Here is a 57671-nt window from a genome sequence, read left to right on the forward strand (position 1 = left end):
TTAAATAACCGACCAAGAAAAAGATTAGGATTTAAAACACCCAACGAAGTATTTATGCAGTCCTTAAAACGTGTTGCACTTCGTACTTGAATCCATCTGAGTAAATAAAATAAGTTAAACTATCTACAATATAAATATATACTAAATTCTTAAAAAAACTCCTTAAAACCAATAATTTGTATAGTTTTAGTAAGCAATTTTACTTTTTTTCTTCAAGTAAACCTTTGACATTTCACAGATAAATATCTTTTGAACGGCCCAATAAATTGTTTTAGATATTCATGAGCGAAAAAATTAAAAGTATTCTTTCTAAATTATTTCAGGTGTTAAATTCTTCACCTAGCGAGCTATTGCATGGGCGGCGGGTTCAATGGGATTTTGGCCGGTTCAATGATGCAATGAAATTTAGAGATTCCACTTCCTTATTTCAACCCAACATTGATCCCAATCAAGTCGCTCGTTGGTTACGCGCAGTGTTTTTAATTGCGACAATCAGTCTGATTGTTGGGTTCTTCTGCAGTATTTTTCAGTTCCCATGGTTACAAAATGGTAAGTCCCAAATGACTTATTATCAAGTCGGCTTGAAAAATGATCCAAGTCATTTATTTAGTAAAAAAGTCATTCATCTCGATGGTATTAAGATCCAAGGAATCATGATTACTAAGGATCAACCAGATAATGCTCAAGGTTATGTGATTTTCGATATTGACGGCAAAAATATTGGCCCTATTGAAGTTGGGGAGACTTTTGGCAAGGGTTTATTTTTGCAATCAATCACTAATAATTCAGCGACGATTACTTTTCAAGGACAAAAATCAACGATTTACTTGAATTCAAGTGAAAGCAACGTCCCCAATAATAAAGTAGTCTCAAAATAAACAGGTTTAGTTAAAAATGTTGAAGAAAATAAATAACCCATTATCGAAACTCTCGCAAATTTTTTGGGTGCTTCTCATGTGCTTTAGTACTTATGTAGAGGCGGCCTATCCAGATAAACCTATCCGTTTTATCTCTTCAACAGCAGCCGGGGGGCCATTAGATACGATGGCTCGCACTATGGCAAAAATGTTGAGTGATGAACTGAAACAACCGGTGATTGTAGAAAATAAACCAGGCGGTACAGGTATTTTGGCGATGAATTATGCCTTGAATCAAGCAGCAGATGGTTATACGATTGTGACTGCTACTGGGTCTACCTCATTTATGTTGGCGGAAGGGAACGCATCCTTTACCGAAAATGATTTTATTTTTATTAGTGGTTTGCAATCAGAGCCGACTGCATTAGCCGTCGTCAAATCTAGCCCCATTAAAAACTTGGAGGATTTTTTACAGTTTGTTAAAAATGAACCAGAAAAAGTGAATATTGCTGGGTATGGCAATGCTGGATTTAATCAACTAGTGTATTCAAAATTTCAACAGCAAGCAAATTTCAAAGGTGCTTGGGTGCCTTATACAAGTGCTGGACAAGTTGTTTTATCGTTGTTAGGTGGTCAGGTACCCGCTGCAGTGATTACCCCAAGTTCAGCAATCTCTCAAATCCAAAATGGCGATATTCGCTTATTGGCATTGAGTACAGCTAAAAGAGATTTGTATTTTCCCAAAGTGCCAACCTTTAAAGAAAAAGGGTTCAATATTGTCGAATCTCTTTGGCGGGGTATTATGGTCAAAAAAGGTACCTCTAATGAAGTGCTGACTAAACTAACAACTGCGATTGCCAATGTAGAAAAAACACCCGAGTGGCGCAGATTTATGGCGGAAAATGCACAATCTTCGATGAATCTATCCGTTGATCAAATGCAAGAGTTTGTTAAAAACGAAATTGCTACAAGAAAAGCTTTCTTGAATCAATTAAAGTAATCTGCACTATTTAGTCGTTATAAGGCTTTTAGATTTTTCCTTATAACGACAGCCCCAGTAACTAAGCGTTCAGTAAACCCCAAACTTTGGACGGCGTAAACGGCATTTCTAGATTTGTGATGCCATGACCTTTTAGTGCATCAACCATCGCGTTTGACAATGAAGGCAATGATCCAGAGCAACCAGACTCACCAACCCCTTTTGCACCTAAGAGATTGGAAGTAGTTGGTACTTCCACATGGTCACAAATAAAGTTGGTAATACATCCCGCTTTAGGCAAGGCATAATCCATGAGAGAGCCAGTAAGCAGTTGCCCTGACGCATCGTAAACTGTTCTTTCATAAAAAGCTTGGCCGATACCTTGTACAACGCCACCATGAATTTGTCCTTCAACCAGTTTGGGCGAGATAATTACTCCCGTATCGTCAACTGCTGTGTAGGAAATAATATCTGTCACACCAGTATTGGGATCAATTTCAACTTCGGCAATGTGGCAACCATTCGGGTAAGTTGAACCAGACTGAGCTTCGCCCATGACGCTGAATTGATCTTCTGACCATGAGTTTTCACTCATCAAACTAGATAATAATTCGGCAAAGGAAATTGTCTGATGTTGAGTTGCTGCTGACCAGCGGCCATCTGCAAAGACGATCGCATCAGTCGTTGTCCCAAGCCGAGCGGCAGCCAAAGGCTGAAATTTTTCTACAAACTGTACGCACATATTTTTCACGGCACTGCCAGCACCATAGAGCGTCCTAGACCCTCCTGTACTATTGCCAATGACCTTATGATCAGCTTGGCCAGCAGTGTAGGAGATTTTTTCAACAGGATAACCGAGTGTGTCTGCTGCAATTTGCGTAAAGGATGTTTCATGACCTTGACCAGAAGCGCCAGTAACGCCAAAAATTTGTAATTCACCCTGGGGATTGAATTTACCTTCAATTTGGTCTTTAGCAAAATTACCGGCAGCAGAAGATTCAATAAAATAAGCTAAACCTATCCCGCGTAGTTTCCCCATTTCAGCCGATTTCTGCCGTCTTTCTTCAAACGTTTTGTACTGACTGAGCTCAATAGCACGATCAATGACTTGTATAAAATCGCCGCTATCAATCGTAGTGCCAATGGCGTTGGTGTAAGGAAAGTCTTGGACTGGTACGAAGTTCTTTTTACGCAGGGCAACTTTATCAAACCCATGCTCATTAGCCGCATGATCCACTAAACGTTCAACTGCATAGGCAATATCCGGTCTGCCAGCACCTCGGTAAGCTGATACGGGTACTGTATTCGTGTAGTAAAGCTCTGAACTCATGGCTAGAGCTGGTATTTTATAAACACCACCCATCGTAATGGAGATATTTCTAGTGCCTATAAATGAACCAAAGTAACAGTTGTAAGCCCCAATATCTACTTTGTCTGCAAATCGTATCGCTAGGAAATTGCCACTTTCGTCCAACGCAATGGAGCCATTTAGTTCAAGTGCGCGGCCATGCCAGTCAGATAAGATCACTTCAGAGCGACTACCGACCCATTTAATCGGCTTACCCAAAACTTTAGTTGCTAAGATTGCTAGGGCGTGCTCACTGTAAGCGCCACTTCGAATTCCAAAAGAACCGCCTACATCATGGGTTTCAATCTCAATTTTTTCGGGGCCAAGTCCAGTAATGTGGGATAAGAAACCATGCATCCCATTGACACCTTGAGTCGGAGCGTGCAGTTTAACAATGTCAGTTGTTGCGTCATAGTTGGCAACTACTGCTCTAGGCTCCATGGGATTCCCAATCAGGCGTTGACTATGGATGGTTACATGACTTACGAAGGCTGCTTTACGGAAGGCTTCATCTACTTTTGCATGATCACCATTGCGGTAAATAATAGATCTGTTATTGTCGGCCGAAGCATGGAGTGTCGCCGCACCTTCGGCAGTTGCACTACTGTAATCTGTCACTGCCTCCAGAATGTCATAATCAATCGCGGCAAGCTCCGCTGCGTTTATTGCGTTCTCAAGAGTGTCCGCAATAACCATTGCTACGGGTTGACCCACGAACAACACTTTATCCTGCGCCAAAATGGGCATCGGCGCAACGATTTGGGTTTGGCCGTCAGGATTTTGTGCGGTCGTTCCGGTTGGAATTCCTTTATAGTTTGCTAAAGAAACATCCTGATGCGTTAATACTTTAACCACACCATTCGCCGACTCGACATCAGAAAAGTCCATCGCGTTAATATTAGCGTGCGCATAGGGTGATCTGATAATGAAAGCAAATAACATCCCATCGTAATACCAATCTGCCGAATATTTGCCATGACCAGTAATGAGGCGCTCGTCTTCTTTTCTTAGTAAGTGATCATTGTGCATATTTATTATCCTTGCATTTTCTTCGCTGCTGATTTCACGGCAGCGATGATATTGACATAACCAGTACAACGGCAGAGATTGCCAGCAAGACCCGCAATAATCTGATCATCCGTTGGATTAGGAAAGTCTTTGAGGAGTTGAACTGTACTCATAATCATGCCAGGGGTACAAAAACCACACTGTAAGCCGTGCTCTTGTGAAAAAGCTTCTTGCACTGGGTGAAGACCTTGCTGCGCTAATCCTTCGATCGTCGTGATTTCTGAATCAGCTGCTTGCAGAGCAAGAATCGTACAGGATTTAATGGAGGTTCCATTCATTTGCACCGTGCAACAACCGCATTGACTGGTATCACAGCCAACGTGAGTACCGGTTAAGTGTAAATGGTCTCTAATGAGGTCAACCAATAAAGTATTGTCATTCACTGTGACTTCTTGCACAGTACCGTTAATAGTGATTTTCATTCTTTAAAAAACCTAAATAAGTTATTGGGTAAATTGGGTGAGGGCTTTTTCTAGCAAGACCTTTGTCATATGGGCACGATATTTTCCAGAAGCATGAATATCTTCAATTAATTGATCATGCTGAAGAGGGGGCAGCGCCTTCTTTTTACGCAGAGCAAATTCTGCATCCGTCCATCGAAACACGCCGTCGCCAACTCCTGTCACGGCAATAGAAAAATCATCTGGACCAAATTGAGCTACAAAAACGCCGACTAAGGCATAACCTGAAGCCGCTTGTTTTAATTTGACATAAGTGCTTTGTAATGGGATTTGAAACTGGACTTCTTGAATCATTTCCCCATCATTTAAACAAGTCGTATAAAGGCCTAGAAAAAAGTCTTTAGCTGGAATAATGCGCTCATCGGTAACGATATTGGCATTTAGCGCGAGAGCGGCAGCTGGGTAATCGGCGGAAGGGTCATTGTTTGCGAGAGATCCACCTAAGGTTCCTCTTGCCCTTACCTGGGGATCACCAATCAAATTAGCCAGTTGCGCTAAGCCCAAAATACTCGAGGAAACCAAAGGATGATTGCTAACTTCTCGATGCTTGGTAGTAGCGCCAATGACTAGTCGCCCATCTTTTGATGCGATAGCATTTAACTCTTGAAGTTGACCAATATCAATTAAATGACTAGGATTCGCGAGGCGATGCTTCATCGCTGGAAGAAGAGTCATACCACCAGCAATAAATTTAGATTCGGAATCAAGGCGAACTTGTTGCTGTGCCTCAAGGATGGATTTAGGGCGAAGATAATTAAAAGGATACATAGGTCTCTACTGAATAATATTTATCTTTAATCATATCGCAAAAATGCTTTAAAAGTTTATCAAATCTGTTTCAAACTTCTGCAATCGCCAATAGTTGTGAAATTAATGTATAGAATATTAAACATACCAAAAGCAATCCATCTTTCGAGGCTTATTTATGAATTTTTCACTCAGTCCTGAATTACTCTCTCTACAAGAGAAAGTTAGAGAATTTATCAAAACAGAAATCATTCCAATGGAGAATGATCCGCGTCAAGATGCTCATGGTCCACACGAATCATTGAAACATGAACTTATCGAAAAAGCCAAGAAAATTGGCTTACTAACACCACACGGCCCTAAAGAGTATGGTTGCTTAGCACTCAGTCACGTAGAAAAAGCAATTGTTTTTGAGGAGGCTGGCTATTCCACCTTAGGTCCTATTGCCCTAAATGTGCACGCCCCTGATGAAGGAAATATTCATTTATTGTCAGAAGTTGCGAGCCCTGAGCAAAAAGAGCGTTGGTTGAAGCCCTTAGTCGAAGGAAAAATTCGTTCTTGTTTTGCCATGACAGAACCAGCCCCTGGTGCCGGGGCAGATCCTTCAATGCTCAATACCACAGCGGTTTTGGATGGAAATGATTATGTGATTAATGGTACTAAATGGTTTATTACTGGGGCTGTTGGAGCCTCATTTGCCATTATTATGGCCAAAATGGAAGATGGTAGCGCGACCATGTTTTTATCGGACATGGACGTCTTAGGTATTAAAGTGGTTCGTCAAATGGAGGCACTAGACTCTTGTTTTACCGGCGGCCATGCTGTCGTAGAGTTTAATCAATTGAGAGTGCCTAAGGAAAACGTCTTAGGCGCCGTCGGCAAGGGGTTTCGTTACGCACAAGTTCGATTAGCGCCGGCAAGACTTACGCATTGTATGCGTTGGTTAGGGCAAGCGAGAAGAGCAAATGATATTGCTGTGGAATATGCCCGTAATCGTCAAGCGTTTGGCCAAGTATTAGGAACCCATGAAGGTGTAGGTTTTATGTTGGCGGACAATGATATGGACTTACAAACAGCAAGGTTGCATATTTGGCATACAGCTTGGTTACTCGATCAAGGTGAAAAAGGTAATTTTGAATCGAGCCGTGCGAAAACGATTTGTGCCGAAGCGCAGTGGCGAGTAGTGGATCGTTGTGTACAGATACTAGGCGGGCAAGGGGTTACTGGTGAGACGATCGTGATGCGCATCTTTAAAGACCTTAGAGCCTTTAGAATCTATGATGGTCCAAGCGAGGTGCACCGCTGGAGCATGGCAAGAAAGATTCTCAATTTAAAAAAATAATAGTTTTTTGTTTAGCTGCGGAGTCACACCTTGTATAAATTAGTTGCTTTTGATGCTTATGGTACGCTATTTGACGTGTATTCGATGGGGCAATTAGCCGAGGAGCTATTTCCCGGTCATGGAGAGATCATTTCTGTGATGTGGCGTGATCGTCAAATTGAGTACACCAGACTCGTTACGATGAGCGATCCTAATCCTTTGGGTAGTAAATATTATCTACCTTTTTGGGAAATTACCATTCGCGCTTTACGGTATGTGTGTAAGAGATTGCAATTGAGTTTAACGGCACAAAAAGAATTACTTTTAATGACGCAATATGCCAAGTTAAGTGCTTTTGCAGATGCATCCTCCGTGTTGCAAGCGCTGAAGCAAAAAGGCCTTGCGACGGCAATCCTCTCTAATGGTAGTCGGGAGATGTTGAAAACTGTGGTCAGTAGTAATGGACTAGAGGGCTATCTAGACCAAGTGGTTACCGTGGAAGAGGTGAGGCTGTTCAAAACCGCACCACAGAGTTACCAATTATTAATCGATGCATTCTCCATCAAAAAAGAAGAGATTCTCTTTGTCTCTTCTAATGCTTGGGATGTGGTGGGCGCTGCTTGGTTTGGCTACGATGTATTTTGGGTCAATCGCTCCCAATTACCTTTTGAAGAAATTGGCGAACCACCTCATTACGAAGGGCGTAGTTTGTCGGACTTGCCCTCAATCTTCCATCAAGAGTCGACTTAAGTTGGTAACGTATTTGTAATAATGGATGTTAGTTGACTAAAATTACTTGCTGTCTCAACTACCCCTTGGGTTCTTGCCGGGTTGTAACGGGTTAACAATTCAGAGGTCAGTAAGTCTTGAAGATCTTTTAAGTCGTACGGTCGGGTGATACTACCCTGAGGCGCAGCAATAAACTTTACAAAAGTTTTGCCGTTCGTCAAGGTAATCGTTAACTTGGCACTGACCGATTCAGTAGAACTAGTCTGTTCCACCTCATCATCAAGAACACATTCAACCATCTGCGTTAAACGAATGATTTCGAGATCTGCAAGACCTTGTTCAAAGTCAGTAATGTTGAGGGTTGGATTTAAGTGATGAATGGCATGATGAAGACTGAGTGCCACCGCAAATGGCGCACTCATTTGAGCAGCTTGTAAATCTGCTGGGTTATTTTGCGTCAGTCTGCCCTGGATCACTTTCGGTATTCCGAGTGTAATACTTGCAATTGAGGAGCAATCCAAAGTTGTTGCTTCCCCATTACCAGCAGATAGCTCTGAAATAATTAGTTGTGCTGCTTCAATTGCCGATAGAACCCGCGCACTACAAGCGTGCGGTTTGATCGACACCTCATGAACCACAAAAGTCTTGCCAAGTGTTGCAAAGGCTTGCGTCAAGTTGGACTCATCACTGTAAGCTTTTGCAAAACCATCTTTGCCTTCTAAAATATCCATTGGCCCAGAAAATCCTGCATCAACGAGCAGGGCGGCCCTTACTCCGGAACTTGCTGCTTGTGCCGCATGCAGTCTTTTGACGGTTGAGCCTGAGTGAAAAAATTGTACTAAGCCACCCGCAAAGGATGATCCGATACCAAGCGTTTGAGCAATTTTTTCAATTTGGGTTTCTCGATCCTTTTCAAAGTGAATCAGTTTTGCAGCTGCAATAGCGGCTCCTAAAACGCCACAAGTGGAGGTACTTTGAAAGCCTCTCTTGAAATGACTTGGTTGAATAGCTAACCCAATCCGAATCATTGCTTCATATCCGCAAAAAACCGCACTGAGAATTTGCGAGCCTGAACGATTTAGACTTTGACCAACCGCAAGCGCCGCAGAAAAAACGACGCAACCAGGGTGCAGCATCGAGCCAACATGTACGTCATCCGCGTCAATACTGCCAGAATAGATCGCATTTAAAAAAGCCGCACTTTGTGAATCAAGCTTTTGGTCAGAAAATAACACCGCACTTTGCCCAAGTTGTGAACTGGCCTTAATAAAGTTTTCAGCCCACTCACTCCATGGCATCCTTTTACCTACTGAGGCGACACGTAAGTAGTCTAAATAAAAAAGATGTAATTTTTCTTGAACATCGCTCGGCAAATCTTCAAAGAAAGTATTTGCTACGAAGGTGGCGAGTTGTAGGGTGGGGGAAGTTGTTGAGTTCACTGAATTAACTTTAATGAAAATAGTGGTTGGATGGATTCAAGTTCACTTAAATGGAGTGCGCTTGCTAACCATGTTTCCACGGCTTCACAGCCAAAAGTAGGCGTGGCAATGGATTTAAACCTAAGGGCGACTTCATCCAAAGTAATTGGATTGGCAGGACAACCTTTAGGAAACTTAATGAAGTGCTCAAGGACTTGCCCATTCTTCAAGGTGCAAGTAACTCTCGCGGGCACTGATTCCATGGTGGTTTCCTGTTCAACTTCGGCGTCAACTACGCAATTTGTTTTTAAGGATAAGGCGTGCACATCGGCTTGCTTAAAGCACTCTTCATAATCTTTAATGGCTAAGCTTAAAGGTTCAGACCGATTTGGTGTTAGTTTTATGGCCATCGCAACTGCAAAGGGCGTACTTAACTGTGCTTGTTGAAAATCTCTTGGTGTATTCGTTGTCAATTTACCTACCATTGCGCCGTGAACCCCAATGACGATGGACTCAATTTGATCAATGGTTGCTCCTTGTCTTGCTAACACGGCAGCAGCTTCAATCGCAGCTTGCATCCGCACGCTACTTGCATGAGGCTTCAAAGAAATAGACTCGGTCGGGAAGTAACTACCCAATTCCCGAACGGCAGTTTCTGCCGAAAAACGATCCGAAAAAGCGCGAGCGAACCCTTGCGTGCCTTCGATGGCATCGTGTGGACCTGATAATCCAACCTGAGCTAATTGAGCGGCTTCAACGCCATTAGCCGCAGCTTTGCCAGCATGAAAACGTTTTATATCTGAACCAGAGACAAAAAACTGAGAAAGTCCACAAGCAAAAGTAGCTGCAATACCCAAGGCATTTTGAATTTTTTCTTCAGGTAACTTTAAGAGTTTTGCACAAGCTGCTGCGGCACCAAAAGCCCCACAAGTTGGAGTACCCTGAAAACCTCTAAGGGAGTGTTCTGGCTGAATACTCATGCCGATACGGATGGCAGTTTCATAGCCTGCTACCACCGCTGTCAGTAGTTCTTTCCCCGTGGATTTTTGTAAATAGGCGATGCTCAAGGCTGCCGGCCAAATACAAATACCAGGGTGAATAATTGCCGCCACATGGGAATCATCCCAGTCCAAGCTACCACAGGCGGTGCCATTAATAAAAGAGGCTTTAGACACTTCTGCCATTGCCTCAGAAAACCAAATAGGACTATTTGTATCTGCCGATTGAATTGATTGGTACGTTTGATGAATTGTTTTAGTCCAAGACTGTTCCACTCCCACCGAGGCTGAGCGAAAAATATCAATTAATAAAACAGGCATCAAGTCTTGTATATGCTGGGGGATGTCTTCCCAAGTTAAATGAGAGATGAATTTAGCTAATTGGGCTGTAACAGGAATAGAGTTGGGTTGCATGAGAGACGTGAGGTAGTTATTTAAATAATAGGTGATGAATCAGCTAGAAAGCTCACATTAATTCAGACTAAATTTGCCTGAAGAAATAAGCTTGCCCCATTTGTTGAAATCATTCCTTAAATAGTTTTTTAAGTCCTCTGGTGAGCCACCTAAAACCATAATTGATTCTTCAGCAAAGCGCGTTTTCGTTTCTTGCTGCTTCAGTATTTTATTCATCGCCTCATTTAACTTTACTTGAATATTTACAGGTAAATTCGCTGGAGCAAAAACGCCCCACCATTGTAAAGATTCAAAATTGGGTAATCCGGATTCGTTTAAGGTCGGAATTTGAGGGGCAATCTCCATCCTTTTCATGCTCGTAACACCAAGTGCCTTCAGTTTGCCTGATTTGATGAGTGGACCAACGCTCGCAAAAGCTGCAAATAAACCAGTTACTTGACCTCCAGCTACATCCACCACGGCGGGAGAAGCACCCTTATAAGGAACATGTAATAATTCAACGCCAGCACTCTGTTGGAAGAGCTCACCAGTTAAATGACTAGAAGTCCCTGGCCCGTTGGAGGCGAAATTATACTTACCGGGTTGTGCTTTTGCTGCAGCAATAAATTCTTGAACGGTTTTGAAGGGCAGGTTAGGTGTAACCACAAAAACGTTAGGTGAATAACCAATTAATGAAATTGGCGTAAAGCTTGTGAAAGGGTCATAGCCAATCTTTTTCATAAAATGTGGATTGATTGACATCGTGCTGCTTGATGTAATTAATAAGTTATAGCCATCTGGTGGTAACTGAGAAATGTATTTTGCACCAATAGAGCCACCTGCACCTGGCCTATTTTCCACGATGAATGAAACGCCGAGCTCTTCAGATAGTTTTTGACTCACCAAACGAACTACGACATCAGCTGCCCCACCTGGAGGAAAAGGCGTTGTGACATGCACCGTTTGATTAGGGTATGTTGTTGGTTCTACAGCGTAAACAGTGGCTAATAGGAAAAATTGAAGAATAAAAAGAGGAATGAAATTCCTGGATTTGGCAATAAATAAAAAATTTTTCAATCGCAACTCACTCAATGGATAAGGTCAAAAAGACTTCAATCATTATAGACAGTTGTGAATTTTAGAAAAGCGTAAATAGTGCCATCCAATTGGTAGTGCCATCCAATTGGTAAAAAAATATTTTTTTACCAATCAATGACACTGAAATTTCACCTATTCTGAATATTTAGTAATGTGATTTAAAGCTAATCGCATCACGATAGTGAATGTCCTCTAGGTCGATATAAGATCTCATAGTTTCTTTATCGACGGTATATTGCATTTTTCGATTCGTTTCATTACATGCGCGAATATCCAGAATCTCTAAATGTTCCTTTACTTCCCACTCGTGCGCACCAGCTATTCCTGGAGGAGCATAAATAATTGAGCCTGGACCGACTTCGAATTCATCCCCAGCTACATTTCGTACGGTAGCACTGCCAGCAATCACATAGTAGCAAGCTTCAATGGGGTGCCAATGTAGTTGTTCATAAGTGCCAGGAGCGTAGGTGGCTCTTCCAAGCCTGACGCGGTCAGTTTGATTGACTTCTGGCCAACCGACTAAGCGCTGATAAGTTTGACCATCCGTAACGCCACGTTTTCCTGGGTAATCTGCTTGATTGTGAATTTCTAAAGTAGGTTTAAGGTTCATTTAATATCCTAAAATAATTGGCGATCACTTCCTGATCATTTTTTTTGTGCTGCGACTAACCCGTCGTAAAAACAAATCATGGCAGAACTATCTCTATCATGTGCTCCTTTTGACATTTCGGAAGCTAATGCTTGAGCGGCTAGACTAATCACAGGAACCGGGCAATACAACGATCCTGCATAAGAAACCATGAGTTGTACATCTTTGTAGTGGGTGGATAAATGACCAATGGGCGGATAAAAATTACGTTCCACCATGCGCGATCCTTTTTGATCCATTGATTTGGAATAAGCGGCTGATTTCTTTAATACCTCTAATGCTTTTGCTTGATCAATACCTGCTTGTTTTGCCAAAGTTAAGCCTTCAGCCATACCCATCCGGTTAATTGCTAGAACGAGGTTAACCACTAATTTGATCGCTGATCCAGCACCACTTTCGCCCATAAAGACCGACTCACGTCCCATATCGGCAAAAAGCTCCGACCATTTGTTATACATTGCTTCAGAACCACCGACCATGAACAGAGTATCTTTTGCTTTACACATTTCGCTAGTGCCACTGACAGCAGCATCTAAGAAATACATCCCCTGACTCGCTATTTTTTCAGCTAGTTCTTTTGACAAGCGAGGATCTGCCGTAGATGTATCAATCATGACCAAGTCCTTCATAGGGCGCTCAATCAATCGAAGATCCTCGTGAATGACTTGGCTGACAATTTGCGATGTTGGTAATGAAAAAATAATCACATCTACTAGATTGGGTAAGTCGCTGATGTTTTTGACTGGTGTCAAACCGCTTGGGAGCAGCGCTTTCATTTGCTCTTCGTTGCGATCATAGCCAAGCACAGTGTGCCCACTAGCCAGTAAATGTTTTACCATCCAACCACCCATGAGGCCTAGGCCAATAAAGCCAATTTTTTTAGGAGTCATTCTCTTAATTTATACCGGTTTACGTTTCATGAGGAAAGCTTGAACACCCTCTTGGACCATTTCATCGTGTTGATTAAATACTTGCAACACACGCTTCATGACGCCACGGTCGGGCTTCGATGTTTCGGATACTTCAGTAACCGTGACCTTTGCATAAATAGTGTCATTGATCTTGACTGGTTTGGTAAATTTAAGACTTTCAAAACCTAAAAAAGCAATCAAGGTGTCGTCATATAGATGCAGTTGAAATAACAAGCCAGCAGCCACTGCGTAAATGAGTGGACCGTGTGCGATTCGGGTGCCAAATTGCGTTTTTTTACAATACTCTTCATTGATATGAAGTGGATTGTAGTCGCCAGAAATCCCTGCAAAATTTACTACGTCAGTTTCCGTTATCGTTCTTGCTGCAGTTGTAAATGATTTGCCAACTTCCCATTCTTCCCAATAAAGTCCAACCATCTGAAATCTCCTTGATAACTAAAATTAATGAATTGCACCAGATGCCCTGAGGCTCGAAATCTGAGCGTCATCTAGGGCTAAAATCTCTTTTAATACATCGGTTGTATGTTGTCCAAGATCTGGCGCTGGTTGTGCAATGACTTCATTGCTATTGCCCATTTTGACTGGATAGGCAGGCATCTTGAATTTACCAACCGCGGGGTGATCACATTCAATCACTGCTTGGTTTTGAATAGCAGGCGGCTCACTAAAAGCTTGATCAAAATGATTAACTGGGCTAGCTGGAACATCATCCGCGCGGAATTTTTTCATCCAATTCTCAGTGCTATCACTTTGTAGAATTGGGATGAGGAGGGCCATGAGTTCATCACGATGTTTGACGCGAGTAAAGTTCGTTAAAAAACGCGGATCTTCACCTAGTGATTCAACATTGAGAGATTTACAAAGATTTTTCCAATGACGCTCTTCCCGCGCTGCAATCACTACATAGGAATCATGAGTTTCGAAGGCCTGCCAAGGAACAGAATATTCATGCCCAGAACCTGGTGGCTTAGGTAACTCACCATTATTGAGCCACATTGTGCCCATATAGGTTAACAGGCTTAACATGGCATCAAACATCGCCAATTCTAAATGCTGACCTTTACCAGTTTTTTCTCTTTCATAAAGCGCTGCCAAGATGCCTTGACTAGAAAAAATACCACCACTTAAATCGGCCAAAGGAATACCTAGCCTGACCGGAGGGCGGTTCGGTTCCCCCGTAATCGCCATATGACCACTGATCGCCTGAATAATAATATCGAGCGCTGGATAGTCTTTGTAGTCACCTTCTGAACCAAAACCAGTGATTGAACAATGAATGATGCGTGGGTTGACTGCCGCTAGGACGCTGTAATCAATGCCTAATCGTTGCATTACGCCTGCTCTAAAATTGTCTACAACCACATCAGCATGCTTCACCAACTCCAAAAAGGTAGCTCTACCTTCAGGATTTTTCATGTCAATTACGACACTTTTTTTGTTTCTATTAAATGTTAGAAAAAGCCCACTATGACCCTTATAGGGTGCCACCGACGGGTTACGTCCAAGATCACCTGTTGGCGATTCAACTTTAATGACTTCTGCACCTAAGTCAGATAAAATTTGACCGCCATAAGTGCCAGCAATAATTTGGCCTAGTTCAATGATGCGAATACCCTTAAGTGACTGTGACACGCACGACTCCTATAAACCTAGTGAACTAGCAATAATATTTTTTTGAATTTCAGAAGTACCGCCACCAATCGTAGCTAAGCGCGAATCTCTGAAGAACCGTTGCATTGGATATTCCATGCAATAGCCGTAACCACCGAGAATTTGCAGGCACATATCACTAATAGATTTGTAGGATTCACTGGTATATAACTTTAGAATCGCTGCATCTTGACGAGTATTTTTTCCTTGTTCCATTAACCAGGCATAGCGATATACCATGGTCTGTGCAATATCAAGCATTGATTTCATTTCAGCCAGCTTGTGAGACACCGCTTGAAATTTACCAATAGGTTTACCAAATTGAACTCTGGTTTTTGCATACTCAAGGGCAATGTCAAACGCTGAGCGTGCAGCACCAGTTCTAGCCGCGGACAAACATAAACGCTCATAACACAAATAATCATCAGCACCAGTCCAACCATGATCCAATTTGCCCAGAATCGATGATGCTGGAATATGCACATCACTATAGAGGACTTCGGTAGTACCAATCGCCCGTTGTCCAAGCGTTTGCAATTTTTTTACTTCGATACCAGGTAGTTTGGTATCTACTAAGAAAGTCGTAATACCTTGTTGTTTTCTCTCTAAATTACTGGTTCTTGCGACTAATAAACAATAGTCACTAATATCCATCCCGGAGGTATACACTTTCCGACCATTTAGAACATACTCATCCCCGTGTTTAGTGGCCTTCGTCGTGAGAGCACTCGCATCAGAACCTGAATCTGGCTCTGTTAGACCAAAACAAAAGGACATTTCTCCAGTAATCACTTTGGGGACTAAAGTTTCAATCTGCTCTTTCGTCCCATGTTTCATGACAGCGTAGCAACCATAGGTGAGATTACGGAACACCCAAAGTCCCAACTCTTCAAAGTGATAACCTAAAACGTCTAACATCACAGCCAAGTCAGTCGCTGAACCACCAGCACCACCAAGAGATTCTGGAGCGATTAAACCTAACCAACCATTTTTGGCTAAAGCATCAAATGCTTCCTGTGGAGGTTTTTGTTGTTCATCACACCGCTGAACATATTCGGGGGTGCAAATATCCTTTAGCAAGGCAGTTAAGTGATGCTGGATATTTTCTTGGTCAGAACTGAGGGCGAAATTCATAGATGAGATAATTAACTTTTTTATTGAACGGTAGAAATCAATCGTTTCGCCTGACGATACATTGCATAGTCGACTAACTTATTATTGATCGTGATAGCGGCAACGCCTTTTTGTTCAGCCGCTTCAAATTCTTTCACAATTAAGTGGTAGTAATCCAGGGTCGCTTGTGTAATTCCATAAGCTTGCTCGACGATGGCAATTTGCTTTGGATGAATAATGGTTCTACCTACATAGCCCAGACTAGCTGACATTTTTGATTCAATCATTAAGCCTTCCTCGTCATTCAGGTCTGCAAAAACACCATCAATACTAATGACATTCCCAGCTGCTTTTGAATCAAGTAAAACTTTAGAGCGGGCATATAACATTTCAGGGCCATCCACGGACCATCCGCAACCCAGGTCATTTTGTAAATCGCCGTCTTGGGCTGTTCCCAAGCTAGTCAATTGAATCCTGGAAGTTGCTTTGATAATGTTATAGCAGTTGTACACACCGATAGCTGACTCTATTTGCAGACCAATTGCAATCCGATTTAGACCACGTTCTTTCTCTAAAGACTCGAGTTGCTGATCGATTTTCTTCATGTCATCTGGTTGCTCAGCTTTAGGAATAAACACCATATCTAATCCCGCTACAGCAATCTGGGCAATATCCTCTTCTAGCATGCCAGTATCTGCAGCATTCGTTCGAACCATAACATAAGGTTTATCTTCTCTGGTCGAATTGTGCAGCTCTGTAATTGCTTCCCGAACCATTTGCCGAGCGAGTGCTTTTGAATCTAATGCAACAGAATCTTCTAAATCGAAGAGGACTGCATCGACAGGACTAGCCACAGCTTTCGCCATGACTTTTTGGTTAGTGCCTGGTGCAAAAAGGGCAGTTCGAATGATTCTCATAGACTCAAGGTTTTAGTTGTGCTTGTGAACGGAAACCATAAATTTGTTTCCAACGATTAAGGTCAGGATTCGCAGGTGATTGATACAGTAATTTGCGACTTGCATTTAAGCCAATTGTTTTACTTAAATCAGCCATTGCTTCAGTAGTTTTTAGTAAAACTGCGTTGCAATCCATAATTAATGCCCCATCAACTTCAGTAATATTTTCACGGCGAATAATTGCATTCACGGTGGCGCATGCCGCCAAAATGACTTCAGCTCCCTGACTAGCGAGGCGACGTGATTCTTTTAAAAAGTTATCAGTCATTTGACCTGGGCTAGTAAATGCTTTTTGTACTTCGGTAAAGTCAATGCCTAAATCTCCAAATGGAATATGTCTAGAACTTAAGCCATATTCAAAAGCCTTGCGATCGTAGTATTGCGATTGCTTTTTGTGAAATGCAATGCCTGAAAACTTGGCGCCATACATGCACGCCATCAACATACTCGCTTCACCTAAACCTAACACCGGGATTTGCAGAATTTCTCTAGCTTCTTGCATCGCAGGATCTAAAAAGCAACCAATGGCAACTGCGTCATAACCTTGCTCTTCAGCTTGCATCATTTTATTTAAAACACCACCTACGCCATAACTATTCATTGCCACCACAGCGTTGTAATGTAAATCCATCGATCCATCATCCACACCATTCACATGAACTTCTACGTCTGGACGTTTTAAATCGTTTAAATTTTTAGTTAAGGTATTTCTATAGTCATCTAAACGATGAATTGCTGTACTACTTTGCCACCATATTTTCATGATTATTCCTAATGAAGAATGAAAAATTAATGCTCAAATAATAAATAGAAAACGAGAATTACTCGCCTGTGATGTTGCCTTTTTCAATCACTTCGCGCCAATAAGGTACTTCTCGCTTGATACGCGCCAAGGTTTTTTCTGAGTCAAGGGCAGTAGTTGCGAGTCCAGCCTGTTTAAGACTTTCTACAACTTCTGGCCTCTTGAGTGCAGTAAGGCATTGTTGGCTTAAATAACTAACCACGTCGGGAGGTGTACCAACCGGTGCAAAAATAGTTTGGAAGGTATCAGAAACAGCATTTTCAATCCCAGCATCAGCCATTAAAGGCACGTTTGGTAAATCTGGCCATGGTTTATCACCAGTCTGCACAATTGCTCTGACTTGTCCTGCTTGTATATTGGAAATGACTGAAGCCAAACTACCAAACAGTACTTGTGTTTGGCCACCCATTAAGTCAGTCATCGCTGGACCTGCACCCTTATAAGGGATGTGAGTCATGTTTATTTTTGCTCGAATTTTTAATACTTCACCAGCAAGGTGTGGTGTGGTGCCAGTTCCTGGGCTACCAAAACTCACCAAACTAGGATCTGATTTGGCCATCGCAATCAAATCTGCTAAGGTTTTAATTTTTGAATTGGCTTTGACGACAGCCACATTGGGTGCATCACCAATTTCACAAACTGGAATAAAGTCTTTAATCGGATCGTAAGGGGAGGGCTTTTTTAAGCTCGGCGTCACTACGTAGACACTTGAGGTGAGCATAATCGTATAGCCGTTTGGTTTCGCATTTTTCACATAACTTGTGGCAACTGCTCCACCGGCTCCTGGCCGATTTTCAACAATTATTTGGGGGCCATTTGGATTTTTACTCATGGCTAAGGCCACAATCCTGGCAGTAATATCAGTTGCACCACCCGGTGCGAACGATACAACCATGTTAATAGGGCTTTCAGGGTATGCTGCCAACGCGGGTAGCGCTTGCAAACATAACCCTAAAATTAAAAAGGACCTTTTCAGTCTCATCATTTGTCTCCTCCACAACCTTAACTGATTGCAACCGCAATTAGATTGTTGAATTTTGTCTTGTTATATTTATTAATTTGGTTATAATTAGTTCTTATATGTGAACTTGTTTATATTCTAGCACTGAAGTTAAATTAAAGTCAATATTTTTTAAATGAATTCAATTGTTGTTATATTTCGTTGATGCTTAACTCATCTGATCAAAAATCTTCCTCTTCCATTAAATCCGCTGACCGGGTTTTAGACGTCCTTGAGCTCTTGTGTCGAAGGGGTAATAGTGCTTCGCATACTGATATTGCTTTTAGTTTAGACATTCCTAAAAGTAGTCTTTCTGGCTTACTAAAGAATCTAATCAGTCGTAATTATTTAGAAAAGAACCATGCTGAGAATACGTATTTATTGGGCCCAGCCTTTTACGATCTCATAAAGCAAGGCGAGAATGTAATAAAAATGCCCCAAATTGCACAAGCGCAACTTAATTGGATGACGGAAAAGACCAAAGAGGCTTCTGCTTTTTATGTGTTTAAGGGGGATCATATTGAGCGCATGTTAGGTGCCGAGGCTAGTTATCCATTAAGTTATCGAATGCCTCCGAATGTAAAATTTTCCTTGTACTCAGCCGCCGCAGGGAAAGCTGTTTTACATGCACTACCGGAGCTTGAGAGAGAGAATTATCTTCAAAACCTTAAGATAAAGCCAAATACAGATAGGACCGTTACCACCAAAAAGGAACTAAGAGCTAGGTTGATTGAAGATACTGAAAATGGCGTCACTTTTTCATATGGTGAGAACTCTGTTGGAGTCATCGCCCTTGCAGTCCCAATTCTTGGCGAGAATCTATATCCCTTGGGGGCTTTGAGTATTGTGGTGCCAGAAGTTCGTTTTAATGCGGAATTAAAGCAACTATGTATGGAGGTTTTAATGAATGCAGGAAAAAAAATAGAATTTGAGTTGCGCTCGTCGTAATTTTGGGGAGTAGATACAAAACGTAGTGTAGATTTATATCGTAGTAAACATAATTATTAAAAATTTAAGGAGACTAAAAAATTGAAGAAAACTTTTTGCACGCTGAAAATGGCTTTAGCAACCATCTCTCTGGGACTTTCATGTCAGTTATTTGCCCAAGAGTCGTATCCGAGTAGACCCATCACTTTCATTATGTCCGTGGAAGCTGGTGCGGACGGTGATGTGCTTGCTAGACCACTCATGGAAAGAGTTGGCCGTATTTTAGGTCAACCCATTACCATCATTAATCGACCTGGTGCGGGAAGCGCCATTGGTTACAAAGAGATTAGCTTAGCTAAACCAGATGGTTATACGATTGGTTGGGGTTCTGCAACGATCGTTACTAATAAACTGCAAGGGATGTCGCCGCTAGATTATCGGAACTTTACACACTTAGGCTCCTACGCAACATTTTTCCCAATTTTGATTGCTTCAAATAAAAGTAATGTGCAATTTAAAACAGCACAAGAGGCGATTACTTATGTTAAAGCTAACCCTGGTAAAGTGAATTTAGCTACAGCGGGTGTTGGCCAAAGTTGGTGGGTGGGTGCTCAAACTCTCCTTACCGGAGCTAATCTAGATATGGCAAGTATTCCAGTGACCGGTGCTGGCGCAGCAGTTGCTCTGCTAGTCGGTGGTGGTCATGCGGAACTAGGAGTTGCTGGCTTGGGCTCGGCGAGAGCATTATTAGAAGGTGGACAGGTGCGGTTTTTAGCTTCTTTGGCCGAGTCAGCGCCGCCGCCTCCCTATGAAAAAATGCCGACAATGAAAGAGTTGGGATACCCAGTTACTTGGGAATCTTTAAATATTATTATTGGTCCTAATGGAATGCCTAAAGACATTGCTAACAAACTAGCTAAAGCCATTGAACAGGCTGCTAAAGAACCAGATTTTATTAAGTTTGTGCAAGATCAATATGCAAGTTGGAATTATATGGCTCCAGAAGCTGTCCCACCATTTTTGGACAAGCGTCGTGAAGTTGTAAGAGGTATTATGGGTCGTGCAGGTTTGCTCAAAGAGTCCAATTAATCTGGAAGATGGCTATTACATTGGCAGACCAATGTAATAGCCGACGCCTTGAGAGCTATTATTACCTAGGCACAAGCATCATCTTAGTTCGAAGAGTTCTTGACTAATTCATCAGCAATTTTTTCAGCAACCATAATCGTTGGAATGTTCGTATTGCCAGCAATTAAATTCGGCATGATGGAAGCGTCAACGACGCGTAAGTTTTGTACGCCGTAAACTTTGCCTGTCGAGTCCACAACGGCCATCGGGTCCTCACTATCACCCATTCGGCAGGAGCCTACAGGATGAAACATACCCGCAATGTTTTTTTGAACATGTTGTGCTAAATCTTGAGGGTTTTTGATTAGTGCATCTAAATCAATTGCATCACCGGTTAATCGGCTTAAAACAAAGTCGCTAATACCTGGCAAAATATTGAGAAGGGTAGCGAGGCGATTAGCTTTCGTGAAATTTTGAGGGTTGTATTCGTTCAACTGTCTCAAACGATCTGAAAATCTCACTGGGAATGGCTTGCCCATCATTCTTTTGATTTCAGAGTCAGCCAAAATTTCTACGGCCTTCGTGAAAGCCATCATCATTCTGGTGATATCCGCAGGATCGCTCAGAAAGTTAAATTCTGTGATGGGGTGGTCTTTACTGTGTGGACTTTGAATGGTCACATGCCCGGTAGATTTTGGGCGTAATACACAGGGCGCTAAATTACCTATCTGCAGTCCCATCGCGTTCCAAGAAGTCTTACTTTGCACATTTACATACAGATCACCTGGTGGGCAGTCTGGCAGTTGGGAAGAATAACGTAAGCTTGCACTGGGGTGCGTTCTTAAAGAAGAATCTTGCCGAGCATTTTTTTTGAGATGAAAGCCGATAAATAGAATGGGGTGATTTTGTAAGTTTTGTCCTACCCCAGGACGGTTAGCAACAACAGGGATTTGTAAGTTTTGTAAGAGCGAGGCATCGCCAATCCCAGATCGCATCAATAGTGCGGGTGAAAAAATCCCGCCACTACTCACTAATATTTCGTTTCCCTGATAGGTTATTTCTCCACTTGGGTTTTTGGCGAGAACCCCAGTTGCTCGCGTCCCATCAAATAGAATCTTTTCTACTTGCGTTTCATGAACCATGGTTAAGTTAGTACGCTGTCTAACTTGAGGAGTGATATACCTGAGTGCTGTAGATGCTCGTTGATGTGGGGTATTACAAATTGGCGTTGATCCATAGCCATCTCTAAAGTCAGCATTTGGATCACCAATGAGTGGAATATTGTGCTGTTCAGAATATTTGGCAATCGCTTTTGTGAGTGGTGGCCATTGCTCTTTCGATAGGCGCCGAATTGGGATTGGTCCACTTGTCCCGTGCATCTCATTGGAAAAATCAATATCAGTCTCTAATTTTTTAAAGTAGGGTAAAACATCTTCCCATGCCCAATTTTTTGCTCCGCAATTAACCCATTCTGCATAATCAGCTGGAGTTCCCCTAAGAGATACCATGCCCATCAGTGAGCCCCCACCGCCCATAATTTTCCCCTGTGGAAAATTACTCATGCCATTTTCAGCCTTGCGCCATGACACCTTGAAGTTAGGCCAGATGTACGACTTGTTGTAATAAGAGGTCGGATAGTTATCTAGGATATCTTCAGGTTCTTTGCCGGGAGGGGTGTCTTTCCCAGCTTCAATCAGTAGAACTCTAGTATTGGGATTTTCGGTTAATCTCGCAGCTAAAACACAGCCAGCAACTCCTGCTCCAATAATTACATAGTCGTAATGAGTATTCATCCTAGTCTCCTTTATTTTTATCATTCTTGAATTTTATGTGATTTTTTGCTCGAACCAAAACTTGAACCCTTCAGGTGGGCATCATCAGGCTAGTCTGGGACCGATGATTGATTAAAAGTAATTGATTTTCTTTGATTTTTTTCATGGCTCTGTAGTTTTAAAGGAGCGATAACAAACGATAAATTGTATAAAAACACCAACTTGGTGAAAAATTAATTTATTTGGTGCGAAATGGGGCTGTTGGTAAATGTTGGTGCATAAATTGAAGTTTTGAAGGGGTGGAATAGCGAATAATCACCATATTGATGCTTAATCACATTTGCTTTATTACATGCACAGGAGTTTTTGATGAATACTTATCGTCCTTACGATTCTGAACGTCCCTTATTTAGTAGCCATTGTAGTTGTGGAAGACATGCTTCAGATGCAGAACATAACAACGATTTATCTTTTAAAGTTGATGAAGAAAAAGCCAGTGCAGATTTTGTGGAAGCAAGCTTAGTGAAGGCCTTATTTCCCCAAGAAAGTCGAAGACGTGCTTTCTTAAAGGCAGTCGGTACTGGTGGTGCAATGAGCGCTTTATCTGGATTTTTGCCGATTGAAACTTTACAAGCGATGGCACAAGAAAAAGCGCCATTGGAAAAGACTGATTTAAAAATTGGTTTTATTGCCATTACCTGCGCAACACCCTTAATCATGGCTGATCCTTTGGGTTTTTATAAAAAGCAGGGCTTAAATGTCACGCTCAATAAAACAGCTGGGTGGGCTTTAATCAGAGATAAGATGCTGAACAAGGAACATGATGCTTCCCATTTTCTATCACCAATGCCTATCTCTATGTCAATGGGGCTTGGGTCTGATCCGAATCCAATGAGAGTTGCAACTATTCAAAACGTCAACGGTCAAGCGATTACTTTGGCAAATAAGCATAAAGATAAGCGTGACCCGAAGATGTGGAAAGGGATGAAATTTGCAGTACCGTTTGAGTACTCCATGCATAACTTTTTACTACGATACTATGTGGCGCAAGCAGGACTTGATCCAGATCGTGATATTCAAATTCGTGTAACTCCTCCACCAGAAATGGTTGCAAACTTAAGAGCTGGCAATATTGACGGCTTCCTAGGGCCTGATCCATTTAACCAAAGAGCCGTTTTTGATGAAGTTGGATTTATTCATATTCTGACGAAAGAAATTTGGGATGGTCATCCTTGTTGTGCTTTTGGTACCTCTGAAGAGTTTATTAAGAAAAATCCAAATACATTTGCGGCTCTTTATCGCGCAGTTTTAAATGCTTCTACGATGGCACGTGATCCTGCGAATCGGCCGCTGATTGCCAAAGTTATTTCACCGGCAAATTATCTTAATCAACCTGAAACAGTCGTGATGCAAGTGTTAACAGGTAAGTTTGCTGATGGTCTAGGAAATGTTCAAAATGTACCAGATCGTATCGACTTTAACCCGATTCCTTGGTATTCGATGGCGACTTGGATGTTAACCCAAATGCAACGCTGGGGTTATGTGAAGGGGGATGTGAATTACAAAGATATTTCAGAAAAAGTATTTTTGCTGACAGATGCCAAAAAATATATGAATGAAATTGGAGTTGCAGTCCCAGCAGACGCAAAGTCAGGTTACAAAAAAGTGAAGATTATGGGTAAAGAATTTGACCCTACTCAACCTGCAGCCTATTTAAAGTCGTTTCCATCAGTTAAAGCATAAAGTAAGGGTTAGATATGAAAAAACTTTCGATCAAAACGAAAGGGTCGATACTTTCGGTATTAATTTTGTTGTTTATTTTGTTCGTATGGCACATTGCAACTGCACCTAAAAAAGTAGCAGCACCGGTAGCATCTACTACTAGTAGCGAATACCAGGCACTCATGGGGCAAAGTAGTGATGGTGGCAATAGTATGGACTCCGTGCCGAAGTCTGGCTTTCCAACGCTGACGCAAATGGGACAAACTTTTGTAAAACAGTTATCTCATCCTTTTTACGACAATGGGCCTAATGACAAAGGTATTGGAATCCAGTTAGCTTATTCTTTAGGCCGTGTGGGTTTAGGGTTCTTCTTGGCAGTATTGGTCGCGATTCCTTTTGGATTTGTGATTGGTATGTCTCCACTCATCTACCAAGCATTCAATCCATTTATTCAAATTTTTAAGCCGATATCGCCCTTGGCTTGGATGCCAATTGCTTTGTACACGATTAAGGATTCATCCATCTCTGGTATCTTTGTGATTTTTATTTGTTCGGTTTGGCCGATGTTACTCAACACTGCCTTTGGTGTAGCAAATGTTCGTAAAGAACTCATTAATGTCACCAAAACCCTAGAAGTATCTCCTTTAAGAAAAGCATTTTTAGTCATCCTGCCTGCTGCAGCCCCAACCATTTTGACTGGTATGCGAATCTCGATGGGTATTGCATGGCTAGTCATCGTTGCTGCTGAGATGTTGGTTGGCGGAACTGGTATTGGTTATTTCTTATGGAATGAATGGAACAACTTAGCACTTTCTAGCGTGATCTTTGCCATTTTGATGATTGGTTTGGTTGGAATGTTGTTAGATATTATCTTTGCACAATTACAGAAGGCGGTGTCTTATGCAGACTGAGAATACATTTTTAGCGGTTGAGAATCTCAGCAAGTCCTACAAATCTGATGGTCCTCCGGTATTTGATGGAATTAATTTTAATATTGAGCGCGGGGAGTTCGTTTGTATTATTGGCCACTCTGGCTGTGGAAAAACTACGATTTTAAATGTGTTAGCTGGGTTAGAAGATGCAACCACAGGCTATGCTTATATGCTTGGCCGTGAAATTAAAGGGCCTAGCTTGGATCGGGGCGTAGTTTTCCAAGGCCATGCATTAATGCCTTGGATGACGGTATTGCAAAACGTTTGCTTTGCGGTGAAGTCTAAATATCCTGATTGGAATCGGGAGAAGATTGCAACTCATTCTAAAAAATACTTAGAGATGGTTGGTTTAGTCAATGCAGAAAATAAGAAGCCTTCAGAATTGTCAGGTGGTATGAAGCAGCGTGTTGGTATTGCTCGTGCTTTTGCAATTGAGCCAAAAATGCTTTTATTAGATGAGCCATTTGGGGCACTTGATGCATTAACTCGCGGTGTGATTCAAGATGAGTTGTTGAAAATTTGTAGTGAAACAGCACAGACTGTATTTATGATTACACATGATGTGGATGAGGCCATTCTATTGTCTGACAAGATCATGTTAATGAGTAATGGTCCGAATGCACGTATCGCTGAAATTGTAGTTAATACTCTGCCAAAAGACCGTAAAAGAGCTAACTTACATCATGACCCAATGTATTACCCAATGAGAAACCATTTAGTCGATTTTCTGGTCAATCGCTCAAAAGATTTACAGGCTAAAGGTGCCTCAGGTGGGTTGGATGGTTATCAGCCAGTCATCGTAAGACCCGGCGTTGATGAATCGCATACACACTAATTTGAAATTTTATTTAAGGAGAAAACATGGATCGCTCAGTTGTTACACAAAAAATTATTGAAGCAAAAGTTCGCAAAGGGATGAAGTGGAGTGAAATTGCTACTTCGATTGGTGAGTCAAAGGAGTGGGTCACTGCTGCATGCCTCGGTCAGATGACATTTACTAAGGCGCAAGCTGAAGTGGCTGGTAAATTGTTTGAACTTACTGATGAAGAAATGGCATGGTTACAAATTGTTCCTTATAAAGGTTCTTTACCTACAGCAGTGCCTACAGATCCACTGATCTATCGTTGGTATGAGATTGTTAGTGTGTATGGCACAACCATTAAAGAACTCATTCATGAAGAGTTTGGTGACGGAATTATGAGTGCGATTGATTTCTCGATGGACATTCAGCGTGAACCAGATCCAAAAGGTGATCGCGTTCAGGTCGTGCTATCTGGTAAGTACTTATCCTACAAAACTTATTAAGTTTTATTCTTATACTTTAAGAGGCCTATTTTTCAATAGGCCTTTTTTCATCTTGAAAGATATTTTTTCTTTTTCAAAAAGTGCCCAAAGAGTTTTTTTACAACTGTTCAATTATGGGTTTAATCTCAATAAATCAATGGGGTAAATAGTTATTTACTAGGCCAAGCTTGATGGTCAAGATCATCTACCTTTTTCACAGAAATTAGCCCTTTTTTAAATGGTTTTTATTGATTGCCTTTACAGAGTGAATTTTTAAGTTTATAGTTGGGGGTAAATAACTTACTAATTGCTTGTTTTTAACTTGGCAGTGGAAATAATGTCTAAACCATCAAAACTTCATCGTCTCATTGCTACCGTAACTAAAGATGTTATGGAGCATCCCAATGACTTAACCCGTCATTACATGGCTGAATTAGGTATTTCACGCGTTGCCGCAAATAACTATATTAATCAGTTGGAGGAGCAGGGGTGGATTGCTCGAAGTGGCCCATCTACAAGGCCAGTTTTTAGTCTTGGGTATAAAAGACATGTATCAAAACTTTATGAGATCGATAGTCTTGAGGAGGACATTGTTTGGATAAAAGACTTTAGGCCGTACTTTAATCTTTCACAAAATGTTTTGAACATTGTAAATCACGGTTTTACAGAGATGCTCAATAATGCCATTGACCACTCTGGTGGAGGTGAGGTTTTTATTTGGGCTCGTCAAACAGAAACACGTTTTACCTTGGCGATATCTGACAATGGAATTGGCATATTTGCAAAAATCGCTTCTGCTCTTAAATTGCCAGATATGCGGCAAGCTCTTTTTGAATTGTCAAAGGGCAAATTTACAACTGACCCAAGTAGACATAGTGGTGAAGGCGTATTTTTTACTTCTAGGATGTTTGATTGGTTTGAAATAAATGCAAACAATTTAGAGTTTCACCATGATAATAAATTTGAAGAGGATGTATTACACGAGGCTAAAGGGATATTTCCGGATGGTACAGTCGTATTTATGAGTATTGCTCTCAACAGTACAAGAACAACGGCTGATATATACGCAGAATACACAAATGCTCCCGATGATTTTGATTTTTCTAAAACTGTTGTACCAATGAAGTTGGCTCAATATGGGGAGGAGCATTTGGTTTCAAGATCACAAGCTAAAAGGCTGATAGCCAGATTTGACAGGTTCAAAAAGGTTGTGCTTAATTTTGATGAAGTACAGGAAATAGGTCAGGCCTTTGCGGATGAAATTTTTAGGGTTTACGCTAATAAACACCCTGACGTTGAACTAATCCCAAAAAATATGACTAAGCAAGTTGAAAAGATGTGGTTGAGAGCTGTAGCCCCAAGGATATAAGATTTTGTTATGCTCCCCACGAACTCTTTTATTGCAGATCGTGTTTATTGGTGGATGATTTCGTTTATTTAAATGTGGAGTTTATAGGATCCAATTTCGTGGATTGTGGGTTCAAATTTGCAATTGATTCATAAGTGCAAAAATTTTTTAATTAGTACCAAGCTACTTGATCTTAATAAGTTAAAAAATTCTCCAGGCTGAGTGCTGAAGAGGAGATGCTTATTAAAAGTAAAAGGAAAGCCAATATTTTGGAAAAAACCATTGGATTTATTGTGACCAACCTTTATCCAGAGTCTTTCAAAACTAGTTGAGTTGAACTAGTAATTGTTAAATTATTGAATTCATCAGAATCTCAATAGATCTGTGTCTATTGTTAAAACTCAGAAAACCTATTTAAAAGTTTGTGTCAATTAAAACACTTAATAAAAAAGTGAAATTGTTACGTTTTGCTCGAGATTGATATTGACAGTAACATTAATTACTGTCAATATAACACCATTCACTGTATTTTAAGCTGACAACACAATAAAGAAACATATGGGCTATTTTATTGAATCAAATCTAGACTTTGTCGGAAATTCCGAAGATTTGGCTAGGGTGGCAACAATTGCTGCACAAGGGCTTTTTCTACCAGGTGATCATGACAAAATTAATGAAAGATTGATTCGTTACTATGTAACTGAGGGCTTAGTAACTCGTCCTAAACGGATTGGTCGCGATGCCGAGTATGGATATCTTCAACTGTTACAGTTTTTAGCAAGTCGATTTTTGGTAGAGCAGGGTTACCCCCTTGCGAAAGTAGCACCCTATATTCAAGCATTAGAAAATAAGCAATTAGAGGACTTGGTTGTTCAGCAACATAAACCGAATCTCGCCGAGTTATTAGTTGCCGCCTATCAAACCCCATCATTAAAATTGAGGCAATCTAGGCTCTCCGATGAGAAAAAAATTAGCCCGCCAAAGCGCTCCCTTAAAGATTTTTTAGATGACGAAGAAAATGCAGAAACATTAATCCAGCATCAAAAGAAATTCTTCATTTCTGAAAACCAAGGCCAGAAGGAGAAGTCCTTACGCGAAGTGAACGCATTTAACCTAACAACGCTTGAAGTTTCGATTCAAGAAATCAATAAAAAGATGTTTCAACTCAAAGAACAGTTATATCGTCAACAAAAGGAAAGTCAGTTGGAAATGCGTCATTTACAACAGGCAATCGATCAAATTCAGTACTCAATAAGTCAAGTTCTAGAAACATCGAATCAAAGATTGTTGAACTTCATGATGGAATTCAAGAAAAATGAACAGAGACAGGCTCAAGAAATAAGCCTGCTGGCTGAGAAAATCAAATTAATAGAACAGAATTCTTTGCAAAAGAATACTCAACGCAGTGCCGGAGATGACAAATGATGAATCACCGAAGATGACCACTAGCGAAAATGAGTGCTAAGTAAAGGTGTTATCCCAATAACCCTTGTGTAACTTGAAGTAAATAAACGCTTTAGAGATTTACAGGTACCAGTAAAAAATAATTAGGTAATTAAAAATTGACTAGCAATAGTCAAGGGGATTTTTTTACCTTAAAAAGTAGTTGAAATTTCACCTCAGTAATGAAGTTATTTAAAACTCTGTAAGGAAATGAAAAGATGTCAAATCAAAATATTTTTGACGTAATCGTCAACACTCGCAAGGAAGTCATCACCAATTCAATGGATTCGCTGGATATTTTATTACGTATCCGCGCCAATGAAACAGCAAAGGCAAAGCGAACTCCACTCGCTATATCCATCGTAATTGATCGATCTGGCTCTATGTCTAATGGCAGATTAGAAGAGGCGAAGCGATGTTCCCTTGAATTACTAAATCGATTAGAAGATACCGACAAGATTTCGGTCGTTATATACGATTCAACGGTTCATGTTTTATTAGAATTAATGAATGTCAATATAGCAAAATCAATCTTACCAAACAAGCTAAGAAAAGTTGATACAGGAGGTTGTACTGATTTGCATGGCGGCTGGTTAAAAGGTGCAGAAACCTTAGCACCTTTAACAAATAACGATTATGTTTGTAGGGTCATCTTGCTCTCAGATGGTCAAGCAAATGAAGGTTTGATTAATGAAGATGCAATCGCTGCTCAAGTAAAAGACTTGGCATTAGCCGGAGTGACAACGACAACTGTTGGTATTGGTGAGGGATTCAATGAATCGCTCATGACAAAAATGGCCAACGCTGGCCAAGGCAATGCTTGGTATGGGCAGCGCGTTGAAGATCTTAAAGAATCTTTTGAAGCGGAAATTAGTTATTTAAGTCATATCATTTGGAAAAATGTCAGAGTAGAAATATCTAGAAACTTGATGCAAGTAAAAGTTCATAATGATTACATTAAAAATGAGCATCAACAGTATTGTTTACCCTCTATTGCCATTGGTTCAGAAGTTTGGTTAGCGGTATCGATTCCAATGATTGAGGTGGGGGTGCTGCAGGCGAATGGTAAAAATGTAGATTTTAATATTTGTGCGATTGATGCAGATGATGTTGAACATGCTATGACTGTTCAATTGCCAATCTTAGAGATTGTGAGCCAATCTGAATATTACCAAGCCAGTAGTAATCCGATGGTAGTGCAACGTTATCAAGAAATTGAAATTGCAGATATTCAGAAAGAGATCAATCGCTATGTGGAGCGTCGTGATTGGGTTCGTGTAGATAGCATGATGCAAAATCTACGAGAGCGAGCAAAAGATAACCCTTGGTTAGAAAATACCATCAAGTATATCCAAAAATTAGTCGATCAACGTGACTATAACTCAGCCAGCAAAGAGCTTCAATACTCTATTCGATTAATGAAAAATCGATTAACAGAGCGAGATGAACAGATGTTTGAAAATAGAAGCTTTGAAGAGAGCAAGCCACAATTCTTGAGGAGAAAATCTGCGCAAGGAAGAAACAGTCAATCACAAGAGGAATAAATGTTGCGGTTGCAACGAAGTGTGATGCGTTAAAAAATGGGAGAAGGTCTTATCAGATTAAAAAATAAGGCCTTCTAACGATACATTCTTAAGAAAAATCTTCGGATGAATAAAAAAATAATTAACTTTGACATCAACACTATAAAAATCTACCGAAACTTTTAAAGTTAAATAATGGTTTGATTTAAGCTCATTATTTGATCTTGAAGAATTTTAAAATTGAATGAATAGCTTCTGATTAAGCCCATACTATTGATACAGCATATTTAAAAATATTGAAGTCATGCTGTTATTCGTAATGCTTTGTTTAAACATGAAGAAAGTACATTAAATGCTGAACCTATATTAATACTTTTAGGTGGTATTTTGATTGATAATCAGAAATATGTTAATTAAATTAGTACTGATGATTTTTAAAAATTGAAGAATAAATGCTTAACAACATAACTCAGTTTTTTCATAGTCTTACTAGTGAAAATGAAAAAATACTAATCAATCAAAATTGCATGACATGTAAAAATTCCACTATCAATTAAAACCAATAAAAAATATAAATTTGGAAAATATATGAGCAAAAAAATGCAAATTGCATTAGGTGCAATTAAGGGCGCTTTAATTGGTGATGCCGCGGGCTCTGTGATGGAGTTTAAGTTTTTAGATCGTCTCCCCAATGACTCAGATGTCGTTAATGCACTTTCTTTAAATGGGGGAGGAGTCTTTAGACTTGCCCCCGGACAAATTACAGATGATGGGGAGTTAACGCTCAGCCTTTTGAATTCATTGCGGCAACATCATGGAATATATGTTTCCGATATCGTTGCACATCATTACCTGATGTGGATTGATTCAAAACCATTTGATGTGGGTCGGGCAATTAGTGCTGCTCTTTATGTGCACAAAGATCAAAGAAAAATTGATGGATTAGCTAGCGCCCTGCAAAAGCGAGCACTCCAATTTAATTCTGACTCCAAGGCAAATGGTTGTTTAATGAGAGCAACTCCATTGGGAGTGGCGGCATTTAATATGACAATAGAGAATGCCATCAAAATGGTTAAGACAGATGTCAGAATGACCCATCCTCATCTTGATTGTCAGGATGCAACTGTGGCCTATGTTTTGGCGATTCGCCATCTGATGTTTTTTCCTGAGGATCATCTCGGAGCGGTAACCGTAGCCAAGGACTATTTAACAGATAACAATCCTGATGTGAAATCTTGGTTAGATGCAGCGCTTGAAGGAAACTTACCGCAAGCATTTCCTCTGGATGGATTTATTAAAAATGCATTTTCTTATGCTTTTTATCATCTCTCTCAAAACGCTGCCTATGAATTTGCTCTTGCAGATACTCTAAAGCGTGGAGGAGATACAGATACTAATGCCTGTATTGTTGGCGGTTTGATAGGAGCACTTCGGGGGATTAAACAAATTCCATCTGAGATGGTCGAAAAGTTAGTGAACTGTGATGTGAAAACAGGGCTAAAGCCAAGAGGTGACAATTTTCATCCGAAAAACGTACAATCCTGGTTACATTTCGTCCCGACAGAAGAGAGCTGAAGATGAAGTTGTAAGATGTTTTCATCAGCAAAAAAGGGACTCAATAGAGTCCCTTTGTGTTTGAGGCAATATTAGTAACTACCTGGAATGATACCTGGTGGCAAGCTATAACAGTAATCAGAGATATCCGATGGTTTAGTCACCCACACACGGTCGATATTTGGATGGTTTAAGCAATGCTTTAATGCCAAACGAAGATTACGTAATCTAAAGGGTTGACCAAATACGTATGGGTGAATGGAGATATTCATCACTAGAGGATGAGCAATACATTGCTCGATCATTTCATCAAACTGATCAACAATCATGTCACAAAAATCAGTCGCATCTTGTTTACGATGAATAATAACCTGAGAGTCATTCAGTTCAATTGGATACGGAATTGATAGGATGGGGCCACTTCTTGTCTTGATCCAAATGGGTTGATCATCCATTGGCCAGTCCATTAAATACTGAAACCCCGCCTCCTTTAGCAAGTCTGGGGTAAAAGATGTTTCATAGGCACCTGCCCCCATCCAACCTTTGGGAGCGACACCTTCATGCTTGATAAAAGTATCGACGACTTCTTGAATAATTCTTTGTTCATCGGCTTGCCACATTCCACGGAGATTTTCCGCGTTAGTGCGACCATGCGCGACAAATTCATCACCACGATTACGAATAGCTGTCATGACCTGAGGTGCATATTCATATAACAAACTATTTACGTTGTGTCCGACTGGAATGCCAAGTTCATCAAATAATTCGAAGAAACGCCAAATACCAATGCGGTTCCCATAGTCACGCCATGAATAATTTCGATGGGTTTGTGGCTCACCTGTTTTGGCTGGATCATGTCCAAGGCCCGCACCAAATGCAAAGCATTCCACATTCGTAGTGATCGTAAAAGCTAAACGCTTCCCACCTGGCCAACTATAGTCTTTGCGCTCAGTGAGTGGAACATAATCGTAACGATTGTGTTTAGGTAAGAGTGGTAATGAATTCATAACATCCTTTTAATCAATTTGGGCACCTGAAATTTTTACAGCTTTGGCCATTTTAAGGCTTTCTTCGGCCATTTGATGGCTAAACTCAGTTGGTGTATTCGTGATGGGATCTGCGCCAAGATTAGTGAAAATTTGTTTCATTTCTGGACTATGTACAGCATTGGCAAAGATACCATTAATTTTCTTCACCAAATCCGCTGGCATTCCCTTAGGGCCAATGACTCCATTATATAAAACGAAATCGTAGCCGCTTAAACCTGCTTCAGAAAGAGTTGGAACGTCTGGGTTTGAACTAATTCTCTTTAGAGTAGTTACTCCAAGACCTGTTAGTTTCTTACTTTGTACTAAGGTAATGGCTGGCGGCATACTAGAGAAAGTAAAGGCTACATCACCAGCTAAAACAGCTTGCGTAGAAGCTGAACTACCTTTAAATGGCACATGTACCGGTTGAATACCAACCATGCGATTAAAAGTTTCCGCTGCCAAATGAGTAACCGCACCGTTACCTGAAGAGGAATAAGACAAAGAATCCGATTTTTGTTTTGCTAAGGCAATAAACTCTTTTAAGTTATTTACTTTCAAACTGGGATTAGTAACCAACATCAGTGGCGTGGAGGCAACCAGAGTGATCGGCGAAAAATCTTTAAGCGTATCGTAGGACAATTTTTTATACAAACTCGCATTAATTGCATGGGTCGTCATATCTTGTAAAAAAATCGTATACCCGTCCGGGGATGCTTTACTAACAAAGTCAGCAGCAATCGTAGTACCCGCACCAGGTTTGTTTTCCACAATGACAGCTTGACCCGTTTGTTCTGTAATTTTTGCAGACAAGGCTCTAGCAATTACATCAGAAATACCACCCGTTGCAAATCCGACAATTAAACGAATGGGCTTAGATGGATAAGCTGAAACCTCTTCTGCTGAGCAGGGGTTCAACGTCATTAAACCAAGTGTTGTCAAAAAGATGGCTGGTAACTTACTAAAGTAATTTGACATTTTTTTCCTTAATTTGATTCATGTAGATAGTTGCTAGTTGGTTTGCACTTAGTACTGAAATTTACAGTATCTTCTGATTTTTGGGTAATGTCTCTAGGGTCAACGAGCATATTTGGGTGCATCTGAAATTTAAATTGGTGATAGCACCCTATATTTGCACCGAATTGGTGAATGATGAGATAGGGTAGTTGTGTTTACCTGTTCGCTCACGCTTTGGTCAGTACTATTACCAATTGCTGAGGCGGGGCACGGGGAGTACATTCAAAAAATAATAAGGAGACAAAGATGACCCGTTTAATAGTTAATGGTCGTACGATTGAGGTAAATACGGAGCCAGATACCCCCTTGCTGTGGATCCTGCGTGAACAAATTGGTTTAACTGGAACTAAATTTGGATGCGGCATTGCGCAATGTGGTGCATGTTCCGTTCATCTGAATGGTCAGTTAATGCGTTCGTGCATTTATAAAATGTCGATGCTCAAAGATGGCGATCAGGTTACCACGATAGAAGGTCTCTCAGAAAGTGCCTCTCATCCTGTCCAAAAAGCTTGGGCTGAGATCGATGTCCCTCAATGTGGTTATTGTCAGTCAGGCCAAATTATGGCGGCAGCTGCATTGTTAAAAAATAAACCGAATCCGAGTGATGAAGACATTGACAATCAAATGACGAACATTTGTCGATGCGGCACTTACCAACGAATTCGTCAAGCAATTCATACGGCGGTAGGTCTCGCAAAAAAAGATAAACAGGCTTAGGAGACTTTCATGACAATCCCAAAAGATTTAGAAAAAGGGCCTGAAGTGCAAAATCTGCCCCGCAGAAAATTTATTAAAAATTCAACCGTCCTAACCGCAGGATTTGCCTTTGGTTTTCAAATTCCTTTTGCATCAGATGCAAAAGATACCGCACTTGAAGTGAATGCCTGGGTAGTGATTGAACCCGATGATACTTGTATCATTCGGATTGCAAGAGTGGAAATGGGGCAAGGAACTTTAACGGGTTTAGCCCAACTCGTGGCCGAAGAACTCGATTGCGACTGGCAAAAAGTAAAAACAGAAAAAGTATCCTCTAATGAAAATTTAAGCAGAAAAAATGTCTGGGGCGATATGTTGACCGTTGGTAGTTTTGGTCTTCGTTTCTCACAAGATTATGTTCGTCGAGGGGGTGCCACGGCCAGAGCCCTCCTGCTGCAAGCAGCTGCCAACGAATGGCAAGTGCCAGTTTCCGAACTAACTGTCACTGAGGGGATTATTCGTCATCCCTTTTCAGGGAAAAGTACCAGTTATGGCAAGGTTGCACAAGCAGCTGCAAAATTAACCCCACCTGACGCCAAAACAATTGCATTGAAAAACCCTAAGGACTGGAAAATTGTTGGGCAGCCTCTAAAGCGTTTGGATACTAAAGATAAATTAGACGGCAGTAAAATTTATGCCGTTGATGTGCAATTACCTGGAATGTTAAATGCCATTTACATTTCGGCCCCCGTTTTCGGTACAAAAATTAATTCTTTTGATTCTGCTGAGGCATTCAAGATGCCTGGTGTTAAAAAAATTACTCAAATCAACAACGAAGCCTTTGCCGTCATCGCAGACACTTGGTGGCACGCTAAAGTTGCCAGTGAAAAAGTCAAAGTGACATGGGATGAATCGAATTTAGGTCTGACTAGCGATTCTGTGATTCACGCATACTTAGAAAATGGACTTACATCAAACGAAGGTGTTTACGTTTTCCGAAATGATGGTAATGTCGAAAATGATTTATCAAGGGCTGTTAAAAAAGTAGAAGCTACTTATTCAGCACCTTTTTTAGCGCACGCTACCATGGAGCCTATGAATTGTGTCGCTAAAGTTACCGCCAATAGAGCTGAGATTTGGGTTCCTACGCAAGACCCCCAAGGAGCACAATTGGCGATGTCTAAAACGTTGGGCTTACCCTTGGATCAATGTATTGTGAATCGCTATGATCCAGGCGGAGGATTTGGCAGGCGTGGCCGGGTCTCAGATTATGTAATTAGTGCTCTGGAAATCGCTAAAGAAATGCCGGGGATTCCGATTAAGATGATCTGGACTCGGGAAGAAGATATGACTCATGGTCAATATCGTCCAATCACTCAAGCAAAGTTATCAGCGGGTTTAGATGATAAAAATAATCTAACTAGCTTAAAGATTCGTATCTCCGGCCAATCTATTTTTGCTTGGCGTAATCCGACTGCGAATATGACGGGATTTAAGGATGATTTTCAGTTGCAAGGATTGCATGGCGACCCTAAGAGCGATCAACAACTTTGCTATAAACCGCCCCATGTAAAAGTTGAATGGGCAATGAGAAATACTCATGTGCCAGTCGGTACTTGGCGGGGTGTTAACGTCCCACAAAATTCATTTTATGTTGAGGCGTTTATGGAGGAGGTTGCTAAAGCCGCTAAGATGGATTCTTATGCGTTTAGAAAGTCTTTAACCCATCATCCCAAACAACTAGCAACGCTTCAATTGGCAGCTGAAAAAGCCAATTGGGGAAAACCTCTACCTAAAGGTGTCTACCGTGGCATTAGTCAATTCATGAGCTATGGTACTCACTCAGCTTCAGTAGTTGAGCTATCCGTTGATAAAAAAGGTCAAGTCAAAGTTCACCGTGTCGTTTTAGTGGTTGATTGTGGCTATGCGGTCAATCCTGGACAAATTGAAGCACAAGTTGAAGGTTCAATAGTCTATGGTTTGAGTGCTGCAATGTGGGGGGAGTGCACCATAGAGCGTGGTCGTGTAAAACAAAAGAATTTTGATACTTATCGTGTCTTAAGACTGGCAGAGATGCCTAAAGTTGAAACCTATATTCACTCGACGGGAGATAAAATTTGGGGAGGAATTGGTGAACCTACCATTGCGGTAGTAGCACCAGCTGTAGTAAATGCAATTTACGCAGCAACTGGAAAACCGATTCGTGATTTACCGATTAAAAACAACCCACTCATTTAAATAATAAATAAGCTGCGCTGCTTCTATGAATTTACAGCAATTAAGATACTTGTGCGCAGTGGTTGAAACCAAGTTTAATGTCTCGAAAGCCGCTGAGAGACTTTTCACTTCTCAACCAGGCATCAGTAAACAAATACAACTTTTAGAGGGAGAGTTGGGCGTTTTATTGCTAGTTCGAAAAGGTAACCGCATCATCGGCTTAACGCCTCCAGGTGAAGAGGTTTATGCTGTGGCCCAAAGGATGTTAAGTGATGCCCTGAACTTAAAAAGAATCGGCGAAGAATTTTCAGCGAAGAACGAAGGTTCACTGGTTGTTGCTACCACCCATTTGCATGCTGGCTATGTACTCCCCAAAATCATTAAAAAATTCAGTGAAATGTATCCACAGGTCAGTGTCAATTTAAGACAATCTGATCCCCATCAAATAGCTCACTGGATTTGTTCTGGTGAAGCAGATATTGGTATTAGTGCCACCTTTGATGAAAGTCCTGAAGAGCTCATTTTATTTCCTTACTCAACGATTGAACGTTCGATCTTAGTACCGGAGGGTCATCCCTTATCTCAGCTAAAAAAAATCACTCTGGAGAAAATCGCACAATATCCAATTATTTCTTTAGACGCTAATTTTGCTGGTGGTTCAGGAATCAAACAGGTTTTTGAACGGCATCATTTAAAACCCAATTTTGTCCTAAGTGCCACAGATACAGATGTCATTAAAACCTATGTAGAAATTGGTCATGGTATTGCCATTATTCCCACGACAGCCTATGACACTATTCGTGATAGTGGCTTAGTCATTTTGGATGCTAGTGAATTGTTTCCAGCGATTCCAATTTTTATTCAAGTGAGAAGTGGTAAATACCTACGGCATTTTATGGAAGAGTTTATTACGATGGTTTGCCCTAATTGGAATGGTGAGCATCTTAATGGGGTTCTTTATAACGAGAAGTAATGTATCAGAATGAAAAGTTCTTTTTCGGTTGATAGATAAAAAGATATGATTTGAAAGAATAATTCAGGAGACTTTATGAAAGATGCATCTTATTTAATTAATCTTCTCACGAAGAAAGTCGTTTTGATTTTGTGCATGACGTCTTTCATTGCTGTAGCGCAAAATTTTCCAGAAAAGCCGCTGCGGGTGATTGTTGGACCGGGACCTGACAGTCTAGCAAGGATTACTGGGGAGAAAATTGCGGAGGACTGGGGGCAGGCTGTCGTAGTTGAGGCCAAACCAGCTGCCGGAGGTATCGTTGCAGGAGATAGTGTTGCAAAGTCATCCCCTGATGGCTATACCTTACTCTTAAGCACAGGTTCATTCACGATTAATAGTGTTTTGCAACCCAAAATGCCTTACGATTTTCAAAATGATTTAGCCCCTGTAAGTTTGTTGGCTACATTACCCTTTGTCTTAGTTGTTAATGCATCATCCCCCATCAAGTCCTTGAAAGAGTTAATTGCTAGTGCCAAAACACAGCCAGGCAAATTAAACTATGCCTCTTCAGGGAGTGGCACTCCAGCCCATTTGGCCGGAGAAATGTTGAAGCAAATGGCGGGTATTGATATTTTGCACATTCCCTATAAAAGTGCTGCGGCTGGCGTTACAGATTTGTTAGGTGGGCAAGTTAATTTTATGTTTGTACCAGCACCATCTGCATTACCATTTATAAAGTCTAATCAATTAAAGGCTTTAGCAGTTAGTAGTCCTAAAAGATATTCTGTTTTACCAGAACTTCCAACGGTGGCAGAAGAAGGCTACCCAAGTTTTGCGATTGTGGGTTGGAATGGGATTCATGTACCAGCAAAAACCCCGAAAAATATCATCGAAAAACTCAATAAAGAGTTTGTTAAAGTAATGCACCAAAAAGAGGTGCAAGTTAAAGCAATCGCAGCAGGCTTTGAGCCAATGGGTAGTTCTGTAGAAGAGTTTTCCCAATTTGTTAAAAGTGATATTAGCCGCTCAAGTGAAGTCATTAAAACTGGCAACATTCAACCTTTTTAAGAAAATTTAAAATGACAATTAAGATGCGCCCCATTAGACGCATAGTAACGGGCAATGATGAGCAAGGCTTATCTGGGGTTCTTTACGATAGTTATGCACCGAATGTGAATGTTGGAACGATTGCTGCTAGTGCAGGCATGACGGACATCTGGGTTTATGAAAATTTGCCTGCAATTGTAGATGGAGCCCGCGATGATGGTAATTTACCTTTTTCATTTGATCCACCTGCTAATGGTGGACATTTACGAATTGTTCAATCGGCAAGTAAACCAGAGAATTATGATCCTGCTCTAGATACTACGGCGGTCCCTTTGCATGAACCTAGACTCAGAAAAAATGGTCACACCTGGGATCGTGGTGGGCAAAATGCCTATAGTTCACCGATTCATCAATCAGCAACGATTGATTATGGTGTTTTATTAAGTGGTAAACGGACTTTAATTTTAGATGATGGCCATCGCGAGTTGTTGCCTGGGGATGTTGTCGTTCAACTCGCCAATTGGCATGGATGGACCAATCCTAGTGATACAAGTTTAATGGCATTCATCATGATGGGTGGCGTCGGCAAACCAAAGAAAGAGGAAGTTTGAGATGGTACGAAGAATCGTAACAATCGATAATGATCAAGATCGATCTTTTGCTTTAGCAGATGATCATCTCCAGAATCCTTTATTAGACCCCGCGCGACCAGGGTTTTTTAGACAAAAAATTTGGTTAACTGACTCTAGTCCAGCGGTTATTCATGATCTTGCATGGATTGATGATGTGCCGGAATTGCTTGAACCTTTAGCTGGCGGCAGTATTTTTCATATTTATCAATTTCCACCTGATAGGGTATGGTTAGAGAATATTGACGCCAAAAAAATTGCAAGTTTCTATAAGTCGGTGAACGCCGAACATGCTATGCAGACGGAGCAGAATTTACATCCCTATTTACAAAAGACACAAACTTTAGACCTTTGTGTCATTTTAAAAGGTGAAATCAGTCTCATCTTAGATAAGGAAACTGTTGTATTGCATGAGGGAGATACGGTGGTTCAAAGAGCAACGCGCCATGCCTGGAGCAATCACTCTTCAACACCCTGTGTAATCGCTATTTCATCGCATTGCGCGAAATAAACAGTTAGATAGTCACTCGATAGATACAACGATCGCTACTCGTAATATAGAGTAAGTTCGGATTTGTTTGACTGAAGGTGATTCGTTGTGGAACACCATGGTGAAATGGAATACCCTCTATCAGATTGCCATCTTGGGAAAAGATATAGATGGCTGGTGTCATACCGGACTCTAAATCTCCAGCACTAGCGAAGATATTGCCAACTTGATCTTTGCATAGGCCATGAATTCCACCATGGATAAGTTTCCCATCACTGCCAAAGCTATGTAAAACCCGATATTTTCCTAACTCGCCATTTGCTAGGATAGGATAAGCTCTCAACTCTCTATTTTTTGAAACAGTACTGGGATTTTCAGAAACATAAAGGGTTTTCTCATCTGTTGATAAGAGAATCGCTTTAGGAACTTCAGTATCAAAACTCATTCTTCGAATCGTCCAATGACCAATCTGATCTTTCTCTAGACGCATAATGGATGCGTGCGGCAATGGCGGAAAAATTTGTGGACCAAATGCTTGTGTACCACTATGTGGGTCAGAAAACCAAACGCGATTTTTTGAGTCGATCGACAAATCATAAGGATGGTTATGAATTAATCCTTCAAAACGCGTTGCGGTAACATTCGCGCTACCATTCGGTTGTAATTGGATAATCCTTCGACCACCTTCTTGACAAACAAAAATACTACCATCCTTGGCTAGTGCCATCCCGTTCATGCGCCCAGTATAGGCTCGAAACGTATTGGTGGAATTTGTGCTTGGATGCCACTGTTGTAGAAGTAGTTCATCCATTAAGCTAAATAAAAGGGTATCTTCATACCAAAGAATCCCACCTAAGTTGCTATTAAATGGCCCTGCTATTTTTTCAAATGTACGATTCATAGTTTATTGTTCCTACCAAGTTTCAATGCCAGCAACTTTTAAACGCGTACGATATACATTGTTAAAAGTTGTTACGTACAAAGACTGCCAATCGCTGTCTCCCCAGGCCATATTGGTACAGTGGCCATGAATCTTTAATTTTCCTAATAGTTTGCCAGCAGGACTAATCACATGAATTCCACCTGGTCCAGTACAGTAAACATTTCCTAGACTGTCCACTTTCATTCCATCGGCTACCCCATCTTCATCACCTGAAAGTTGGTAAAACAATTTACCTGGCCCCATGCTGCCATCAGCCTTTACTTCAAAAGATCTAATTTGAGCAAGTTTGGTGTCATTCACATAGAGTAATTTTTCATCTGGAGAAAATGCTAATCCATTTGGATAAGTACAGTCCTCGATTGCGAGACTTACTACCTGGCCATCTGGAGATAGTCGGAACACTCCTTGAAAATCAAGGTAACGTTGGACGTCTTGAGCAACCATCCCAGGGATCACGAGACCACCAGCAGAATCTGTCCAATAGATGGAGCCGTCGGATTTCACGACAATATCATTCGGACTATTAAATTTCTTGCCATCATAATGTGAGGCAACTGTAGAAATTCTGCCATCAGTTTCAAAACGAAGTATTTGACGATTACACCAGCCAGCGACTAATAAACGTCCCTGTAGATCAAAGGTCATACCGTTCATATGACCAGACGGATTTAATACGATTTCTTTACCAACACCAGGCTTCCATTTCCAAACCTTACTGCCGATGATGTCCACGAAATATAGTTGTTGAGTTCTTTTGTCCCAAACAGGACCCTCGGCAAAAGTGAATCCCTGAGCAATATTATCTAAGGTCGGGTGGGGATCAATAATATCTAAAAATTCAGGGGAGCAAATTTCAATATCCATAGGTATCCTTTGGTGTCCAGGCTTTTTTAGCAAATGCTTGTACATCACTAATAACATCAATCACAACAGGTTTATTAAGAGTAAAGGCGTGTTGTAAAGTTTCTTCTAGTACATTTGGATCAGTAACTCGAATACCTACACAGCCTAAAGATTGCGCTAACTCGGCAAAATTAATCGTTTCAAATTGCCATAATGCTTTCAAGTCTGCATTACTCGCTGCTTCCTTACTTCCGTACGCACTATCCCATAAGGGAATTTCTTGGTTGAGGGCACCATTATTGTTGACGACAACAACGAGATTGATGTTGAATCTAGCAGCTGTCTCCAACTCCGCAATATGATAGTAAAAAGCACCATCGCCAGTGAAACAAACGACTGTTTGATCGGGCAGTGCACATTGCACGCCCATGGCTCCTGGGAATCCCCAGCCCATCGATCCAGCACAACGTATATAGGATTGAGTAGCGTGTTGAAGTTGCACCATCGCACCTGTCCACATCCCAGAATGTCCAGTATCCGAAACAACGACACCATCTTTTGGCAAAGTATTAGAAATTGCCTGACAAATACGTTCTGGTCGAATGGGAGTATTATTCGAATTTAATAATGCAGAAAAATCATCGCGCCATTTTTTTACTAAAGATTGGGTATGTTCCACCCAAGGGGCGAAGCTTTTAATGCTGGAACTAGAAAATTTTGGACCATTTAAATAGTCGATTAACTGTTGTAAAACAGCCTTTGCATCGCCATTCAACGATACTGAGTTAGGGTAGTTGCGGCCTAGTTCAACCCCTTCAATGTCGAGTTGAATAACTGGAGTTCCGGTTGGTGGAACGGCCCAATCGACCGTAGTTTGACCACCGGTTTTACTACCGATAAAAAACACTAAATCTGCTTCACAAACTGCTTTGTTGGCACATTCTCTAGAGTAGGATCCAACCACACCAACTGATAATGGATGACTATCAGGAATAACTGCTTTGCCGTTAAGTGAACAAGCGACTGGAATACCAAATTGCTCAGCGAAGGCAATTAACTCTGCTTGTGCCCCAGAGGAGATGACACCACCACCAGCAACAATAATGGGTTTAGAGACTTTTTGTAGGAGTTCTATACTTGCTGCAATATCTTCATCAGAGGCTTTGGGACGAAAGGCAGGAGTTTTAGAAAATCTTTTTTCTGTTAGTGGATTGAAATCGCTTGTGCCATTCGCAATTTGACCATGAGGTCCTTTAATCTGTAAATGGACGGGGCCAGGTGTGCCTGAAGTTGCACTTCTGAAGGCTTGACGAATTAAATCGGGCATTCTAGAAATGTCGTCAATTCGGGCATTAAATTTAGTTACGCTATCAAATTGACTAAAGTCTTCAACTTCTTGATAGCCATTTTTATAATGCGCATTGGTTGGAGGCCCACCTGTAATAGCAATCAGAGGTGCTGATGCCATATAAGCATCGCGTAGGCCAGCTGCAAGATTGGAGCCACCAATTTGTTGTGACATGCAAATACCTGGTTTACCACTTGCTCTTGCATAGCCATCGGCCATATAGGCAGCTGATTTTTCGCCATGGGTCATGACGCGTTTGATACCCATGTTTTCCATTTCGGCGAGCCCACCTAGCATAATCGCTGGGATATAAAAAACATGGCTTACATCGTAATCTCTTAGCATCTCAGCAAATAAGCGTGAGCCTGTCATTTGCGTCATTTTGACTCCTAAAAATAGTTATGCTTCAATCATACTAAAATTGAATTTATAGGTATAGGAACTCTTAGTTATAGAACTATATTTGTTGAATATGGTTCTATGCTAACTAATGAATCAGCTATTTTTGCCATGATAATATAAGGTATTAAAAAATTATTAGGAGATAGCAATTCATGAAGTTAATGGATATTGCCAAAGTGATTCGTAGTAAAAATGCAGGTCCTCGATGCACTACTTTAGATATTATGTTTGCTAATGCAGAAGACTTTGAGCGTGCTTGTTCTAGTAAAAATTTGAGCAAAAAATCGATATCTGAACTATATGGTGTTGAGGAAGGTCAAATTAAAGAAATTCAATACCCTATTTCAAATGCAATTAAATTTAGCATACCGCGTAAAGTTACAGCCGGCGATCCTGGCGACAAGGATGTGTATGGAGCTCAACAACATGCCAGATTATTTCATCTTGAGATTGATTAATTTTTATCTAGAATGAATTTCTAAATAACTGGAAAGTAAATATGAGTGCTACTGGAAAATTAATTCAAGAATTTGCTGGCAGACCAGCTTATCGGCCCTTAAAAATTGTAGGTGCTTCTGGTCAATTAGGCTATGGCATTCCCACACCGGCCTTTCAACGAGGTCTTGATAACTGTCCTGATCTCATTGGTTGCGATATGGGCTCTATCGATATTGGTCCTTATTATTTGGGTAGTGGTCAAATGGCGACTGCGAGAGAGTCAACTAAAAGAGACTTGCGAAAAGTTCTTCTTGGAGCAAGAAAGCTCGATATCCCATTGATCATTGGATCGGCTGGATCAGCTGGTGCTAAGCCACACTTAGATCAAACAATTGAATTAGTTCGTGAAATTGCCAAAGAAGAAGGGCTCTCTTTTCGACTAGCCATCATTCCTGGGGATATTCCTAAATCAATCGTGGAAAGAAGTATTTTGCGCCGTGAAATTATTGGTGTTGATGGCATGCCTGATTTATCAATAGAGGAATTAACGCTCACTACCAACTTAGTTGGTCAAATGGGCTTAACCGATTTTCAAACAGCACTTGAATTAGATGTCGACGTATTGATTGCAGGTCGTGCATGTGATACGGCTATTTTTTCAGCCTTACCCGTTTTACTTGGGTTTGATATTGGTCTTTCCATTCATATGGCAAAAATAATCGAATGTGCTTCTTTATGTTGTACGCCTGGTGGAAGGGACTCAATTTTAGCCACATTAGATAAAGACTATTTTGAACTTGAAAGTATGGCGCCTCAGCGTAAAGCTCTACCAATATCGATAGCTGCACATAGTCTTTATGAACAAAATGACCCTTTTACAATCATTGAGCCTGAAGGCTATGTCGATTTACATTTAGCAAAATATGAACAAATTTCAGATCGTTCCAGCAGAATTAGTGGCGCAAAGTGGGTAGAGGCAAAGAAAAAAACGATTAAGCTAGAAGGCTCCTCAAAAGTGGGTGAACGTGCTGTTTTATTATGTGGTGCTGCTGATCCGAAGTTTATTGCGAATCAGGAGATGATTCTTCATGAAGTTGAAAAAATTGTTGAGGAATTGGTTTGCGAGGATACGCCCAAAGACTATCAACTTTACCCAAGAATTTATGGAATCAATGGTGTCACCGATCGACCTCTTCAAGCATCGGTTCCAGATGAAGTCTTTTTAATGATTGAATGTATCGCTCCAACTTTGGAAAGGGCATCTGAAGTAGTTCGTACTACCAAACAATATTTACTTCATTACGGCTATCCTAATCGCCTATCAACGGGAGGAAATATTGCCTTCCCATTTACACCACCAGAAATATCCGTTGGTACAGCCTATAAATTTAATGTTTACCATATTATTGATATTCATGGTGATGAAAATTTGTTTCAACCTACTGTCATTGAATTGTGACAGCAATAGGATGTTTATTCTGCCTTAATGCTGTTTTCTTTGATCAGCTTGGTATACATCGCCAGTTCCGATTTAATTTGTGCTGAGAACTCCTCGGGAGTATTGCCGATGAGTTCGTTACCCCCGTCATTTACTAATCGCTTAATGACCTCAGGATTTTTTATAACTTTAGCGATTTCCGTTTGTAATTTTTGGATAATCAATGGGTCTGTTTTTGCTGGAGCAAACATTCCCTGGAATTGACTAATGTCATAGTCCTTAAAACCCAACTCAGCTAAGGTTGGTACATTAGGCAGATTGGTTGCTCTTTTGGCACTAGTAACTGCAAAGACCCTCATTTTGTTGCTTTTGATCATAGGTAGGGCTGTCACAACAGCTTCAAATGTAAACGATAATTGACCACCCAAAAAGTCAGTCCATATAGCAGCACCCCCTTTATAGGGTACATGAATTAGTTTTGTGCCGGAGACTTGTTCTAACCGAACGCCTGCTAAATGACCACCTCCTCCAATCCCTGTCGAGCCATAACTAATGGTTTCTGGAGCATTTTTCGCAACATTGATGAGATCTTTCATATCCTTAATAGGTGATTCTTGTCGAACAGCAACGGCATATTGAAATACGGTTAGGTTACTCACTGGTGCTAGATCTTTAACTGGGTCATAGGTCATTTGTGGATAAAGTGCCGGCGCTATGACGATTGGTCCGCTAGCCGCAACAACTAGGGTATAGCCATCGGGTGGAGCTTTAGCCACCATAGCAGTTCCGATCATGCCATTAGCACCAGGGTAGTTTTCTACCACAATCGATTGACCAAGATTTTCTGAGAGTTTTTGACAAATGACGCGAGCGGTTATGTCCGCAGCCCCACCAGCAACATAAGGAACAATTACTTTGATCGTACGATTAGGGTAATTGGACTGCGCAAAAAGATTGAATGATAAATTACTAAGTAGTAATAATAAGATGAATTTATAAATCATCATGTCTCCAATGTAATAATAATTACTTCAATATTAAACGCTAAACTTCAACAAATCAAATGAGGAATGAATCGTGAACCAACGCTGGAAGGTGAGGCCCGAAGGGTCAAATTGGGGAGACTTTGGAGAAGATGATCCCTATGGGCGCATTAATTTAGTTACCCCTGAGAAACGTCTTGCAGCAATCAAGGAAGTGATAACTGGGATCACTTTTTGCCTAAGTCTGCCTTTAGATCGGCCTGGTGGAATGGTTTTAAATGATCATCGCAAGGCTCCAGAATTTCATCAGGTTTTTAGACACGGCCATAAAGTATTTAACTTAGAAATGGAAAAGTTTGATCAACGCATCGTCGATGTAAGTTCAGATGAGGCGGTCATGCTATATAGTCAATATTCAACACAATGGGACGCTCTTGCTCACAAAGGTTCTCAGTTCGATGTGGATGGTAATGGCATAAAGAAGAAAGTTTTTTATAACGGTTGGCAAATCGTTGATGACAATAACCAAGGAACACAAGGAGAACTCGGGGCTTATCATCTCTCTATTGCGAATTTGGCTGAGAAAACAGTGCAGGGTAGAGGAGTGATGATTGATTTTCAAAAGCACTTTGGTTACGAAAGAGTTTTTGTAAACTTTGCAATGCTTCAAGATATCTTTAAAAAGGATAATATCGTTGTTGAGGAAGGTGATATTGTTTGTTTAAATACGGGGTTGGGTGAGTTAATCATGAATAGTCCAGCTAGTGGTCCAGATCCCTCCATTAAAACAGCTTGTGCCGTTTTGGATGGTGCTGATCCGCAAATTTTGCAGTGGATTACTGATAGTGGTCTAGTGGCAATTGCCTCTGATAATCTTGCCATAGAGTCTTCATCCACTCTTGGTATTCGTCACCATATTGGCGATTGTGGTTCGATGTTGCCAATTCATGAGCACTGTTTATTTAAATTGGGGATTCATTTAGGAGAACTATGGTACCTAACAGAGTTAGCCAATTATTTAAAGGAACATCAACGCTCTAGGTTTTTATTAACAGCTCCACCGCTTCGTCTGCCAGGTGCTGCCGGTTCCCCCGTCACCCCAATTGCGACAGTTTAAGTGACGGATGGTTTAAACAGGATTACTGAATTGGTAAAGTTGAGCTGGATTCTTGACTAGAATTTTTTGCATCAAGGTTTCGCTTTCAGTCCAATCGATCAGTAAGTTGGCAAGATGACCATCATTGGCTAGCATGTTTTTTGCGCTAACATGTGGCCAATCGGTGCCCCACACAAGTCGATCAGGCATGATTTTCATCATCTGTTGTGCAATTAGAGCGACATCGCGATGTAAGGGGAAGTCAGCTGATGAGAAATAGTTTGCTGATAACTTAGCCCACACATGATCATATGAAAATAATCGCATTAAAGCATGATAGCCTTCTGAATCTTTACCAAGAGAAGCATCTACACAACCATAATGATCAATCACTATTGGTATCGGTAGTCTAACTAATTCGTCAATAATTTCTGGTTGATTACGCACATTCACAAAAAACTGTAGATGCCAATTCATTTCCTTCAATCTTGGCGCAAGTACTCTAGCATCTTCCAGAGTTAATCCTGATGTTGCAGAGGCCGTGTTGACGCGTATGCCACGAAAGCCTAAATCATGAAGTCTGAATAATTCTTGATCGGAAATGGCAGAATTCACAACAGCAACTGCTCTTAACTCAAATAATCTGGATTGAAGCGCTTCTTCAATCAACAGATTATTCGTACCATAAACACTTGGTTGTACTAAAACTGCGCGCTCACAACCAATTTTTTTTAACATCTTAATGTAGTCTTCTAGAGGATTAAGATGTGGAATAAAGTGGGTCTCCGCCTTCATTGGATATTGATGAAGTGGCCCAAAAATATGGGCGTGGCTATCACATGATAACTTTGGGAATTGTTTTTTAGGTTCCCAAGTATCTGCTATTGGCGGCGCTACATTTGGTTCTAATGCCATGACTTTAACTTGCTTGTCTTTTTTCTACAGTATTTGCTTCAATTTCGTAAAATTCTGTCAGGCTGATGATGTCTTCCACATCCTGACGCGCCGTCACAAATTCAGCATTCGATAAACCTGTATATTGTCCAGTCTCACGTAGCTCACTTAACATTTGCTTCATAAAGTGAAATGCACTACACAACACTACTTGGGCTTCAATACAAGCAACATATCCCATTTCAATGAGTTCTTGACGACTAAACAAAGGTCTACCATCTCGATTGCCACGACTTTGTACATAAATCAGCGGGATTTTGCAGCGTTTGGGTGCTTGAACTGCATCATCTAAATTTCGAGGAAATAACAAACCCAAATCTGCCCCTACATCAGCTGCTGCGTTAATTCGAAAAACTGCTTCGTCTAAGCCCGCTGAGCGACAAGTATCTGTCCTTGCAATAATTACAAAATTTGGATCTAACCGATCTCTTTCTTTACAAGCGTAAGAAATTTTTTCGATATATTCTTCTCTAGAAATTCCATGAACAACGTACTTGTGATAATGTGCGCGCTTTGGAAATACTTGGTCTTCTATGTGGATACCAGCTACCCCGGCACGAATAAATTCACTAACGGTTCGCATGGTATGAAGTGAATCACCCCAGCCTGCCCCAGCGTCTGCGATGAGCGGAATATTGACTTTGCCAGTAATGTCTTGAGCCATTTTGACTTGTTCGGTCATTGTCATTAAAGGCTCAGTAATTGCTGACGCAGCTCCAGAGACATAGCCTCCAATAAATACTGCTTCGAATCCAAGTGACTCAACTAGTCTTCCTTGTAATGGATCTGAAACAGAGGGTAAGTGTAGAAAGGTTTTCTTTTCAAGCAGCTTACGCAATTGCAAAGTTGTATTTGACATAGTGTGTATTTTGAATATTAATTATTTTTTAAATAAAGCCTTAAGAACTTAGTCTTTATGAAAAGTTATTTAATCGGCGAAAATTCAGTTGGTTCCATAAATACGGACTGTGTCTTAACGACAATCGGGCCATTTGCCATCGAGGCTTCTCGTGCAGCCATCCACTCGGGGTCTTTTTGAAAAGCTTCCCAATTTTTTTTCGCCTGTTCGCGACTTGCATGCGAAACGATATAAATTAAGGTATTAGGTTGATCGGTTGGTATCCAATAACCGATATTAGTGATACCGTGTCTTTCAAAAAAACGTGTAGTATGATTTTTAAAGCGTGCAACTACATCGCCCAATCTATTTTCGTGACTAGTGTAGGTTCTAAGTTCAAAGACGCGTTGTTGGTTGCTGGTTTGTGCAAATACGCTTGTAGAAGTCAGTGCAGAAATGCACAGACTAATGCTAAGTAATACCTTTAAAAGTGATTTCATAATCTGTTGTCTCCAGAAAAATTGTTTTATTTATTTTTACAACTCAATCCATTCTAACGAAAAATTAACATGATGGGCATTTATCGAGCATTCAAAGAGTACGTTAATAAAATAATTCGATTTAGTAAATTTAAGGTGTATGTCTTATGGTTCGCCTTAAAAAGCCCGCATACCCCTAAATTTATTAAATTTTTTGGATTTATCGTTCTTGTTTATGTATTAAGTCCAATTGATTTAATTCCTGACTTTATCCCGATACTTGGATATTTGGATGAATTAGTTTTAGTGACCATGATGGTAAGTCTTTGCCTCTATTTTATTCCTGTGGATGTAATGGATGAATCCATTGGGATGGCTAAAGATCTCATTCAAAAACAACAGCGTTTACCGAAACAGACTTTAGGCATCTTCCTCATTTTAATGATTTGGGTTGGGGTTATTTGGTATATCGCCAGCCAAACGAATGCTCTAGAATATTTCAATAAATAAAAATTGATGGAGGCTCGTTTGATACAACCTAAAAATGATGGTGATGATTTTTCTTTGCCTGAATTAAGGCTTAAGCCAATTTTTTTGCTGTTATCGATGTTGCCAATCTTGGCTCAAGCACAATCTCTTTCTAATCCCCAATTCGTGCCTCAGCAAAGCTTGCCTCAGATTGATATTATTGCGACTACCCCAATGGGTAGTTCAGGCATTCCCCTAGATCGATTTGCAGGCAATGCCCAAATTATTGGGAACAAAGATATTTCCATAGACTCTATTAGTGTTGCGGAGACTTTAAATGATCAAGGAAATTCCATCTTTATCAACGATACCCAAGGTAACCCTTTTCATGTGGACTTAAACTATCGTGGTTTTACCGCCGCTCCGACTCTAGGGACTCCGCAAGGACTATCTGTATTTTTAGATGGCATCCGTATGAATGAACCCTTTGGTGATGTCATGGCTTGGGATTTAATCCCACATATCGCCATCGCCAACTTATCTTTAATTCCAGGGTCAAATCCCGTATACGGTATTAATACCTTGGGTGGTGCAATTGCATTAGAGACCAAATCAGGTTTTAGTTATACACAAAATGAAGCCAAGGTATCAACGGGTTCTTATGGACGTGCCTCATTGGATGCGCAAACAGGGGGTAATAGTGATGGCAATGCCTATTATTTAGGCTTCACGAGCTTCAATGAAGATGGTTGGGCCATGAATACACGTAGTCAGATTAGACAAGCTTTTACCAAGTTTAGTCATCGCAGTGAAGATGTTGGATTAGATGTCTCGATGATGTATTCGGATAACAATCTACGAGGAAATCAAACAGTCCCCTTATCAAATCAAAATCAAGCTGAATTAGGTTACAGTCATCCGGACTATATGAGTAGTCAAAACTTGATGTTGAATGTAAAAGGAACTTTTAATGTAGATACTTTTAACAATGTTGAAGCCTCTGTTTATTATCGAAAAATTAATCGAAGCATGTTCAATAGTAATATTTTTGCCTGGCTAAAAGATCCAGCAACCAACAATACTGAAAATTGTTATCTGACGGTAGACTGTCCCGCATCTAATATCTTAACTAGTGTTTCTCAAAATATTGTAGGTATGAACTTTGAGTGGTCGAATAATCAGCCCATCGGGGAGTTGAATCAAGTGTTTACGATTGGCGGAAACTTGGAGTATGGCAATACTGCGATGTCCAATTTAGGTCAAAATTCATTTATTAACACTCAAAATAATAACGAGTCAATTGGCCTTGGGCCTCAACTTGCCCAAGCACAAATTGATTCAAAGAATCAACGTTTTGGCATGTACCTAGCAGACATTATTAGTCTGAACGATTCGCTGAACCTGAATGTATCGGCAAGATATGATTATGCAAAAATTAGTTTAAGTGGCGCTTCCTGTACAGATGTCAATTTATGTAATAACTTAGAATTGATTCCTGGCGTAAACAATGGCGTGAGTGATGTTTCAGGCACGCATACCTACCAAAGAATTAATCCGGCGGTTGGTTTGAATTACCAAGTGAATCCAGCGCTTACAACTTTTATCAGTTACTCCGAGGGCTTTAGAACCCCATCGGCCATTGAGCTTGCTTGCGCAGATAGTTTGAATCCTTGTAGTGGGATTCCCAATTCATTTGCTAGCGATCCAGAATTAAAGGCAGTAGTTTCTAGAACAATAGAAATTGGCTTTAGAGGCAAAGTTTCTGATGCTTTGTCCTGGCGTGCTGCAGTTTTTAATAGCGACCTAACCGATGACATCATTTTTAATCAAACCAATGCGAATCAAGGATATTTTGCCAACGTAGGCAGTACCCGTCGAAGTGGGTTAGAAATAGGTTTTAATGGTAATCAACAAAAGTGGGATTATGCGGTAACCGGGAGTTATGTCGATGCAACTTTTCAAAGCCCTTTTAATCCAGCGAACGCCAATAATAGTAGTTGTATTGCGCAAGGCGGTTGCAGTGCTGTGAATGTTCAGCCAGGAGCGCATATCCCTAATATTCCGGCACTGATGTTCAAGGCAAAACTTTCCTATCAATTCGCCCCTTCTACTAAATTGAGTACACAGATTCTTGCGCAGGGCCCTTCTTATGCAAGAGGCGATGAAACGAATACAGATATCAATGGACAGGTACCAGGCTATATGGTTGCGAAGTTATCAGCAACGCATCAATTAGATAAACATTTGATGTTGTTTGGTAGTGTCAATAATTTATTAGATCATCGGTATTCTAATTTTGGAAATTTAGCGACCAATAATATTGGTAGTGGCAATGCAGAGCAATTTCGTAGTTTTTCATCTGGTCGGAGTATCGTACTAGGTATTAATGGAAAATTTTAAAACCCTTACTTGGAAGTTCCCGTGAAAAAAAATATCCTTATTACAACACTACTTTTTTCAAGTTGCGTTTCACTTTTCTCCCAAGCTGCACCACTCGCCTTTGTTTCCAATGAAGGCTCTGGTAACGTAAGCGTTATCGATTTAACCACTAATTTGGTCGTCAACACCATTGATCTCTCTGGTAAGCCGAGAGGTATTTATGCATCGCCAACGAGTCCATTTGTTTACGTAACTGAGTTTACGAAAGAACAGTTATTGCGTGTAGACGTGCCAAGCCAAAAAATTGTTCAGAAAGCAGCGCTCGGTAAATCTCCCGAAGCGATTTATGTCTCGAATGACGAAAAATGGATTACGGTTGCCAATGAAGATAGTAATAGTGTTTCTTTAATCGATGCCAAAACTCTTAAAACAGTAATTGAAATTCCTGTGGAAGGTAAAAATCCTGAACATGCGGTGATGTCTCCGAACAACCAATGGATCTATGTTTCGGCAGAAGATGCTGATAAGGTCGATGTGATTGATGTCGCTACTAGCAAGCAAGTTGCTCAAATTCAAGTAGGTAAAAGGCCTAGAGGAATAGGCTTTACTCCTAATGGAAAAACAGCAATCGTTGCTTGTGAAATCGAAAGCAAAACTTATCTAATTGATGTGGCGACTAAGTCTGTAAAAGGTGTCGTCGATACAGGACTTCGTAGTAATGGTGTGATGGTTCACCCCAATGGTCAAGTTGTCTATATCTCTAATGGTGGCGATGGCACTGTGGCGGTAGTCGATATAGAAAAACAAGTAGTGTTAAAAACAATCACTGTTGGTAAAAGACCGTGGAATATGGCGATGACACCAGACCAGAAAAAACTTCTCGTGGCGAATGGACGAAGCAACTCGGTATCTGTGATTGATTTGGAGTTGAATCAGGTTGTCAATGAAATTGCTGTTGGAAACTTGCCTTGGGGAGTTGCGATTAAATAATCTTAAAACCACATCCGGCTGAGAATATTTTTCTTATCTAGCAAAACATGCTTTATCACTGCGAGTAAGTGGATAGCGATTAGAGATAGTAAGATAATGACGCTGATTTCATGAACTTCTTTCATGATTTCTTTGAGTCCATCATTGGCCATGAAAAACTTAGGTAATTCAATACCAAAATATTTAATGGGGTATTTAGAAAAAGAAGAGCCTAAAAAACCACTTAGTGGTACACAAATCATCGCAATATACAAACTAAGATGTCCCAATTTGGCTAGTTGCTTTTCTTGCGGTTTTAAAAATTCAGGTAATGTGGGTGGACGATGGATCAGTCGCCAAATAATTCTTAAAACAATAAAAACACCAATCGTAATGCCCACTGATTTATGCACATTAAACCAACCTGCCCTTAAACCGGGTGGTGACTTTGGTAATTCAGTCATCCAGTAACCTAATGCAATTTGAGTAAAAATAGCCATACCAATCAGCCAATGGAGAATGACAGATCCAGCATGGTAGCGTTTTTCGTTGTTCATTGTTTTAATCAGGTGTAGAAATAAATTGGCAGGTAAAGAGCCAGTATGATGACTGGCTCTTCATCCTACTTTAATCTTTCATGATGGCAAAAGTCCAGACAGATGCACCAGGTTGAACCTTACCCGCTGTCTCACGACGTAGCGAGGTTCCTGTAGCTAGACCAGATAGCACAGTGACATACTGACGACCAGCAAGCGTGTAAGTAATCGGTTGGGCATTGATCGCGGAACCGGTTTGGAACTCCCAGAGTACCTTACCCGTCTTTTCATCTACCGCCATAAATTCACCTGATAACTTGCCTGTAAACACAATGCCACCACCGGTCACTAAAGTACCCGACCAAATCGGGAATTCCACTTGTGGAATTCTCCAATCCGCTTTCACTGATACTGGATCTAGAGCACCAAAATAACCCCAGGGTAATTTTGGATCACGAGCTTTAGTGCTATTGGTTGCACCCATGTAGCGCTCACCTGGCTTGTAGTTCGGCATATCTTTGTTATTTAACTGGTAAATCGCTGTTTCTTCTTGCATTGGTAAGAACACTTTTTGTGTGTTCGGGTTATACGCCATTGGTGACCAGTTTTTACCACCTGTCCAGCGAGGTTGTAATTCAACTTGCTCTCCAGCACGAATTCTGGCGGCAACATCTGTTTCTTCCACTCTGCCAGTGTTTGGATCAATCGTTGGTTTAGCCCAGTTGACAGGGACATACGCATGACCAGAAATTAACTTACCATTGGTGCGGTCAAGGACGTACATGAAACCGTTACGATCGGCATGTAATAAGGCTTTTCTTTTCTGACCAAAAATGGTCATATCAGCTAAGATGTTTTCATTCACACCATCATAATCATAGGTTTCTGCGGGAGTCCACTGATAATGCCATGCAATTTCACCTGTTTTAGGGCGAATCGCAATCACAGAGGCAACGTAAAGGTTATCGCCTGGACGCCACTTGCTATTCCATGGCCCACCATTGCCAGTTCCCCAGAATGTTAAATCGAGTTCAGGGTCATAAGAACCTGTAATCCATGTGGAACCACCCCCACGTAAATAGGAGTCATCATTTGGCCAAGTTTCACTACCTTTTTCGCCTGGGGCGACGGTTGTGAAACGTCTCCATAATTCTTTACCTGTTTGTGGATCATAACCTGCCACGAAACCACGCACACCGTATTCCCCACCGGTCATCCCCGTCATGAGAACGCCATTGGCGACGGTCGGAGCACTGGTAATCGAATAACCATCTTTCCATTCAGCAACTTTGGTACGCCATAATTGCTTACCTGTTTTTGCATCTAAGGCTTTGATGTAAGAATCGAGTGAGGCGACAAAAACTTTGCCATCGTAAATTGCCACGCCACGATTGGATAAGCCACAGCAAACAATTCTTGCTGCTTCTCTTTCCCAATCAATCGGAGTTGCCCAAATTTGACGACCCGTTTTAATATCAATGGCAACCGTTTGTTGAACGTTGGTGACATACATCACGCCGTTGTAAATCATCGGCTGTGCTTGTTCTCCCACGTTATTATTTAGAGAGTGACTCCAGACAGGAACCAACTTTTTAATATTTGCTTTATTAATTTGTTTGAGGGGGCTAAAGCGTTGTTGATGATAGCCCATGCCGTAGGTTAATACGTTATCGGTATTGCCACCTTTATTGCCATCAGCAATCAATTCTTGCTGGGTTTGTGCTTGAGTTATTGACCAGTTGAATATGGTGCAAAAGCCAAGCAAAAGATACATCGATCTTTTCATCATTGTCTCCATTTGGGTTGTGATTTATTAATTATTTTTATTATTTCGCCAATGTAGCCTAATCACCCCTCTAATGTCTATAGGTTTTTACACCACTAAATATATACCCTAATAGACACTTTCTGAAAAAGACGTATTGTAGATACCTTAGGAGACAACGAATAATCATCGAGAACATCGAAGTCATTACTCGAGAACATGAACATGAAAATTACAAAATTCCCAAGGTCTATAAATAACGACCACCAGAAAGACATTGTATTGTCGCAGGCTGATTTAGCAAAGCCTGTAAAAACTTCGGAAACCCCCAATAAAGAATTAGACCGCAGAAAATTTATGCAGACTAGTTTTTTAGCGTTGGCAACTACGCCTGTCATGGCACTTGCTGATGAGTCGGTTAAAAATGACTTTCCAGCTTGGTCAACTACTCTAGGCAAAGGGTTAAATGAATATGGACAACCTTCCAAATTTGAAGCAGGTACCAAAAGAGGGATTGCGAAGGCTTATGGCGATTTAGCGCCTGGTACTGGTTCAGCAAGAACTCCAATTGAAAAGTTAGAGGGAATTATTACGCCGAGTGGCCTTCATTTTGACCGCAGTCATAATGGCACTCCAGAGATTGATCCGTCGAAACATCAATTGAGTATTTATGGTTTGGTTGATAAGCCACTCAACTTTTCGGTAGAGAATTTATTGAGATACCCCATGATCTCGAGAACTTACTTTGTGGAGTGCGCGGGTAATAGCGCTGCGAATATCATTGCGCCACAACCTATTCAAGCTACTGCGGGTACCTTACATGGCCTCATTTCTTGTAGTGATTGGACTGGTATACCGTTATCAGTACTTTTAAAAGAAGCGGGTGTTAACCCTGCTGGAAAGTGGATTGTGGCAGAGGGTGCTGATGCTGCTGGTATGAGCCGTAGTTTTCCGATGGAAAAAGCCATGGATAATGCCATGATTGCGTTGTATCAAAATGGCGAGAGAGTTAGACCTGAACAGGGTTACCCAATGCGCTTATTATTGCCGGGTTGGGAAGGCAATATGAACGTGAAGTGGTTAAGAAGCTTGAAAGTAACTGCTGGACCAACCCACACCAAAGATGAAACCTCAAAATATACTGATCCTTTACCGAATGGTAAAGCACGACAATTTACTTTTGAATTAGGCGTTAAATCGATTATTACTAAACCTTCCGGCATGATGAAATTGCCGAGTAAAGGTCTATATGAAATCAGTGGTATTGCATGGTCGGGAGCTGGTAAAGTTGCTCGCGTGGAACTTTCTACCAACGGTGGCAAAGATTGGTTTGATGCAGAGTTAGATGGACCTAGTCAAGCTTTCTGCTTAGTGCGATTCAGAGCACCTTGGACTTGGAATGGCGAACCAGCCTTTCTCCAAAGTAGAGCGATTGATGAACACGGTAATGTTCAACCAACCCGTGCAGCCTATAAAGCAAATAATGCAGTAGATGGTCGTTATCACAATAATACGATTGTTACTTGGGCGGTATTAGCCGATGGGAGTGTACAAAATGCGTATTTATAAGAAAAGTGTATTGTCTTTATTTATTTTGGGATCAATGATTGCTTGTTCTACTTCT

The 57671-nt window shown here is 40.9% G+C and carries 54 protein-coding genes (1 of these 54 running past the window's edge); 28 read left to right on the forward strand and 26 right to left on the reverse strand.

The features are described from left to right. Positions 1–281: 281 nt before the first annotated feature. A complete protein-coding gene (locus tag B8983_RS04670) occupies positions 282–878 on the forward strand; it encodes a hypothetical protein (RefSeq protein WP_084282978.1) in 597 nt (198 codons plus the stop codon). A 76-nt stretch (positions 879–954) separates the two neighbouring features. Beyond that, entirely contained in the window at positions 955–1857 is a 903-nt protein-coding gene (locus tag B8983_RS04675) for a tripartite tricarboxylate transporter substrate binding protein (protein WP_159460811.1), read from the forward strand. 61 nt (positions 1858–1918) lie between these two features. Here the strand turns inward: B8983_RS04675 and B8983_RS04680 are convergent, their stop codons facing one another. From B8983_RS04680 to B8983_RS04690, 3 genes are read right to left on the reverse strand one after another with little or no spacing between them, the layout of a single operon-like run. Beyond that, complete coding sequence (locus B8983_RS04680) at positions 1919–4213, reverse strand: xanthine dehydrogenase family protein molybdopterin-binding subunit (RefSeq protein WP_084282980.1); 2295 nt, start codon at positions 4211–4213, stop codon at positions 1919–1921. 5 nt (positions 4214–4218) lie between these two features. Further along, positions 4219–4674, reverse strand: coding sequence for a (2Fe-2S)-binding protein (locus B8983_RS04685; RefSeq protein WP_084282981.1), 456 nt, complete (start codon positions 4672–4674; stop codon positions 4219–4221). Between the two features lie 21 nt (positions 4675–4695). After that, positions 4696–5481 carry an FAD binding domain-containing protein gene (locus B8983_RS04690; RefSeq protein WP_084282982.1) on the reverse strand — a complete coding sequence of 262 codons (786 nt, stop codon included), beginning with the start codon at positions 5479–5481 and terminating at the stop codon, positions 4696–4698. Positions 5482–5638: 157 nt separating this feature from the next. Between B8983_RS04690 and B8983_RS04695 the strand changes: the two genes are divergently transcribed. Continuing rightward, on the forward strand, positions 5639–6802 hold the full coding sequence (locus B8983_RS04695; RefSeq protein ID WP_084282983.1) for an acyl-CoA dehydrogenase family protein: 1164 nt from the start codon (positions 5639–5641) through the stop codon (positions 6800–6802). Positions 6803–6832: 30 nt separating this feature from the next. Beyond that, positions 6833–7531, forward strand: a complete 699-nt coding sequence (locus tag B8983_RS04700) for a haloacid dehalogenase type II (RefSeq protein ID WP_084282984.1) — start codon at positions 6833–6835, stop codon at positions 7529–7531. On the opposite strand, the gene B8983_RS04705 is transcribed toward B8983_RS04700, so the two are convergent. The 11 genes from B8983_RS04705 to B8983_RS04755 all read right to left on the reverse strand — a co-directional run bounded on the left by B8983_RS04705 (position 7528) and on the right by B8983_RS04755 (position 18504). Then, positions 7528–8949: an MmgE/PrpD family protein gene (locus B8983_RS04705; protein WP_159460812.1), complete on the reverse strand. Its 1422-nt coding sequence runs from the start codon at positions 8947–8949 to the stop codon at positions 7528–7530. The genes B8983_RS04700 and B8983_RS04705 overlap by 4 nt on opposite strands. Beyond that, complete coding sequence (locus B8983_RS04710; protein WP_084282986.1) at positions 8946–10340, reverse strand: MmgE/PrpD family protein; 1395 nt, start codon at positions 10338–10340, stop codon at positions 8946–8948. Before B8983_RS04710 ends, B8983_RS04705 begins: the two co-directional genes overlap by 4 nt. A gap of 57 nt (positions 10341–10397) precedes the next feature. Then, on the reverse strand, positions 10398–11396 hold the full coding sequence (locus tag B8983_RS04715) for a Bug family tripartite tricarboxylate transporter substrate binding protein (protein ID WP_159460813.1): 999 nt from the start codon (positions 11394–11396) through the stop codon (positions 10398–10400). A 166-nt stretch (positions 11397–11562) separates the two neighbouring features. After that, positions 11563–12027 (reverse strand): cupin domain-containing protein, encoded by a 465-nt coding sequence (locus B8983_RS04720; protein WP_084282988.1) that lies wholly within the window; start codon positions 12025–12027, stop codon positions 11563–11565. Positions 12028–12062: 35 nt separating this feature from the next. Continuing rightward, the gene (locus B8983_RS04725; RefSeq protein ID WP_084282989.1) at positions 12063–12956 is read right to left on the reverse strand and encodes an NAD(P)-dependent oxidoreductase; all 894 of its coding nucleotides are present in this window, start codon (positions 12954–12956) and stop codon (positions 12063–12065) included. Positions 12957–12965: 9 nt separating this feature from the next. Beyond that, entirely contained in the window at positions 12966–13415 is a 450-nt protein-coding gene (locus B8983_RS04730) for a MaoC/PaaZ C-terminal domain-containing protein (protein WP_084282990.1), read from the reverse strand. Positions 13416–13439: 24 nt separating this feature from the next. Next, the gene (locus B8983_RS04735; protein WP_084282991.1) at positions 13440–14630 is read right to left on the reverse strand and encodes a CaiB/BaiF CoA transferase family protein; all 1191 of its coding nucleotides are present in this window, start codon (positions 14628–14630) and stop codon (positions 13440–13442) included. 9 nt (positions 14631–14639) lie between these two features. Then, positions 14640–15782: an acyl-CoA dehydrogenase family protein gene (locus tag B8983_RS04740; protein ID WP_084282992.1), complete on the reverse strand. Its 1143-nt coding sequence runs from the start codon at positions 15780–15782 to the stop codon at positions 14640–14642. Positions 15783–15802: 20 nt separating this feature from the next. After that, a complete protein-coding gene (locus B8983_RS04745; protein ID WP_084282993.1) occupies positions 15803–16678 on the reverse strand; it encodes an HpcH/HpaI aldolase/citrate lyase family protein in 876 nt (291 codons plus the stop codon). 4 nt (positions 16679–16682) lie between these two features. Further along, positions 16683–17480 (reverse strand): aspartate/glutamate racemase family protein, encoded by a 798-nt coding sequence (locus tag B8983_RS04750; RefSeq protein WP_084282994.1) that lies wholly within the window; start codon positions 17478–17480, stop codon positions 16683–16685. 58 nt (positions 17481–17538) lie between these two features. Continuing rightward, entirely contained in the window at positions 17539–18504 is a 966-nt protein-coding gene (locus tag B8983_RS04755; protein ID WP_084282995.1) for a Bug family tripartite tricarboxylate transporter substrate binding protein, read from the reverse strand. A gap of 180 nt (positions 18505–18684) precedes the next feature. Between B8983_RS04755 and B8983_RS04760 the strand changes: the two genes are divergently transcribed. Both B8983_RS04760 and B8983_RS04765 read left to right on the forward strand, forming a co-directional pair. Next, positions 18685–19467 (forward strand): IclR family transcriptional regulator, encoded by a 783-nt coding sequence (locus tag B8983_RS04760; protein ID WP_084282996.1) that lies wholly within the window; start codon positions 18685–18687, stop codon positions 19465–19467. An 81-nt stretch (positions 19468–19548) separates the two neighbouring features. Next, positions 19549–20535: a tripartite tricarboxylate transporter substrate binding protein gene (locus tag B8983_RS04765; RefSeq protein WP_143736100.1), complete on the forward strand. Its 987-nt coding sequence runs from the start codon at positions 19549–19551 to the stop codon at positions 20533–20535. An 83-nt stretch (positions 20536–20618) separates the two neighbouring features. Here B8983_RS04765 and B8983_RS04770 read toward each other — a convergent pair whose 3' ends face one another. Beyond that, positions 20619–22307: a GMC family oxidoreductase gene (locus B8983_RS04770; protein ID WP_159460814.1), complete on the reverse strand. Its 1689-nt coding sequence runs from the start codon at positions 22305–22307 to the stop codon at positions 20619–20621. 348 nt (positions 22308–22655) lie between these two features. Here B8983_RS04770 and B8983_RS04775 point away from each other — a divergent pair, with 348 nt between their 5' ends. The 8 genes from B8983_RS04775 (at position 22656) to B8983_RS04810 (ending at position 32113) form a co-directional block, all read left to right on the forward strand. Next, a complete protein-coding gene (locus B8983_RS04775; RefSeq protein WP_084282999.1) occupies positions 22656–24029 on the forward strand; it encodes a CmpA/NrtA family ABC transporter substrate-binding protein in 1374 nt (457 codons plus the stop codon). Between the two features lie 14 nt (positions 24030–24043). After that, on the forward strand, positions 24044–24919 hold the full coding sequence (gene ntrB / locus B8983_RS04780) for a nitrate ABC transporter permease (protein WP_084283000.1): 876 nt from the start codon (positions 24044–24046) through the stop codon (positions 24917–24919). Further along, positions 24909–25775, forward strand: a complete 867-nt coding sequence (locus B8983_RS04785) for an ABC transporter ATP-binding protein (protein WP_084283001.1) — start codon at positions 24909–24911, stop codon at positions 25773–25775. The genes ntrB and B8983_RS04785 overlap by 11 nt, the downstream gene beginning before the upstream one ends. Positions 25776–25801: 26 nt before the next feature. Next, positions 25802–26245, forward strand: a complete 444-nt coding sequence (gene cynS, locus B8983_RS04790) for a cyanase (RefSeq protein ID WP_084283002.1) — start codon at positions 25802–25804, stop codon at positions 26243–26245. 286 nt (positions 26246–26531) lie between these two features. Then, positions 26532–27593, forward strand: coding sequence for an STAS-like domain-containing protein (locus B8983_RS04795; protein WP_143736102.1), 1062 nt, complete (start codon positions 26532–26534; stop codon positions 27591–27593). Positions 27594–28130: 537 nt separating this feature from the next. Next, positions 28131–28997, forward strand: coding sequence for a MerR family transcriptional regulator (locus B8983_RS04800; RefSeq protein ID WP_084283004.1), 867 nt, complete (start codon positions 28131–28133; stop codon positions 28995–28997). 236 nt (positions 28998–29233) lie between these two features. After that, the gene (locus B8983_RS04805) at positions 29234–30559 is read left to right on the forward strand and encodes a vWA domain-containing protein (RefSeq protein ID WP_084283005.1); all 1326 of its coding nucleotides are present in this window, start codon (positions 29234–29236) and stop codon (positions 30557–30559) included. A gap of 567 nt (positions 30560–31126) precedes the next feature. Then, positions 31127–32113: an ADP-ribosylglycohydrolase family protein gene (locus B8983_RS04810; RefSeq protein ID WP_084283006.1), complete on the forward strand. Its 987-nt coding sequence runs from the start codon at positions 31127–31129 to the stop codon at positions 32111–32113. A 71-nt stretch (positions 32114–32184) separates the two neighbouring features. Here B8983_RS04810 and B8983_RS04815 read toward each other — a convergent pair whose 3' ends face one another. Continuing rightward, positions 32185–33099, reverse strand: coding sequence for a polysaccharide deacetylase family protein (locus B8983_RS04815; protein ID WP_084283007.1), 915 nt, complete (start codon positions 33097–33099; stop codon positions 32185–32187). Positions 33100–33108: 9 nt separating this feature from the next. After that, entirely contained in the window at positions 33109–34098 is a 990-nt protein-coding gene (locus B8983_RS04820) for a tripartite tricarboxylate transporter substrate binding protein (RefSeq protein ID WP_084283008.1), read from the reverse strand. 285 nt (positions 34099–34383) lie between these two features. Here B8983_RS04820 and B8983_RS04825 point away from each other — a divergent pair, with 285 nt between their 5' ends. From B8983_RS04825 to B8983_RS04850, 6 genes are all read left to right on the forward strand, one after another. Continuing rightward, entirely contained in the window at positions 34384–34854 is a 471-nt protein-coding gene (locus B8983_RS04825; RefSeq protein WP_084283009.1) for a (2Fe-2S)-binding protein, read from the forward strand. Positions 34855–34863: 9 nt separating this feature from the next. After that, the gene (locus B8983_RS04830) at positions 34864–37071 is read left to right on the forward strand and encodes a xanthine dehydrogenase family protein molybdopterin-binding subunit (protein ID WP_084283010.1); all 2208 of its coding nucleotides are present in this window, start codon (positions 34864–34866) and stop codon (positions 37069–37071) included. 25 nt (positions 37072–37096) lie between these two features. Next, complete coding sequence (locus B8983_RS04835; RefSeq protein WP_084283011.1) at positions 37097–38023, forward strand: LysR substrate-binding domain-containing protein; 927 nt, start codon at positions 37097–37099, stop codon at positions 38021–38023. 75 nt (positions 38024–38098) lie between these two features. Further along, positions 38099–39070 carry a Bug family tripartite tricarboxylate transporter substrate binding protein gene (locus B8983_RS04840; RefSeq protein WP_084283012.1) on the forward strand — a complete coding sequence of 324 codons (972 nt, stop codon included), beginning with the start codon at positions 38099–38101 and terminating at the stop codon, positions 39068–39070. Between the two features lie 11 nt (positions 39071–39081). Beyond that, positions 39082–39660, forward strand: coding sequence for a cupin domain-containing protein (locus B8983_RS04845; RefSeq protein WP_084283013.1), 579 nt, complete (start codon positions 39082–39084; stop codon positions 39658–39660). Position 39661: 1 nt separating this feature from the next. After that, positions 39662–40189, forward strand: coding sequence for a cupin domain-containing protein (locus tag B8983_RS04850; RefSeq protein WP_084283014.1), 528 nt, complete (start codon positions 39662–39664; stop codon positions 40187–40189). 4 nt (positions 40190–40193) lie between these two features. Here the strand turns inward: B8983_RS04850 and B8983_RS04855 are convergent, their stop codons facing one another. From B8983_RS04855 to B8983_RS04865, 3 genes are read right to left on the reverse strand one after another with little or no spacing between them, the layout of a single operon-like run. Further along, the gene (locus tag B8983_RS04855; protein WP_084283015.1) at positions 40194–41069 is read right to left on the reverse strand and encodes an SMP-30/gluconolactonase/LRE family protein; all 876 of its coding nucleotides are present in this window, start codon (positions 41067–41069) and stop codon (positions 40194–40196) included. Between the two features lie 12 nt (positions 41070–41081). Then, complete coding sequence (locus B8983_RS04860) at positions 41082–41975, reverse strand: SMP-30/gluconolactonase/LRE family protein (protein ID WP_159460815.1); 894 nt, start codon at positions 41973–41975, stop codon at positions 41082–41084. Beyond that, positions 41965–43683 (reverse strand): thiamine pyrophosphate-binding protein, encoded by a 1719-nt coding sequence (locus B8983_RS04865; RefSeq protein WP_084283017.1) that lies wholly within the window; start codon positions 43681–43683, stop codon positions 41965–41967. The genes B8983_RS04860 and B8983_RS04865 overlap by 11 nt, the downstream gene beginning before the upstream one ends. 173 nt (positions 43684–43856) lie before the next feature. Between B8983_RS04865 and B8983_RS04870 the strand changes: the two genes are divergently transcribed. Both B8983_RS04870 and B8983_RS04875 read left to right on the forward strand, forming a co-directional pair. Continuing rightward, a complete protein-coding gene (locus tag B8983_RS04870; protein WP_084283018.1) occupies positions 43857–44162 on the forward strand; it encodes a DUF4387 domain-containing protein in 306 nt (101 codons plus the stop codon). 41 nt (positions 44163–44203) lie between these two features. Beyond that, positions 44204–45601: an acyclic terpene utilization AtuA family protein gene (locus tag B8983_RS04875; RefSeq protein ID WP_084283019.1), complete on the forward strand. Its 1398-nt coding sequence runs from the start codon at positions 44204–44206 to the stop codon at positions 45599–45601. A 14-nt stretch (positions 45602–45615) separates the two neighbouring features. Here the strand turns inward: B8983_RS04875 and B8983_RS04880 are convergent, their stop codons facing one another. Continuing rightward, the gene (locus tag B8983_RS04880; protein WP_084283020.1) at positions 45616–46587 is read right to left on the reverse strand and encodes a Bug family tripartite tricarboxylate transporter substrate binding protein; all 972 of its coding nucleotides are present in this window, start codon (positions 46585–46587) and stop codon (positions 45616–45618) included. Positions 46588–46654: 67 nt separating this feature from the next. On the opposite strand from B8983_RS04880, the gene B8983_RS04885 reads away from it, so the two are divergent. After that, a complete protein-coding gene (locus B8983_RS04885; RefSeq protein WP_084283021.1) occupies positions 46655–47680 on the forward strand; it encodes a cyclase family protein in 1026 nt (341 codons plus the stop codon). Positions 47681–47692: 12 nt separating this feature from the next. Here B8983_RS04885 and B8983_RS04890 read toward each other — a convergent pair whose 3' ends face one another. From B8983_RS04890 to B8983_RS04900, 3 genes are all read right to left on the reverse strand, one after another. Beyond that, positions 47693–48574, reverse strand: coding sequence for an amidohydrolase family protein (locus tag B8983_RS04890; RefSeq protein ID WP_084283022.1), 882 nt, complete (start codon positions 48572–48574; stop codon positions 47693–47695). Positions 48575–48578: 4 nt separating this feature from the next. Next, positions 48579–49472, reverse strand: a complete 894-nt coding sequence (locus tag B8983_RS04895; RefSeq protein ID WP_084283023.1) for an isocitrate lyase/PEP mutase family protein — start codon at positions 49470–49472, stop codon at positions 48579–48581. 65 nt (positions 49473–49537) lie between these two features. After that, complete coding sequence (locus tag B8983_RS04900; protein WP_084283024.1) at positions 49538–49951, reverse strand: NIPSNAP family protein; 414 nt, start codon at positions 49949–49951, stop codon at positions 49538–49540. Between the two features lie 69 nt (positions 49952–50020). Between B8983_RS04900 and B8983_RS04905 the strand changes: the two genes are divergently transcribed. From B8983_RS04905 to B8983_RS04915, 3 genes are read left to right on the forward strand one after another with little or no spacing between them, the layout of a single operon-like run. Next, a complete protein-coding gene (locus B8983_RS04905; RefSeq protein WP_084283025.1) occupies positions 50021–50440 on the forward strand; it encodes a YkvA family protein in 420 nt (139 codons plus the stop codon). An 18-nt stretch (positions 50441–50458) separates the two neighbouring features. Beyond that, a complete protein-coding gene (locus tag B8983_RS04910) occupies positions 50459–52798 on the forward strand; it encodes a TonB-dependent receptor (RefSeq protein ID WP_159460816.1) in 2340 nt (779 codons plus the stop codon). A gap of 21 nt (positions 52799–52819) precedes the next feature. Beyond that, positions 52820–53767, forward strand: coding sequence for a YVTN family beta-propeller repeat protein (locus tag B8983_RS04915; RefSeq protein ID WP_234986897.1), 948 nt, complete (start codon positions 52820–52822; stop codon positions 53765–53767). 2 nt (positions 53768–53769) lie between these two features. On the opposite strand, the gene B8983_RS04920 is transcribed toward B8983_RS04915, so the two are convergent. Both B8983_RS04920 and B8983_RS04925 read right to left on the reverse strand, forming a co-directional pair. Then, positions 53770–54303, reverse strand: a complete 534-nt coding sequence (locus tag B8983_RS04920; protein ID WP_084283027.1) for a cytochrome b — start codon at positions 54301–54303, stop codon at positions 53770–53772. A 70-nt stretch (positions 54304–54373) separates the two neighbouring features. Continuing rightward, positions 54374–56071, reverse strand: coding sequence for a PQQ-dependent dehydrogenase, methanol/ethanol family (locus B8983_RS04925; RefSeq protein WP_200806868.1), 1698 nt, complete (start codon positions 56069–56071; stop codon positions 54374–54376). 201 nt (positions 56072–56272) lie between these two features. Here B8983_RS04925 and soxC point away from each other — a divergent pair, with 201 nt between their 5' ends. Both soxC and B8983_RS04935 read left to right on the forward strand, forming a co-directional pair. Then, positions 56273–57616 (forward strand): sulfite dehydrogenase, encoded by a 1344-nt coding sequence (gene soxC / locus B8983_RS04930; RefSeq protein ID WP_084283028.1) that lies wholly within the window; start codon positions 56273–56275, stop codon positions 57614–57616. After that, positions 57603–57671, forward strand: partial view of a c-type cytochrome gene (locus tag B8983_RS04935; protein ID WP_084283029.1) — the beginning only. It continues 483 nt past the right edge of the window; the window shows 69 of its 552 coding nt (coding positions 1–69); the start codon lies at positions 57603–57605; its stop codon lies beyond the right edge, outside the window. Before soxC ends, B8983_RS04935 begins: the two co-directional genes overlap by 14 nt.

This window comes from Polynucleobacter kasalickyi (assembly GCF_900176405.1).
Lineage (GTDB): Bacteria > Pseudomonadota > Gammaproteobacteria > Burkholderiales > Burkholderiaceae > Polynucleobacter > Polynucleobacter kasalickyi.

Bases quoted from the DNA above. Each gene is read 5' to 3' on its own strand.
- ntrB (WP_084283000.1), top strand. From the start codon at position 24,044: ATGAAAAAACTTTCGATCAAAACGAAAGGGTCGATACTTTCGGTATTA.
- B8983_RS04750 (WP_084282994.1), bottom strand. From the start codon at position 17,480: ATGAAAATATGGTGGCAAAGTAGTACAGCAATTCATCGTTTAGATGAC.
- B8983_RS04745 (WP_084282993.1), bottom strand. From the start codon at position 16,678: ATGAGAATCATTCGAACTGCCCTTTTTGCACCAGGCACTAACCAAAAA.
- B8983_RS04875 (WP_084283019.1), top strand. From the start codon at position 44,204: ATGAGTGCTACTGGAAAATTAATTCAAGAATTTGCTGGCAGACCAGCT.
- B8983_RS04805 (WP_084283005.1), top strand. From the start codon at position 29,234: ATGTCAAATCAAAATATTTTTGACGTAATCGTCAACACTCGCAAGGAA.
- B8983_RS04815 (WP_084283007.1), bottom strand. From the start codon at position 33,099: ATGAATTCATTACCACTCTTACCTAAACACAATCGTTACGATTATGTT.
- B8983_RS04845 (WP_084283013.1), top strand. From the start codon at position 39,082: ATGACAATTAAGATGCGCCCCATTAGACGCATAGTAACGGGCAATGAT.
- B8983_RS04825 (WP_084283009.1), top strand. From the start codon at position 34,384: ATGACCCGTTTAATAGTTAATGGTCGTACGATTGAGGTAAATACGGAG.
- B8983_RS04730 (WP_084282990.1), bottom strand. From the start codon at position 13,415: ATGGTTGGACTTTATTGGGAAGAATGGGAAGTTGGCAAATCATTTACA.
- B8983_RS04675 (WP_159460811.1), top strand. From the start codon at position 955: ATGTGCTTTAGTACTTATGTAGAGGCGGCCTATCCAGATAAACCTATC.
- cynS (WP_084283002.1), top strand. From the start codon at position 25,802: ATGGATCGCTCAGTTGTTACACAAAAAATTATTGAAGCAAAAGTTCGC.
- B8983_RS04865 (WP_084283017.1), bottom strand. From the start codon at position 43,683: ATGACGCAAATGACAGGCTCACGCTTATTTGCTGAGATGCTAAGAGAT.
- B8983_RS04725 (WP_084282989.1), bottom strand. From the start codon at position 12,956: ATGACTCCTAAAAAAATTGGCTTTATTGGCCTAGGCCTCATGGGTGGT.
- B8983_RS04740 (WP_084282992.1), bottom strand. From the start codon at position 15,782: ATGAATTTCGCCCTCAGTTCTGACCAAGAAAATATCCAGCATCACTTA.
- B8983_RS04775 (WP_084282999.1), top strand. From the start codon at position 22,656: ATGAATACTTATCGTCCTTACGATTCTGAACGTCCCTTATTTAGTAGC.
- B8983_RS04755 (WP_084282995.1), bottom strand. From the start codon at position 18,504: ATGATGAGACTGAAAAGGTCCTTTTTAATTTTAGGGTTATGTTTGCAA.
- B8983_RS04670 (WP_084282978.1), top strand. From the start codon at position 282: ATGAGCGAAAAAATTAAAAGTATTCTTTCTAAATTATTTCAGGTGTTA.
- B8983_RS04880 (WP_084283020.1), bottom strand. From the start codon at position 46,587: ATGATGATTTATAAATTCATCTTATTATTACTACTTAGTAATTTATCA.
- B8983_RS04890 (WP_084283022.1), bottom strand. From the start codon at position 48,574: ATGGCATTAGAACCAAATGTAGCGCCGCCAATAGCAGATACTTGGGAA.
- B8983_RS04830 (WP_084283010.1), top strand. From the start codon at position 34,864: ATGACAATCCCAAAAGATTTAGAAAAAGGGCCTGAAGTGCAAAATCTG.
- B8983_RS04835 (WP_084283011.1), top strand. From the start codon at position 37,097: ATGAATTTACAGCAATTAAGATACTTGTGCGCAGTGGTTGAAACCAAG.
- B8983_RS04900 (WP_084283024.1), bottom strand. From the start codon at position 49,951: ATGAAATCACTTTTAAAGGTATTACTTAGCATTAGTCTGTGCATTTCT.
- soxC (WP_084283028.1), top strand. From the start codon at position 56,273: ATGAAAATTACAAAATTCCCAAGGTCTATAAATAACGACCACCAGAAA.
- B8983_RS04720 (WP_084282988.1), bottom strand. From the start codon at position 12,027: ATGAACCTTAAACCTACTTTAGAAATTCACAATCAAGCAGATTACCCA.
- B8983_RS04695 (WP_084282983.1), top strand. From the start codon at position 5,639: ATGAATTTTTCACTCAGTCCTGAATTACTCTCTCTACAAGAGAAAGTT.
- B8983_RS04905 (WP_084283025.1), top strand. From the start codon at position 50,021: ATGATGGGCATTTATCGAGCATTCAAAGAGTACGTTAATAAAATAATT.
- B8983_RS04685 (WP_084282981.1), bottom strand. From the start codon at position 4,674: ATGAAAATCACTATTAACGGTACTGTGCAAGAAGTCACAGTGAATGAC.
- B8983_RS04810 (WP_084283006.1), top strand. From the start codon at position 31,127: ATGAGCAAAAAAATGCAAATTGCATTAGGTGCAATTAAGGGCGCTTTA.
- B8983_RS04785 (WP_084283001.1), top strand. From the start codon at position 24,909: ATGCAGACTGAGAATACATTTTTAGCGGTTGAGAATCTCAGCAAGTCC.
- B8983_RS04860 (WP_159460815.1), bottom strand. From the start codon at position 41,975: ATGGATATTGAAATTTGCTCCCCTGAATTTTTAGATATTATTGATCCC.
- B8983_RS04855 (WP_084283015.1), bottom strand. From the start codon at position 41,069: ATGAATCGTACATTTGAAAAAATAGCAGGGCCATTTAATAGCAACTTA.
- B8983_RS04895 (WP_084283023.1), bottom strand. From the start codon at position 49,472: ATGTCAAATACAACTTTGCAATTGCGTAAGCTGCTTGAAAAGAAAACC.
- B8983_RS04820 (WP_084283008.1), bottom strand. From the start codon at position 34,098: ATGTCAAATTACTTTAGTAAGTTACCAGCCATCTTTTTGACAACACTT.
- B8983_RS04680 (WP_084282980.1), bottom strand. From the start codon at position 4,213: ATGCACAATGATCACTTACTAAGAAAAGAAGACGAGCGCCTCATTACT.
- B8983_RS04770 (WP_159460814.1), bottom strand. From the start codon at position 22,307: ATGAATACTCATTACGACTATGTAATTATTGGAGCAGGAGTTGCTGGC.
- B8983_RS04870 (WP_084283018.1), top strand. From the start codon at position 43,857: ATGAAGTTAATGGATATTGCCAAAGTGATTCGTAGTAAAAATGCAGGT.
- B8983_RS04690 (WP_084282982.1), bottom strand. From the start codon at position 5,481: ATGTATCCTTTTAATTATCTTCGCCCTAAATCCATCCTTGAGGCACAG.
- B8983_RS04925 (WP_200806868.1), bottom strand. From the start codon at position 56,071: ATGATGAAAAGATCGATGTATCTTTTGCTTGGCTTTTGCACCATATTC.
- B8983_RS04920 (WP_084283027.1), bottom strand. From the start codon at position 54,303: ATGAACAACGAAAAACGCTACCATGCTGGATCTGTCATTCTCCATTGG.
- B8983_RS04850 (WP_084283014.1), top strand. From the start codon at position 39,662: ATGGTACGAAGAATCGTAACAATCGATAATGATCAAGATCGATCTTTT.
- B8983_RS04760 (WP_084282996.1), top strand. From the start codon at position 18,685: ATGCTTAACTCATCTGATCAAAAATCTTCCTCTTCCATTAAATCCGCT.
- B8983_RS04710 (WP_084282986.1), bottom strand. From the start codon at position 10,340: ATGCAACCCAACTCTATTCCTGTTACAGCCCAATTAGCTAAATTCATC.
- B8983_RS04840 (WP_084283012.1), top strand. From the start codon at position 38,099: ATGAAAGATGCATCTTATTTAATTAATCTTCTCACGAAGAAAGTCGTT.
- B8983_RS04800 (WP_084283004.1), top strand. From the start codon at position 28,131: ATGGGCTATTTTATTGAATCAAATCTAGACTTTGTCGGAAATTCCGAA.